Annotated in this window: 53 protein-coding genes (2 of these 53 cut by a window edge); 15 read left to right on the top strand and 38 right to left on the bottom strand. The window is 67.9% G+C overall.

What is annotated here, in order from left to right:
* The 3 genes from ABDC25_RS03085 to ABDC25_RS03075 form a co-directional block, all read right to left on the bottom strand.
* Window positions 1-337 carry the 5' portion of a hypothetical protein gene (locus ABDC25_RS03085; RefSeq protein ID WP_021198728.1) on the bottom strand. 509 nt of this gene lie to the left of the window's left edge, so the window shows 337 of its 846 coding nt (coding positions 1-337); the start codon lies at window positions 335-337; the stop codon falls past the left edge of the window.
* A gap of 58 nt (window positions 338-395) precedes the next feature.
* Window positions 396-1718 (bottom strand): FG-GAP-like repeat-containing protein, encoded by a 1323-nt coding sequence (locus ABDC25_RS03080; protein ID WP_167254697.1) that lies wholly within the window; start codon window positions 1716-1718, stop codon window positions 396-398.
* Between the two features lie 137 nt (window positions 1719-1855).
* Complete coding sequence (locus ABDC25_RS03075; RefSeq protein ID WP_208323594.1) at window positions 1856-2119, bottom strand: hypothetical protein; 264 nt, start codon at window positions 2117-2119, stop codon at window positions 1856-1858.
* 136 nt (window positions 2120-2255) lie between these two features.
* Here ABDC25_RS03075 and ABDC25_RS03070 point away from each other — a divergent pair, with 136 nt between their 5' ends.
* The 3 genes from ABDC25_RS03070 (at window position 2256) to ABDC25_RS03060 (ending at window position 4762) form a co-directional block, all read left to right on the top strand.
* Window positions 2256-2561, top strand: coding sequence for a hypothetical protein (locus ABDC25_RS03070; RefSeq protein WP_021198731.1), 306 nt, complete (start codon window positions 2256-2258; stop codon window positions 2559-2561).
* Between the two features lie 52 nt (window positions 2562-2613).
* Window positions 2614-3138, top strand: a complete 525-nt coding sequence (locus ABDC25_RS03065; protein WP_235045213.1) for a hypothetical protein — start codon at window positions 2614-2616, stop codon at window positions 3136-3138.
* A 220-nt stretch (window positions 3139-3358) separates the two neighbouring features.
* Window positions 3359-4762 (top strand): DivIVA domain-containing protein, encoded by a 1404-nt coding sequence (locus ABDC25_RS03060; protein ID WP_029259651.1) that lies wholly within the window; start codon window positions 3359-3361, stop codon window positions 4760-4762.
* Between the two features lie 86 nt (window positions 4763-4848).
* On the opposite strand, the gene ABDC25_RS03055 is transcribed toward ABDC25_RS03060, so the two are convergent.
* The 4 genes from ABDC25_RS03055 to ABDC25_RS03040 all read right to left on the bottom strand — a co-directional run bounded on the left by ABDC25_RS03055 (window position 4849) and on the right by ABDC25_RS03040 (window position 8808).
* Window positions 4849-5967, bottom strand: a complete 1119-nt coding sequence (locus ABDC25_RS03055) for an acyl-CoA desaturase (RefSeq protein WP_318386957.1) — start codon at window positions 5965-5967, stop codon at window positions 4849-4851.
* A gap of 158 nt (window positions 5968-6125) precedes the next feature.
* The gene (locus ABDC25_RS03050; RefSeq protein WP_136025275.1) at window positions 6126-6410 is read right to left on the bottom strand and encodes a hypothetical protein; all 285 of its coding nucleotides are present in this window, start codon (window positions 6408-6410) and stop codon (window positions 6126-6128) included.
* A gap of 202 nt (window positions 6411-6612) precedes the next feature.
* Window positions 6613-7572 carry an intradiol ring-cleavage dioxygenase gene (locus ABDC25_RS03045; RefSeq protein WP_347124784.1) on the bottom strand — a complete coding sequence of 320 codons (960 nt, stop codon included), beginning with the start codon at window positions 7570-7572 and terminating at the stop codon, window positions 6613-6615.
* Window positions 7573-7650: 78 nt separating this feature from the next.
* Window positions 7651-8808 carry a low temperature requirement protein A gene (locus ABDC25_RS03040; RefSeq protein WP_031206786.1) on the bottom strand — a complete coding sequence of 386 codons (1158 nt, stop codon included), beginning with the start codon at window positions 8806-8808 and terminating at the stop codon, window positions 7651-7653.
* A gap of 351 nt (window positions 8809-9159) precedes the next feature.
* On the opposite strand from ABDC25_RS03040, the gene ABDC25_RS03035 reads away from it, so the two are divergent.
* Genes ABDC25_RS03035 through ABDC25_RS03025 form a run of 3 tightly spaced genes read left to right on the top strand, consistent with a single transcriptional unit; the run spans window position 9160 to window position 13032 of the window.
* Complete coding sequence (locus ABDC25_RS03035; protein WP_297556973.1) at window positions 9160-10686, top strand: sugar transferase; 1527 nt, start codon at window positions 9160-9162, stop codon at window positions 10684-10686.
* A gap of 4 nt (window positions 10687-10690) precedes the next feature.
* Window positions 10691-11899, top strand: coding sequence for a DUF1972 domain-containing protein (locus ABDC25_RS03030; RefSeq protein WP_347124782.1), 1209 nt, complete (start codon window positions 10691-10693; stop codon window positions 11897-11899).
* A complete protein-coding gene (locus ABDC25_RS03025; RefSeq protein ID WP_021198740.1) occupies window positions 11896-13032 on the top strand; it encodes a glycosyltransferase in 1137 nt (378 codons plus the stop codon). The genes ABDC25_RS03030 and ABDC25_RS03025 overlap by 4 nt, the downstream gene beginning before the upstream one ends.
* 45 nt (window positions 13033-13077) lie before the next feature.
* Here ABDC25_RS03025 and ABDC25_RS03020 read toward each other — a convergent pair whose 3' ends face one another.
* From ABDC25_RS03020 to ABDC25_RS02980, 9 genes are all read right to left on the bottom strand, one after another.
* Complete coding sequence (locus ABDC25_RS03020) at window positions 13078-14388, bottom strand: hypothetical protein (RefSeq protein ID WP_021198741.1); 1311 nt, start codon at window positions 14386-14388, stop codon at window positions 13078-13080.
* Window positions 14389-14398: 10 nt separating this feature from the next.
* Entirely contained in the window at window positions 14399-17104 is a 2706-nt protein-coding gene (locus ABDC25_RS03015) for a right-handed parallel beta-helix repeat-containing protein (RefSeq protein WP_347124779.1), read from the bottom strand.
* A 192-nt stretch (window positions 17105-17296) separates the two neighbouring features.
* A complete protein-coding gene (locus ABDC25_RS03010) occupies window positions 17297-18649 on the bottom strand; it encodes a polysaccharide biosynthesis tyrosine autokinase (protein WP_021198743.1) in 1353 nt (450 codons plus the stop codon).
* A 55-nt stretch (window positions 18650-18704) separates the two neighbouring features.
* The gene (locus ABDC25_RS03005) at window positions 18705-20015 is read right to left on the bottom strand and encodes a hypothetical protein (RefSeq protein WP_347124778.1); all 1311 of its coding nucleotides are present in this window, start codon (window positions 20013-20015) and stop codon (window positions 18705-18707) included.
* A gap of 11 nt (window positions 20016-20026) precedes the next feature.
* Window positions 20027-24721 carry a PKD domain-containing protein gene (locus ABDC25_RS03000; RefSeq protein ID WP_347124777.1) on the bottom strand — a complete coding sequence of 1565 codons (4695 nt, stop codon included), beginning with the start codon at window positions 24719-24721 and terminating at the stop codon, window positions 20027-20029.
* Window positions 24722-24807: 86 nt separating this feature from the next.
* On the bottom strand, window positions 24808-25359 hold the full coding sequence (locus ABDC25_RS02995; RefSeq protein WP_021198746.1) for a DUF4352 domain-containing protein: 552 nt from the start codon (window positions 25357-25359) through the stop codon (window positions 24808-24810).
* Between the two features lie 181 nt (window positions 25360-25540).
* On the bottom strand, window positions 25541-26158 hold the full coding sequence (locus ABDC25_RS02990; RefSeq protein WP_021198747.1) for a hypothetical protein: 618 nt from the start codon (window positions 26156-26158) through the stop codon (window positions 25541-25543).
* A complete protein-coding gene (locus ABDC25_RS02985; protein WP_347124774.1) occupies window positions 26155-26874 on the bottom strand; it encodes a CDP-alcohol phosphatidyltransferase family protein in 720 nt (239 codons plus the stop codon). Before ABDC25_RS02985 ends, ABDC25_RS02990 begins: the two co-directional genes overlap by 4 nt.
* On the bottom strand, window positions 26865-27818 hold the full coding sequence (locus ABDC25_RS02980) for a glycosyltransferase family 2 protein (RefSeq protein WP_347124772.1): 954 nt from the start codon (window positions 27816-27818) through the stop codon (window positions 26865-26867). Before ABDC25_RS02980 ends, ABDC25_RS02985 begins: the two co-directional genes overlap by 10 nt.
* A gap of 194 nt (window positions 27819-28012) precedes the next feature.
* On the opposite strand from ABDC25_RS02980, the gene ABDC25_RS02975 reads away from it, so the two are divergent.
* Complete coding sequence (locus ABDC25_RS02975; protein ID WP_235045214.1) at window positions 28013-30010, top strand: glycosyltransferase; 1998 nt, start codon at window positions 28013-28015, stop codon at window positions 30008-30010.
* A 27-nt stretch (window positions 30011-30037) separates the two neighbouring features.
* Here the strand turns inward: ABDC25_RS02975 and ABDC25_RS02970 are convergent, their stop codons facing one another.
* Both ABDC25_RS02970 and ABDC25_RS02965 read right to left on the bottom strand, forming a co-directional pair.
* Window positions 30038-31060 carry a glycosyltransferase family 4 protein gene (locus ABDC25_RS02970; RefSeq protein ID WP_167254714.1) on the bottom strand — a complete coding sequence of 341 codons (1023 nt, stop codon included), beginning with the start codon at window positions 31058-31060 and terminating at the stop codon, window positions 30038-30040.
* An 86-nt stretch (window positions 31061-31146) separates the two neighbouring features.
* Complete coding sequence (locus ABDC25_RS02965; RefSeq protein ID WP_347124770.1) at window positions 31147-32367, bottom strand: glycosyltransferase; 1221 nt, start codon at window positions 32365-32367, stop codon at window positions 31147-31149.
* A 120-nt stretch (window positions 32368-32487) separates the two neighbouring features.
* Between ABDC25_RS02965 and ABDC25_RS02960 the strand changes: the two genes are divergently transcribed.
* Window positions 32488-32943 (top strand): adenylyltransferase/cytidyltransferase family protein, encoded by a 456-nt coding sequence (locus ABDC25_RS02960; RefSeq protein WP_347124768.1) that lies wholly within the window; start codon window positions 32488-32490, stop codon window positions 32941-32943.
* A gap of 52 nt (window positions 32944-32995) precedes the next feature.
* Here ABDC25_RS02960 and ABDC25_RS02955 read toward each other — a convergent pair whose 3' ends face one another.
* Entirely contained in the window at window positions 32996-33388 is a 393-nt protein-coding gene (locus ABDC25_RS02955) for an SIP domain-containing protein (protein ID WP_017831448.1), read from the bottom strand.
* A gap of 147 nt (window positions 33389-33535) precedes the next feature.
* Between ABDC25_RS02955 and ABDC25_RS02950 the strand changes: the two genes are divergently transcribed.
* Genes ABDC25_RS02950 through ABDC25_RS02930 form a run of 5 tightly spaced genes read left to right on the top strand, consistent with a single transcriptional unit; the run spans window position 33536 to window position 38608 of the window.
* The gene (locus tag ABDC25_RS02950) at window positions 33536-34036 is read left to right on the top strand and encodes a transporter substrate-binding domain-containing protein (protein WP_029266300.1); all 501 of its coding nucleotides are present in this window, start codon (window positions 33536-33538) and stop codon (window positions 34034-34036) included.
* Window positions 34033-35067: a cation transporter gene (locus ABDC25_RS02945; RefSeq protein ID WP_347124765.1), complete on the top strand. Its 1035-nt coding sequence runs from the start codon at window positions 34033-34035 to the stop codon at window positions 35065-35067. Before ABDC25_RS02950 ends, ABDC25_RS02945 begins: the two co-directional genes overlap by 4 nt.
* A complete protein-coding gene (locus ABDC25_RS02940; protein ID WP_297556982.1) occupies window positions 35064-35327 on the top strand; it encodes a glutaredoxin domain-containing protein in 264 nt (87 codons plus the stop codon). The genes ABDC25_RS02945 and ABDC25_RS02940 overlap by 4 nt, the downstream gene beginning before the upstream one ends.
* A gap of 31 nt (window positions 35328-35358) precedes the next feature.
* Window positions 35359-36783 (top strand): MFS transporter, encoded by a 1425-nt coding sequence (locus ABDC25_RS02935; protein WP_347124763.1) that lies wholly within the window; start codon window positions 35359-35361, stop codon window positions 36781-36783.
* Window positions 36784-36811: 28 nt separating this feature from the next.
* Window positions 36812-38608, top strand: a complete 1797-nt coding sequence (locus tag ABDC25_RS02930; protein ID WP_347124761.1) for an aldehyde dehydrogenase family protein — start codon at window positions 36812-36814, stop codon at window positions 38606-38608.
* A gap of 3 nt (window positions 38609-38611) precedes the next feature.
* Here the strand turns inward: ABDC25_RS02930 and pip are convergent, their stop codons facing one another.
* Both pip and ABDC25_RS02920 read right to left on the bottom strand, forming a co-directional pair.
* The gene (pip, locus tag ABDC25_RS02925; RefSeq protein ID WP_347124759.1) at window positions 38612-39586 is read right to left on the bottom strand and encodes a prolyl aminopeptidase; all 975 of its coding nucleotides are present in this window, start codon (window positions 39584-39586) and stop codon (window positions 38612-38614) included.
* Window positions 39587-39656: 70 nt separating this feature from the next.
* Window positions 39657-40541, bottom strand: coding sequence for a neutral zinc metallopeptidase (locus ABDC25_RS02920; protein ID WP_347124757.1), 885 nt, complete (start codon window positions 40539-40541; stop codon window positions 39657-39659).
* 52 nt (window positions 40542-40593) lie between these two features.
* Here ABDC25_RS02920 and ABDC25_RS02915 point away from each other — a divergent pair, with 52 nt between their 5' ends.
* Entirely contained in the window at window positions 40594-41583 is a 990-nt protein-coding gene (locus ABDC25_RS02915) for a malate dehydrogenase (protein ID WP_347124756.1), read from the top strand.
* Window positions 41584-41637: 54 nt separating this feature from the next.
* Window positions 41638-42126, top strand: coding sequence for a dehydrogenase (locus ABDC25_RS02910; protein ID WP_029260475.1), 489 nt, complete (start codon window positions 41638-41640; stop codon window positions 42124-42126).
* A gap of 21 nt (window positions 42127-42147) precedes the next feature.
* On the opposite strand, the gene ABDC25_RS02905 is transcribed toward ABDC25_RS02910, so the two are convergent.
* The 17 genes from ABDC25_RS02905 to ABDC25_RS02825 form a co-directional block, all read right to left on the bottom strand.
* A complete protein-coding gene (locus ABDC25_RS02905) occupies window positions 42148-42828 on the bottom strand; it encodes a hypothetical protein (RefSeq protein ID WP_029260476.1) in 681 nt (226 codons plus the stop codon).
* A gap of 43 nt (window positions 42829-42871) precedes the next feature.
* Window positions 42872-44536: an alpha/beta hydrolase gene (locus ABDC25_RS02900; protein ID WP_347124753.1), complete on the bottom strand. Its 1665-nt coding sequence runs from the start codon at window positions 44534-44536 to the stop codon at window positions 42872-42874.
* Window positions 44533-44826 carry a hypothetical protein gene (locus ABDC25_RS02895; protein WP_021198762.1) on the bottom strand — a complete coding sequence of 98 codons (294 nt, stop codon included), beginning with the start codon at window positions 44824-44826 and terminating at the stop codon, window positions 44533-44535. The genes ABDC25_RS02900 and ABDC25_RS02895 overlap by 4 nt, the downstream gene beginning before the upstream one ends.
* A 148-nt stretch (window positions 44827-44974) precedes the next feature.
* The gene (locus ABDC25_RS02890) at window positions 44975-45262 is read right to left on the bottom strand and encodes a WXG100 family type VII secretion target (RefSeq protein ID WP_028501988.1); all 288 of its coding nucleotides are present in this window, start codon (window positions 45260-45262) and stop codon (window positions 44975-44977) included.
* Window positions 45263-45377: 115 nt separating this feature from the next.
* Entirely contained in the window at window positions 45378-46055 is a 678-nt protein-coding gene (locus ABDC25_RS02885; RefSeq protein ID WP_021200025.1) for a hypothetical protein, read from the bottom strand.
* On the bottom strand, window positions 46052-46939 hold the full coding sequence (locus ABDC25_RS02880; protein ID WP_347124751.1) for a hypothetical protein: 888 nt from the start codon (window positions 46937-46939) through the stop codon (window positions 46052-46054). Before ABDC25_RS02880 ends, ABDC25_RS02885 begins: the two co-directional genes overlap by 4 nt.
* Window positions 46936-47532 (bottom strand): hypothetical protein, encoded by a 597-nt coding sequence (locus tag ABDC25_RS02875; protein WP_021200027.1) that lies wholly within the window; start codon window positions 47530-47532, stop codon window positions 46936-46938. The genes ABDC25_RS02880 and ABDC25_RS02875 overlap by 4 nt, the downstream gene beginning before the upstream one ends.
* Window positions 47532-48842 (bottom strand): hypothetical protein, encoded by a 1311-nt coding sequence (locus ABDC25_RS02870; RefSeq protein WP_029259841.1) that lies wholly within the window; start codon window positions 48840-48842, stop codon window positions 47532-47534. Before ABDC25_RS02870 ends, ABDC25_RS02875 begins: the two co-directional genes overlap by 1 nt.
* Before the next feature lie 12 nt (window positions 48843-48854).
* Complete coding sequence (locus tag ABDC25_RS02865; protein ID WP_021200029.1) at window positions 48855-49202, bottom strand: hypothetical protein; 348 nt, start codon at window positions 49200-49202, stop codon at window positions 48855-48857.
* 85 nt (window positions 49203-49287) lie between these two features.
* Window positions 49288-50187: a hypothetical protein gene (locus tag ABDC25_RS02860; RefSeq protein WP_347124748.1), complete on the bottom strand. Its 900-nt coding sequence runs from the start codon at window positions 50185-50187 to the stop codon at window positions 49288-49290.
* Between the two features lie 79 nt (window positions 50188-50266).
* Entirely contained in the window at window positions 50267-50554 is a 288-nt protein-coding gene (locus tag ABDC25_RS02855; protein WP_028501988.1) for a WXG100 family type VII secretion target, read from the bottom strand.
* 136 nt (window positions 50555-50690) lie between these two features.
* The gene (locus tag ABDC25_RS02850; RefSeq protein WP_136025411.1) at window positions 50691-51314 is read right to left on the bottom strand and encodes a hypothetical protein; all 624 of its coding nucleotides are present in this window, start codon (window positions 51312-51314) and stop codon (window positions 50691-50693) included.
* On the bottom strand, window positions 51314-51931 hold the full coding sequence (locus ABDC25_RS02845; RefSeq protein WP_029265870.1) for a hypothetical protein: 618 nt from the start codon (window positions 51929-51931) through the stop codon (window positions 51314-51316). Before ABDC25_RS02845 ends, ABDC25_RS02850 begins: the two co-directional genes overlap by 1 nt.
* 39 nt (window positions 51932-51970) lie before the next feature.
* Window positions 51971-53140, bottom strand: a complete 1170-nt coding sequence (locus ABDC25_RS02840; protein WP_029259845.1) for a hypothetical protein — start codon at window positions 53138-53140, stop codon at window positions 51971-51973.
* 20 nt (window positions 53141-53160) lie between these two features.
* A complete protein-coding gene (locus tag ABDC25_RS02835) occupies window positions 53161-53481 on the bottom strand; it encodes a flagellar protein FlgN (protein ID WP_136023789.1) in 321 nt (106 codons plus the stop codon).
* A gap of 151 nt (window positions 53482-53632) precedes the next feature.
* Window positions 53633-54691, bottom strand: coding sequence for a hypothetical protein (locus ABDC25_RS02830; protein WP_029259846.1), 1059 nt, complete (start codon window positions 54689-54691; stop codon window positions 53633-53635).
* Between the two features lie 43 nt (window positions 54692-54734).
* Window positions 54735-56693, bottom strand: partial view of an FtsK/SpoIIIE domain-containing protein gene (locus tag ABDC25_RS02825; RefSeq protein ID WP_167254865.1) — the 3' end only. Its footprint extends 2562 nt past the window's final position; the window shows 1959 of its 4521 coding nt (coding positions 2563-4521); its start codon lies beyond the right edge, outside the window — the gene reads right to left on this strand; it ends in the stop codon at window positions 54735-54737.

Genomic DNA, 56693 nt, shown 5'->3' with positions numbered 1-56693 from the left:
CCCCATGCGACGCAGCCAACTCCCCCGCGTCCTGAGAGAGCTTCCTCGTCAGCAGACGGCGCTCTCTGCCGAGCGTCGCCAGAGCCGCCACATCGAGATCCTCCTGCGCCTCGCGCAGCTCTCGCGCCAGCTGCAGGGCCATCCGCAGCCGGCCGGACCGCTCCCGCGCGAAGACGTTCACAACCCAGGCCGCGATCGATGGCTTCCGCACGGCGAGGATTCGCGACCCGAGGTCCGGGGCGACCTCCGCAGCGCGGGCGCTGCGCGACGAGACGAAAGCTCCCGGAGGCCCGCAGTACAGCTCCGTCACAATCTCCTCGAATGTGACACCGACCATGCGCCCACGATACGCCGCGGCTCGCTCAGCGGCAGGCGCTACTCCGCGTCAGGGGCGGTTATCCGAGGGCAAGGTGGTCGGCCCAGTCCGAACTGATCAGTTTTCGAGTCCCGAACATCCCATCGCCGCGCCCCGGATAGAGATACAGCTCGCCCGCGGGCGTACGGCCGAGCAGATCGACGCGACCGTCCCCGTCGTAGTCCACCCCGCCGAGCACCGCCGTGAACTCGACCCACCCTTCGCCGACGACGCGCCTGGCCGCGAACCCATTGGGCACGCCCGGATAGAAGTCGAGGCTCCCGGTTTCGGTGACCCCGATGAGGTCGCCTCGGCCGTCGCCGTCGAAATCGCCGCCGATCAGGAAATGGGCGCTCGACCAGTTGCTCTCCGGGAATGTCACGTGTGCGCTCCCGAACCCTCCAGCACCGTTGCCCTGATAGATGGTGAGGACGCCAGACGGAGCGACGGCGATGACGTCCTGTCTTCCGTCGCCGGTGTAGTCCGCTCCTGACGTGACGTGAAGCGTCTCGTACCACCCGGTGCCCACACTCACTGGCGGCGCGAATCCGCCCGAGCCGTTGCCCGCATAGAACTCCAGCGCACCATCAGATCGGGCTGCGAAGATGTCCCCTCTGCCGTCACCGTTGAAATCCACGTGCGTGACATGTCTCCGGGTATTGCCCCACCCGTTGAAGACGGTGATCGCAGGATGAAAGCTTCCCCCTCCCGTCCCCGGCCGATAACGGAGGTCGCCGTTCCCGGCGACGAGCAGCAGGTCGGCCTTCATATCGCCGTTGAAATCGGCCGATGCGGCCACAGGGCCCGTTCCGAGACCGGGAAGGAAGAGGGGGATCAGGCTTCCCCGGGTGACGTTCGCGAGACAGGTGAACCCGTTGTTGATCGCGGTGTAGACCGCCCCGTTCCGCCGTACCTCGAAGTGCAGATGGTAGGCCGGAGAGTTGCCGGTGTTGCCGACGACTCCGATCTGCTGCCCGCGGACCACGGGAGTACCCGGTGCATACGTTCCGGGTGAAGCCATATGGGCGTATCTGGTGACATAGCCACCGGGATGTTCGACGTCGGTGTAGTTCCCGTAGCCGCTGTTCACCGTTCGCGACTTGATGATTCCGTCGTAGGCGGCGACGATCGGTGCCCCGCCGGGGGCGGAGATGTCGATACCCTCATGCGCCCGGTAGTTCCCACGACAGCCGTCCCCGACCTTCGATTGGATGTTCCCCGACGCTGGATTGACCATCTGGCCGTCGGTCGCAGCGAGTGCAGGAGTGCTCGTGGACAGCGAAGGTGCCAGCGCTCCGACGATGACCGCGAGTACTGCGGCGAACCCGATGCGCCCGAGACGCACACGGGAGGAGCGCTTCATCTCGACAGATCCCTCTTGCTCGTCGGCCCCAGGAGCGCCATGCCCACCGCCGACACCGTATCAGGGCGACGCAACTGCCGGTATCCGCGTCGCCGAGGAGTCGGAGGATCGCCGGGCGAGCCAACGTCACCCCGCGCTCACAGCAGGTCGTACTCGCCACCATACGGCACCGCACTGTCGCCGGTGTCGCGCGCGTCGAACTCCACCGTCTCGACCGAGATCACGACCTGGGTCGCCGCGGTGATGAGCACGCTGACCGATCGATTGCCCACCACGACGAATTCGACGAACCCTCCTCCGGCGCGCATCGCCTCTTCCATGCGCCCTCTCAGCTCGGCGACGTCCTGACCCTGAGCCAGGAAGAATTCCGATTCGTTGAGCGCAATCCGCGTCCGCGCCATCGTCTGCACCTTGCCCTCCACTCGTTGTCACTCCGCTGTCGTCATGCTGCGACGGTATCGAGGGGATCACCTCTCGCAGAGGGGGTTGCGCACAGACCTCAGAAGAGGCAGTACGCGCGCGGTGTAGCGTGCTCTCATGGGCAGACTGCGCTACGACGGGACTTCCGATCCGATCCTCATCGAGGACGCGACGCTGGCGCACCTGAAGATCGTCATCTCGACGAAGCTCCGCCGCCAGGAGAGCTTCATGATGACGTGGCGACCCGTCACCGACGGCGTCGACAAGCGCGCCACCGTCTGGATCCACCCGGCGATCCCACTCCAGTTCGGGTACGACGCGGCGGAGCAGCCGCCCATCGACCCCCGGCTGATCGCGGAGATGATGCAGGCCCTCAACGCCTCGGGCGAGCTGGTCCTCGACCACCTGGTCACCCCCGTCTGACGTCGCTCCCCGACCGCACCGGAGCACACGCGGATCCGGATACGCTGTGCCCGTGGACCCCGCCCCCTACCTCCTTCTCGGCCTGCCGATCCTCGCGTTGATCGTCGGCGGCCCGCTCCTGAGGAAACGCTTCAGCCGGGGTGCCTCCGAAGCCGGTTCGAGAGCGGGGAAGAGGTTCGCCTCGGACCGGCTCGACACAGCCCTCGGCGTGCTCGGCACCACGCTGGTGATCCAGGCGCCCGAAGGTCGTGCTCGCGAGATCGTGGCGTCGGCGATGGTGGAGAAGGAGCGGGAGTACGTCATCCGCGATGACGGCGCCTACGGCATCCGGTTCGTCGAGCCGGACGACACCGTCGTGCGGCTCATCCCCGTCGCCGAAGGCACCCGGCTGCAGATCGAGACGTTCCGTGAGTACTTCGGTTTTCCGCAGACGGTGCAGCCCTGGGTCGATCTGCGGGAGCGCATCGCGTCCGCGGCACGAGCCCAGGGGATCTCGGTCGCCGACGGACCACCTGTCCGGTACACACGCGGCGACCCTCTCGACGACCGGAACGCGCGCTGGATGCGCGACACGTGACCTGCCCGGCACCGCGATCTCCGTCTCCGCCCGCGGGAGCAGAAGACGGGCGCGCAACTCACAGCCGACGCAACTAGGCTGGGGAGCGCGCCCTGCCCGCCGGGCTCCGCCGGGTCATGGTGGTGGCGTGCGCCCTGACGACCTCCTCCGGTCCACACGGTCCCGACTGTCGGGACGGAGCCGCCGCTCCCGGTGTGACCACGCCAGAAAGGCTAGAACCATGAGCGAATCCCCCGGAACCGCCGACCGCGATGGCGAGCGCTCCCCGGACTTCTTCGATCAGCTGATCGAGACCACCCCGCGCGACCAGCAGGGCGCCTTCACCGTCGGCTTCCGCGGCTATGACAAGGCAGAGGTCGACGCCGCGCTGGCGACCCTTCGCAATCAGCTCAAGCAGGCCGCCGCCGACGTCGCCGAGGCGCAGGCCCGTGAAGAGGACGCCGTCGAAGCCGTGCGTGAAGAGGAGCGCAAGGCCCGTGAGGCCCTCGAAAGTGAGCTGACTGCCGCCAAGGTCAAGGCGTTGGACGCCGAGCAGCAGGTCGCGACGCTGACGTCCGAGCTCGTCGATGCCCCGCAGCCCGACGGGGAAGAGGCACCGTCCCGTCAGCAGTTCGAGGCGATCCTGCGGGTCGCCGAAGAGCAGGCGAACGTCCTCATCCAGAACGCGGCGGTGCAGGCCGACCGTCTGATGACCTCCGCCCGTGAGGAGGTGGCCGCGCAGCGTGCCGAAGCCGAGGCCGACGCCGAGCGGATCACCGCCCAGGCGCAGCGCGACGCCGACCAGGTGCGCCTGAAGATGGACACCGAGTACACGGCACACGAAGCGCGCATCGAGCGCGAAGCCGCACACGCAGCGGAGAAGGTGAACCAGGCGGCGCAGGAGGCCACGGCGATCCGCACGGAAGCCGAGAAGGGCGCGGCCGCGCTGCGCTCCCTCGTCACGCGCGAGACCACCCAGCTGCGTGCCGACGCCGAGCGCGACGTCCGCGACATGAACGCGCGCGTGCTGGAATTCGAGGAGACCCTCACCCGCCGTCAAGACGACGCGCAGCAGGAGTTCCTCGTGCTGCACAATCAGGCTGTGGCCCACGCCGAGCGCATCACCAATGACGCGAACGAGCAGGTCACCGCATCGCTCGAGCATGCCCAGCGCATCTCGGCACGCGCCGAGGACTACGAGCGTCTGACCCGCTCGCAGGCGCAGGCGATCGAGGCCGAAGCCCAGGTCCGTGCGCGCGAGACCCTCGAGCGCGCTCGCGCGAAGGCGCAGAAGATCGTCGACTCGGTCACCGGCCACACCACGGCGGTACTGCACGACGCAGAGGACCGCACCCGTCAGCTGCGGTGGCAGCAGCAGCAGCTGTCGAGCTTCATGGCCGAGGTGCGCGAGCTGATCCGCCCCGACGGCATCTTCTCCGACGAGGCACTGCCGACGGAGCTCACCGGAGCGGATGCACCCGTCACCGCAGCACCTGCAGAGGTCGCCGACCAGGTCGCCGCAGCCGAGACGCCGGAGGAGACCTTCCTCGGTGACGAGGTGCTCGAAGACGAGCTCGACGACGATCGCCCCCTCGAGAAGATCACGATCGACGTGGTGGAGACCAAGAAGAAGTCCTCCAAGTAGACGCACACACGACAGAGGCGCGAGCAGGAATTCCTGCTCGCGCCTCTGTCGTCCCCGGGCTGATCAGGGCCCGGTGAGATCGGGGGCTACGCCCGGCCGAACTGTGCGACTGCCGGGCAGTCGAAGGGATCGGCACCGGCAGACAGTCCGACGCGGTTCAGGTACTCGATCACGATCATGTACGAGCGGCCGAGGCTGGTCTCCGTGTACGGCACGTCATTCGCCGCGCAGTAGTCGCGCACGATCTCGCGCGCCTTCGCCAGGTGCGGTCGCGGCATGCTCGGGAAGAGGTGGTGCTCCACCTGGTAGTTCAGCCCGCCCATGAGCCAGGTCGTCCACCATCCGCCGCTGATGTTGCGGGAGGTGCGCACCTGCTTGGTGAAGAAGTCGAGACGGGCGCCGGGCTCGATGATCGGCATGCCCTTATGGTTCGGCGCGAACGCTGCGCCCATGTAGACGCCGAACACCGCGAACTGCACGCCCATGAAGGCGAAGGCCATTCCGAGCGGGAGCATCATGAACACGGGCACCAGGATGAGGGCGAACCGCAGCGCGATGATGCCGAGCTCGGTCCAGCGTCCCTTGACGTTCTTCGTCGTCGTGAGGTACTTCAGCCCGAGGAAGTGGAGGTTCAGCCCCTCGAGCGTCAGCAGCGGGAAGAACAGCCACCCCTGCTTGCGGGTGATCAGCTTGATCAGGCCCTTCGCCTTCGCGGCGTCTTCTTCGAGGAACGAGATCGTGTCGACCTCGATGTCGGGGTCCTTGCCGACCTGGTTCGGGTTGCCGTGGTGCTTGGTGTGCTTCGAATCCCACCAGGAGTAGCTCATGCCGATGCTGGCGATCACGATGCGGGCGAGCTTGAAGTTCGCCGGCCCCGTGGAGAGGATCTGACGGTGGGCGGCTTCGTGGCCGAGGAAGGCGATCTGCGTGAGGACGATGCCGAGGCCCGCGGCGATGAGCAACTGGAACCAGCTGTCACCGAGCAGGATGAAGCCGGTGATGAGGCCGCCGAGCGCCACAGCGACACCGGTGGCCACGAAGATGTAGAACCACTGGGTGCGCTGAAGCAGCCCGGTCTCCTTGACGACCTGCGAAACCTGCTTGTACGCCTTCGCCATGGGAGGGAAGTCCGCGTTACCGGAATACGTCTGACGAATCGGACCCAGCGTTGCCGCGGTCGGTTCGATCTGTGTGATGGAGATGATCTTCTCCTGACGATCGGAGCCCTTGAGCTGTGAAAGCCCAAGGCAGCTGCCCAACGCTTACCTCACAGTAGCCCTAGCTCTATACGCGTCAGGGAATACATCGGAACCTCTCGCCGAGCCCCCAGTCACGGGCGGGCGTGCAGGGGTTCCCGCCACGCTCAGGCGCGAGCGCGGCGGGTCCGGCGACGCCAGGCGCGCGGCACAATCGTCGGGAAGACGGATCCGCGCCGCTCGGAACGGACCGCGTCTTCGAGCGCGCGGAAGGCGTCGTCGAGCGTGTCGAAGACGCCGAGCTCGGCGCCGTGGTTGTCGCGCACGAGGTGCGCAGTGCCATCGAACTCGACGAAGCCGGCGAACTCGCCGTCGCGCGTCGCGACGTGCACATCGGTGTCGGCCTGCTTCCAGGTCAACGGGTCGGACGGGGGAAAGGTGGTGGTGCTCATGGTGATGCTCATTGCTGTGTGGCGGACACGCGTGGGCGCTCCGCAAGATGTGAGACCGAGGGCGGATTCCGCACGCATCGATGTGCGCGGTCCGTAATGGCCCTGATCAGTGGCGACGTGGCGGCCGAGAGGGGCGATGCACACACGCTGCACCATAACTATAGCAGATCGATCCCACAGGCCTCTCATCGCCGTTCGCTGCTCAGTTCGACGGCGGCTGTCCCCCACCGCCGGGACCACCCTGCCCTCCGCTCATCGCCGGAGCAGTCGCGGTGTCGACACCCACCACGAGAGTGGCCGCATACCCGTCCCGCACGCTTCCGGTGACCGCGGCCAGCTGCAGCGCAGCGGAATCGTCACCGAAGACGTTGTCGCTCACCAACGTGATCTGCGCGAGGTTGCTCGCGGATCCGTCGTAAGCGGCCTCGGCGTAGACATCCGTGCATGCCGCCTCGGGGAGCGCCAGCTGCGACGTGGCGATGGCCGCGGTCGAATCGGTGATCGACCCGACGTCGGGATACACCTCGAAGTGGATGTGGGGCCAGCGCCCCGAGTAGCATCCCGGGAACACCGAGGTGAACGAGACCCTGCCGTCCGCATCCGCCACCTGCACGCCGCGCAGGTACGTCACGTCCTCCAGGCCGGAGGAGTACATCGAGTACCCACCCTGCGCCGTGCAGTGCCACGCGTACACCGCGACTCCGGCGAAGGGCACTCCCCCGTTCGCGAGATCGAACACCTGCAACTCGAACGTGAGCGGAACGCCGTCTGCCGTCGCCCCGCCGTCGATCGACGACCGGATGTCCTGACGGACGATCCCCGCGTCCTCCAGCACGTCGGGGCCGTTCGAGCCGTCGCCGGGGTAGGGGCCCGCCGTCTCGTCGGGGATCTCACCCACGCCCGCGACATCGCCGCTGGAAGTCCCCGCGGTCGCGCTCGGCGTGGCGGCGCTCGTCGATCCGCCCGATGCCGCCGGCGCGCAGGCCGCGAGGACGACGGCGCCGAGCCCGATCCCCGCGAGTCCGAGCACCCCGCGCCGGCTCAGCAGCGTACGGATGTCGAAGGCTGCCCCCTGATCGACCACCTCCTCGTCCACACGGTCGAGCAGACGCCCCTCGTAGGCGGGACCGTCAGGGGTCTGGGTGGGTTCCGGGATGCTCATGATCTGTCTCCTCGTCGACGGGCGTCTGGCGCCTATCCCCAGCGTCGCGGAGCTTCCGATCAGAACCCTCTGTCCGCGCTATGCCTTGTCTATGCGCGTGGCGTCCATGCGCGTGGACTCCACGGGAGGATGAAGCACCAGCACCACCACGACCACGACAAGGACGAGCGCGGTGAGGGTGACAGGGATCGGCAACACCGGATCGAGCAGCACCAGCAGGGCGCCGAGAGGAACGACCGTGTTCACCACGCGATCGGCGTTCTGGCGGATCGCGATCCACCAGATGCCCACGAGGAAGATCGCGATCGGGATCGTCACCGTGAACGAGGCCGCGAGGTTCGACAGGTGGCTCTTCCCGGTCAGCACGTCGATCTCGACCTCGATCCCGGCCGAGAAGGCCGCCGCCGCGGCGAAGACGAAATAGTGCGTATAGCCGTAGCGCAGCGAGCGGCCGAAGCTCGTGATCGCACGGTGATGCGGGGGCCAGAAATAGATCCACCACAACGACGCCGTGACCACGAGCGTGAGGACGGAGATCGCGATCAGCGGGCCGAGACTCTCGACCTCGTGAAGCGCATCGATGATGGCGTTCGCGGATGCGAGAAGGCTCTCACCGAGCACGATCAACGTGAACAGCCCGTAGCGCTCGGTGATGTGGTGCGGATGCCACGGCGTCTGCCTCCGGAATTCGGCGAACACCGGAACACTGATCTCGATGAGGGCGAAGACCACGAAGGCGGCGAACTGCAGAGGTCCCGCCGGGATCAGGAGGAACAGGATCCACAGCACCTGGACCGCGGCGATGCCGAACGCGTACCGGCGCGTCGCCGAACGCAGTTCACCGGCCGATCGTGACGCTCGCAGCCATTGCGCCACCATCGCCACGCGCATCACGACATATCCGAGTACCGGGATGGTGAAGTCGCTCTCGTTGAACGCCGCGGGGATGCCGGCGGCGAAGACGAGGACTCCTCCCATCTGCACGAACGTCGTGACGCGATAGAGCCAGTCATCGGTGTCGAACGACGTGGCGAACCAGGTGAAGTTCATCCAGGCCCACCAGATCGCGAAGAACAGCATCGCGTAGGAGGTGACCCCGTGCAGGAAATCCCCTTCGCTGAGGGCATGGTGCAGCTGTGCGGAGGCGATGCTCACCGCCACGACGAAGACCAGATCGAAGAAGAGTTCGAGCGGGCTCGCGGTGCGATGCGGCTGAGAAGGGTCGCGCGGCAGCATCGTTCGGAGCTGGAAGCGTGGAGTGTCGGTGTTCGCGGTCACCGCGACAGGATAGCCCCCGACCAGGCGCTCCTCGCCGCCCCCGTTCGTCCATTCACCAGAATTACCTTCCCGTGGCGACGATGTTCCGCTACAGTGGATCAGGTCTGCAGTGCCTGCTGTCAGCGCTCACCGTGTGGGACGGTGAGAACGCACTCCGTGATGTGGGAATCACGGAGAGTTTCAGCAGGACCCGAGGGGTCGGGACGCAGACGAATGCCGTGAACGTGGGGTTCATGGTCTGGGGAAACTGGGGAAACACATGTCGCACTGGGGATTTTTGCGTACATTCACGGCTCACGAGGCCTCGGCATGACTTCCGTCGAGGATGCTCTGAGCATCGCTCGGACGGGCTTCGTGCCGGTCGCGGCTCCGCGAGCTGCCAAGTCGGTGACGCGCACGGTGGTCACACCGCGTGCTTCGGCGACTCTGGAAAGACGCCGTCAGTGGGAGCGTCGCTATCGGATGCGTCTGCGGACGACGGATGCAGCTGTCATCCTGTTCGCGCTCGGTCTGACGGCAGCGGTCCAGCTGGCCTCCGGCGTCTCCGGGCTCGAGGTCATGCGCGACGGCATTCCGCTCGCCGCGCTGTGGTACCTCATGCTCAGCGCGATGCACACGCGGGACGCCGCGTTGTTCCGCGCTAGTGCCACCGAGTATCGGGGCGTCGTGCACGCCTCCGGACTCGCCTTCGGGATCATCGCCATCGTGGCGGTCCTGCTCGCATGGAAGTCGATGCAACTGACGCTGCTGCTGGGGCTGCCCGTCGGTGTGCTGACTCTTCTGGTGACCAGGTGGCTGTGGCGCCACTGGCTGCAGAAGCAGCGCTCCCAGGGGAGGTTCGCCTCCCGCACTCTCGTCGTCGGCAACAGGGACGACGTGGAGTATGTGGTCCGGACGCTGCACCCGATCGGCGCATCCGGCTACAAGGTGGTCGGCGCGACGCTGCTCGACGGCAACGCGCGCGACATCGTGATCGACGACACGAGGTTCCCGGTTCTGGGGAACGTGAACTCCGTGTCGTCGGTCGCGGCCGAAGTCGGTGCAGACACGATCATCGTGGCGAGCCGCCCCGAGGGTGAGCCCGAGTTCGTCAAGCAGCTGAGCTGGCAGCTCGAAGGGACCGCTGCCGAGCTCGTGCTGTCCAGCCGACTCACCGATGTGGCGGGTCCCCGCATCTCCTTCGCCCCGGTGGAGGGCCTGCCGCTGATCCAGGTGCAGATCCCCACCTACGAAGGCGGCCAGCACCTCCTGAAGCGTGCACTGGACGTCGCCGTGGCGACGCTGGCGCTGATCCCGATCGGTCTGCTGGCTCCCGTGCTCGCCGTGCTCATCAAGCTGGACTCCCCCGGTCCGGTCTTCTTCTTCCAGGAGCGCGTCGGCCGTGACGGTCGCCGCTTCAGGATGGTCAAGTTCCGCTCGATGAAGACGGATGCCGAGCAGCAGCTCGCCGCCCTCAAGGAACAGAACCAGGGCGCCGGGCTCCTCTTCAAGATGAAGGACGACCCGCGCGTCACCCGCGTCGGCAAGGTTCTGCGCAAACTCTCTCTCGATGAGCTGCCGCAGTTCTGGAACGTCCTCATCGGCGACATGAGTGTGGTCGGGCCGCGCCCGCCGCTGCCCAGCGAGGTCACCGACTACGACGGCACCGTCTTCCGGCGCCTCTACATCAAGCCCGGCATCACCGGTCTGTGGCAGGTCTCCGGGCGAAGCGACCTCTCCTGGGATGAGAGCGTCCGCCTCGACCTGCGGTACGTCGAGAACTGGTCCGTGATGAACGACCTGCAGATCATGTGGCGTACCGCCAAGGTCATGGTGCAGCCCAGCGGGGCATACTGATCGGATGAGCAATTCGAACCGCCTCACCATCGCGATGGTGGGGACCCGAGGAGTGCCCGCGGCCTACGGCGGTTTCGAAACCGCCATCGAAGAGGTCGGACGCCGACTCGCGGACCGCGGACACGATGTCGTCGTGTACACCCGCGGCTCCGAGCGGCGTGAGAAGGAGTACCTCGGCATGAGGGTCGTGCATCTTCCTGCCGTCCCCGTGAAGCAGATCGAGACGCTGAGCCACACCGGGCTGTCGGCGTTGCACCTCGTGTTCCGCCGGCGTCCCGACGCGACGTTCGTCTTCAACGCGGCCAACTCGCCGTTCCTGCCCCTCTTCCGGCTGCGTCGTGCACCGGTCGCGCTGCACATGGACGGTCTCGAATGGCGACGCTCCAAATGGGGGCCACGAGGCAAGGCCTACTACCGCTGGGCCGAGCAGTTCGGGGTACGCACGGCAGATGCTCTGATCGCCGATGCGCCGGGGATCGCCGACTATTACCGGCACCAGTTCGATGTGCCCACCGAACTCATCCGCTACGGCGCCCCCATCCTCGACGAGCTTCCCGAACGCGGCGTGGCCGAGATGGGGCTCAGCACGAAGGGCTATCACCTCGTCGTGGCGCGGTTCGAGCCGGAGAATCACGTGCTGGAGATCGTGGAGGGCTACCGAGACAGCGACGCGAAGCTCCCTCTCGTGGTCGTGGGCTCCGCGCCGTACAGCGCGGGATACACCCAGGAGATACAGCGCGTGGCCGATGGCGACGAACGGATCCGCCTCGTCGGTGGCGTGTACGACCAGGAACTGCTCGACGCGCTGTACGCGAATGCGCTCACCTACGTACACGGACATTCCGTGGGCGGGACCAATCCCTCGCTCCTTCGGGCCATGGGGGCCGGGACCGCCGTGATCGGCTTCGACGTTCCCTTCAACCGCGAAGTACTCGACGGCAACGGGTGGTTCTTCGCCGACGCCGCCGATGTCGCTGCGCACGTCGTGGCGGCCGAGGCCGATCCGGCGTTCGCCGCGGCACGGGGCACGGCGGTGCGGGAGATCGCCCGCACCCGGTTCCTCTGGGACGACGTCGCGGACGAGTACGAAACGCTCGCGCATCGGATCGCCGAGCGTGCGACCATCCACCCATCGGCGCGACGAGCACGTCGCCGACAGACGGACTGGGCCCCCGCTCCCGCCGCGGCAGACGCCGGAGCGGACGGCTCATGAGCGGCAACGGAGGGCAGCGCACCGTCCTGCTCGTGCATCCGGGTGCCGAGCTGTTCGGTTCCGACCGCATGCTTCTGGAGAGCGCGATCGGCCTGGTCGAGTCCGGGGCGCGCGTCGTCGTCGCGCTTCCGAGCTCCGGGCTCCTCGTGAAGGAACTGCGTGCTGCCGGGGTCGAGGTCGTCATCGTCCCGATGCTCGTGCTGCGCAAGGTCCTCCTGACGCCCCGAGGGCTGCCCAAACTCTTCCGTGACACCTTCCGTGGCCTCGGTGCCGCGTGGCGCCTGCTCGGCCACCTACGCCCGGACGTCGTCTACGTGTCGACGATCATCATCCCCGAATGGCCGCTGATCGCCCGGCTGCGGGGCATCCGAACGGTGAGCCACGTCCATGAGGCCGAGGCTTCGGGAAACCGGCTCGTCAACGGCATCCTCTACTCCCCGCACCTGGCCTCCCACCGCACCCTGGTGAACAGCCGATTCAGTCTGGACACGATCCACGCCGCGCTGCCCGCCCTCGCCCGGCGCTCACACGTCGTCTACAACGGCGTCGCCTCTCCCTCGCATCCGGTATCGCCCCGCCCCCACACCGACGGGCCGCTCCGTGTGCTCTACATCGGACGTCTCTCCCCTCGCAAGGGGCCCGATCTCGTGATCGAGGCGGCTTCCCGACTGCACGCCGCCGGACGCGCTGTGGACGTGACCCTTCTCGGCGCGGTCTTCGAAGGCTACGAGTGGTTCGAGGCCGAGTTGCGGGCACAGGCAGCCGATGCCGGGGTCTCCGTCGACTTCGCCGGGTTCCACACCGACATCTGGCCGTTCCTGGAGAAGACCGATGTGCTCCTCGTCCCCTCGCGGATCGACGAGCCCTTCGGGAACACCGCCGTCGAGGGGATCCTCGCCCTGCGCCCCGTGATCGCCAGCGACAGCAGCGGTCTTCGGGAAGCAGCAGGCGGCTACGGCACTGCGCAGCTCGTCACCGCGGGCGACCCCGACTCCATCGCAACGGCCCTGACCGATATCGACACCCGCTGGGACGAGATGGTCTCGAGCGTCGCGGACAGCCGCGCAGAGGCACTCCGTCGACACGCTCCCGCTGTCTATCGCTCGAGCATCACAGCGCACGTCCTGAGCTGACGGCCGCCGACACACTGTCGCCGGCGTCGATCCGCCCGGATCGGACTACACCGGGTCGAGATCTCCGACCGTCAGCCGCTTCTTGTTCCGGACGATGTAGATCGAGAACGGGATCAGCTGGCAGACGACGAGCGCGAAGGCGACGCCGATCAACGGTCCCGCGATCCCCAGCACCGGGGTCAGCACGAACGAGAGCGTGATGCCGACGGCGGCCATGCTCAGCGTGGGGATCACCTGGAAGCGGATGCCCGGCTTGTCCATGATGAACATGCCCAGGGGGTACACCGCCGCGGTCATCATGATCATCAGACCGAACGCGAAGATCGTGCTCGGCCGCACGGTGAGCTCACCCTGCGTGATGAAGCCGAACAGCCACGGACCGACGAGCCACACCATCACGGTCGCGACGGCGATGGCGGACGCGAACAGGACCGACAGCAGGAACGGTCCGCGCCGGAGATCGCCGTCGTGGCGACTCTTCGCGAAATGGGGCCAGAGCGCGAGTCCACCCGCCATCACCAGTCCGTTGAGCGCGAAGAAGACCTGTCCCGCCACTCCGTACTCCGCCACATCGGTGGGACCGCCGAGCTGGGCGATCACGTACCGCTGGGAGCCCACGGCGATGGGATAGGTCACCATCTGCGCCAGCATCGGCCACCCCACGTCCATCACCCGGACTCCCGGATACCGCCGAGGGCGCAGGACCATCCGCGCAGCCGCGGGAATCAGGGGGGACGTCGTGCGCGCCGTGATGAGGATGCCGAGCAGCGAGACGATGAAGGAGGCCGCGAAAGAGGCGATGGCGACGAAGGAGTGAAGGTTCTCACCGCCGAACGTCAGCATCAGCCAGACACCGGTCATGGTCAGGGGTGAGATCAGGCCCTGGAGGAGGATGACGATGTGGTTGCGGCGCTGCCCCAGCATGATCCGCGCCCAGACCCCGAGGGGGATGCCGAGGCAGAAGATGGTGACGCAGTAGAACGCGGCCAGCGAAGCGCCGGGGCGACCGCCTGCTTCGCCGAACACCAGCTCCCAGGCTCCGGTGAGCACGAGGATCGTGTTGATCGCCATCGCCGTCGCCGCGAACATCAGCAGAACGCGGCCGACCGATGTGAGCTGATATCGCAGCTTCTCGTCTGTACGCACGTTCTCGCTCGTCGCGACCGCGTTGACCAGAACCGCCCCGCTGCCGAGGTCGGTGAACGTGAGCAGAGAGGGGATCGTCGTCAGCAGCGTGTACAGGGCGAAGCTGTCGACGCCGGCACCACCGATGATCATCCGGGTCGTGAGGACGCCGCAGACCAGCGCGATGACCATCGTCAGCGCACGCGCGCCGACGGCGAGAAGAGAGCCCATGCTTACATCGTCACCGGGGCAGGGCCCCCAGCGTCGTGCTGCTGCCGGGGAGTCGTGATACTGAGGCGATATCAGACGGCACCGGGACGGCAACTGAGCCCTGGGCGGCGGCGAACGGCGGAAGCAGCGCGAATGAGCCATCGACGACCGGAGCACCCTCGATGAACTGCGAACGACGGTCCTGACCCGTCGTGGCCGTGAACCCGGCGAGCGTATCGCTCACGGCGGGGTCCCTGGAGACCGATCCCTTCGACCACGCGGAGAACCATCGGGGCGTCCCCGGCGATGTGCGCTGGTAGAGGTTCCCGTTGACGCTCGACACCATCTGGGACCCGGTGTACTGCATGGAGAAGTCCTGCACGCAGACCAGGCAGTTTCCGGCGCTCTCTGCCATGACGTTGTTCGACATCACGACGTTGCGCACGATCCAGGAGGCCTGCGGCGCGTACCGTGTGCGCGGGTCGTGGCCAGGCGTGTTCGGGTCGGACGCGCGTCGGGCATCCATCCCGATGCTGATGTTCCGGTTGCCGTTGCCGACGAAGGTGTTGTTCCAGATCTTCACATTGCCGGAATTGAGCACGAACAGCCCGAACTCGCCGTTTCGGGCGATGACATTGTCGGCCACCACGGCCCGCTCCGACAGTTCGACCATGACGCCGTGGCCGGTGTTGCCGATCACGTCGTTGCCTGTGAACGCGATGTCGAGCACCGATTCGTCGAACCACGGTCCTCGTCCGTCGTTGCCGGTGAATGCGCTGTCCGTCACCGTCACCCCGCGAGTCCGCGTGACCTTGAAGGCGCCGGAGACCGGGGAATCGTTGAAGTGCTCCATGTTGTTGCCCACCGAGAGCATCTGGGTCACTCTGAGCCCATCCGCCTGCGAAGCCCCTCCTCCGAGCAGGCCGTTCCCGATCAACGACACGCGGGTCAGCGTCGTCCCGGGGGCCCACGAGTAGAAGCCCGTCGTCGAGTTGTCGCGGATGGTCACGTCGGTGAGCGCGACGTTCGGGGCTGCCGCGATCACGGTGCCCATCTGCGGAACGCTGGTGGCGTAGCGGCGCACGCCGATTCCACGCACCTCGCTGCCTGCCGAGCGGATCGACAGAGCCTGCGTGAGCACGCTCGCCTCGACGGATGCGCCCGTGGGGTTCGTTCCGATCACCAGGCGCTTGGCCGCATCATCGACGAAGAAGGTGCCGTCCGAGACCTGCGATGCAGAGGCCACCTCCCGCAGCTGCACCCCGGCGACCCAGACCTGGTCGGGGTGTGCGGCCATCGGGTGGGCCGGATCGACGAAGCGCCACTCGGCCTGAGTGTTGTCCGGCGCCCCCTTGGTGTAGGTCGGACTGGCGTCGAGAGCCGTGTTCCAGCCCTCGACGACCCATGTGCGTCCCGAGGCCTTCCACCCCGTGACCGGCTTCGCACCGTCGAGCCAGACCGACTCGTTCGGTGCCGGTTGGATCGTGACCCGCTTCTGCGCGGGCACCACGATCTCCTCGTGGTAGGCACCGCCGCGCAGGACGATCGTCCCTCCGTTCGGAACGACGCGCAGCGCGGCAGCGACCGTCTTGACGGGCGAGTTCTTGGTTCCCGAGGCTCCGTCGACTCCCGAGGGAGAGACATAGACCGCCGTCGCCGGGGCGTCGTAGGCGAGCGTTCCGGGCGCATGGGCACCGGGAGTCCCGCGCACGCCCTCCGGCGTTCCCGGCGGCACCGGCTCGGGCTCGGGCGCCGGTGTCGGAGTCGGAGTCGGAGTCGGCGTCGGACTCGGCGTAGGAGCCGGAGTCGGCGAGGCCGTCGGCTCGGGCGACGGGGATGGTGTCGGCTCCGGCGCAGGCGTGGGCTCCGGCGCAGGCGTCGGCTCCGGCGCAGGCGTGGGCTCGGTGGAAGGTTCCGGCACCGTGGTGGGAGTGGTGACTGAGACGTCGTCGATTCCGACCGGAACGGCGGTCCGAGCACCCGAAGACGTGTAGAGCGAGAAGGCGTAGCCACCCGCCGCCTGGATCCGGTCAGCCGAATCGTCGGAGTACGTCACCTGCCAGTCAGTCGGCTCCGCAGCACCCGATTCCCAGGCCTTGGCGCCCAACTCCACCGGGCTCGTGCCGGTGACGCTGAGTGCCACGGTCAGCGTGGTGTCGCCCGTCACCGTGAGCGGGAGTCTGCGCTCGCTGAGGTGCTGCACGCGCATGAGGTCCGTGAGACGCACGATCGACACATAGGCAGAGCCGTCGGGATGCACGCGCACACGCACCCCATAGGAGTCGGCACCGGACACGCGGACAGCCTGGGAGAGGTAGAGCGGCCCTCCCACCGGAAGCTCGGGGACGGTCAGCGAGAAGCGGCTGTCCACGTCGGTCGCGGCGACACCGTCGACGGTCGCTCGGGCGGTGATGCCGGGCTTGCGGCTCGCGAGCAGGGCCTGCGCGCCTGTCACGCTCGCCGTTCCCTCCACGACGCGCCAGGGCCCCTCGGGCGACGAGCCCCATCCGGAGCCGACGGCGCGATCCATGTCATCGTCGATGACCGGGGTGTCCGCCGATGCCTGGGACTGTGCGAGAGTCACGGCGTCGTCGGCCAATGCCGACGACGGAACGGTTGTCAGCGCGGCAGTGAGCGCAAGGGTGGCCGTCAGTGCACCTGCGAGGAGCTTTCGAGAGCGTCGCCGAGGCGGAGTCGCGGACTCGCGTGATGCGAGATCGAGGAACGGAGTGGACACGATGTCACCGTCTTCTGGGGCAGATTCATGATCACCCCGCATCTCCGCCGCAGTTTAGACCCCGGCAGCAAAGAGCGAGTCCCCCTCGCAACTCATGAAGAATACCCGGCTACCGGGGCAAAGACAAACGAACACAGCGTCACACCGATATACTCCGTCGCCTGCGCGGTGTCTCCGCGTCGAGGCACCGCGTCAGTCGCTGTAGTACTCGCTGCGGTGTCGATCCGGACGAGCACGGTTCAGGACGGTGCCGAGGATGCGCGCGCCACCCGATTCGAGCGACTTGACGCTCTTCGCGAGGGCGGCGCGACGGGTCTTGGTCGCGTCGACCACGAGGATCACGCCGTCGGTCTGGGTGGCGAAGAGGTTCGCGTCCGCCACGCTCAGGATGGGCGGAGAATCGATCACGACGTAGTCGTACTCCGCCGCAGCGAAGTCGAGCAGCTGCGCCATGCGAGCGGAGGTGAGCAACTCCGCAGGATTCGGCGGGATGGTGCCGGCGGGGAGGATGTCGAGTGTGCTGTCTGCCACGCTGTGCTTGGCCACCTCGAACTCGACCTCGTCGAGCAGCACGCTCGTGAGTCCGATCGAGCCGTCGATGCCGGCGTGCTCGTGAGCCCGCGGCCGCCGCATATCGGCGTCGATCAGCAGGACGGAGTTGCGCAGCCCGGCGAGCGTCATGGCGAGATTCACCGAGACGGTCGACTTGCCCTCGGACGGCATGCCCGACGTCACCAGCAGCACCTTCACCCGTGAGGAGACGTTCGCGTAGGCGAGCGCCGAGCGGATGCGACGGAACTCCTCGGAGGTGTGGCCCAGCGGCTCCTGGGCCACAGCGATACCGCGCATGGCCAGCAGCGGAGACTTCGAGACGACGCCCAGCACAGGGTCGCCGCCCGCCTCGGTCAGCGTCTCCTCGGTGCGCATGCGGGTGTCGAGCACACCGATCAACGCCGCGATGGCGAGTCCGAGGACGCCACCCAGGAAACCTCCGAGGAGGGCGTCGCGAGGCTTGCTCGGTGTGAACTGGAACTCGGGCACGACGGCATCATCGATCACCTGAGCGGTGATCGTGGATTCGCCCTGTGGGTCTTTCGGCGCCACATCCTTGACCACGATGATGAGTTGTTCGGCCACGGCGTCGGCCAGCTCGGCGGCCGCCTTCGCGTCATCGGTGATCCCTGTGATGCGCAGCGTCACGGTGCTCTGCGGGATCGTGACCTCGATGTCACGCGCGAGAGCGCGCGGCGTCGTGTCGAGACCGAGCTCCTCGATGACGGGATCGAGCACCCGCGAGCTCGTCGCGAGCTGCGCGAAGGACAGCATCTGGCTCTGCGTGTACACAGAGCCCTGGTTGAGGTCGGAGGCGCTGGTGCCCTGATTGAGAGCGAAGTAGAGCGAGGTCGTCGCCTGGAAGAGCGGGGTCTGCAGCGAGGCGTACCCGTAGGAGCCCGCGGCCCCGACGACCCCGAAGAGCACGACCATCCACCAGAACTTGCGCAACGAGCTGGCGATGACGCGCAGACTCACCCGGCTCTCGCCCATGACTCCCCATTCCCCCTCAGACTTCGATTCTAGAGGAGTGTTCGATTCCACGACTTCATGACTGTGCAGGGCGCTCCACTGCGCCACGGGGCGGGCGCGAAGTCTCGAGCGATCCCCGCCGTATCTCCACAGGTCCCTCGCGCCTTCCACCGAGCGCGTCGGCGTCGCGGGCCCACGTGATCGCGAGCCCCACGCAGAACCAGAGGAACATGCTGTACTGCGTGATCAGTGCGACCACCACGAGGCTCGGCAGCTGCCCCACGACGGCGATGGACGCCGGGCTCCGGGTCGAACGTCGCACGGTCATGATCGCCGCGCAGACGATCGCCGCCATGATCAGCAGGGTCGGCACGTAGCCGTAGCGGAGCAGGGTGAGGACGAGGGCGTTGTCGACGGAGCGCGCGAAGTAGCCGAGGTAGTAGTCACCCGAGACGAGCGAATGCCAGTCCCCCGGATTGCCGAAGAGCTGCACCTGCTGGAGGAGCACGAGGAGGTCGGTCCGATAGTCCGCGCTGCCGCCGGCCTCATCGCCCGCCGCCCCGAAGACGGAGTCGATGATCGGGATCGCGATGACGGTGCCGATGACGCCGGCGGTGACGATCGCGACCCGGAACCGGGTGGACACCCCGACGATCAGGAACGTGGACAGCACCAGAGTGAGCACGAGGGTGAGCTGACCCGCGCGACTGAACGTCAGGACCGTCGCCACGGCGATGAGTACGACGCCGCCGATCTTCGGGACCAGACGCCACTTCGTCGCCACGATGAACGCCGACGACATCGCCAGGGCCGCTCCCAGGGCGATCGAATGCCCGAACGCGCCTTCCACCCTCAAGACCCCGCCGCGTTCCTGCAGGGGGCTCCAGGTGTCGTAGATGACGCCCGATCCCGGGATCAGCACGAACGGGTTGAACGACGTGAAGAACTCGACGATGCCGAGGACCGCGGCGATGATCGCGACCACGGCGATCGTCGACGTGACCCACCCCGGCGCGATGCGGGCGAGGACGACGCGCCCCCAGAGGTAGGGGATGACCCACTCGAGCAGCGCGGCGACGAGAGACGGGAGGTCCACCGAGCCGAAGCCGTAGAGTCCGACGATGACGATGATGAACGCCACGACCCAGGCATCCGCGGCCCGCAGAGGGACGACGGACCAGTTCACGATGATCATCAAAGCCGTGAGCAGCGTGATCGCCGCCCAGTAGAAGCCGACGTTCACGCCGACCCAGAGCGGCACGAAGAAGAGCACGCACGCCCAGGCCACGAAAGCGGTGCGCGGCATCAGCCGGAGCACGAACACGACGATGGCCACTGCTGCGATTCCTCCGACGGCGAGGAGCGCGATCGGAACAGCAGTGGCCATGCGTCAGGATCTTACTGGGGCGCGGTGACGCGGAACGAATCGAACGAGACGTTCAGAGGCGCCGTCGAACTGCCCGACCGGTTGCCGCTGAGGCCGACCGCTCCCGCCGCCAGCGGCGTCGCATCCGTCGCGTTGATCTGCCAGTTCGCCGGCTCGGTGGTACCCGTCGCCCAGATCTTCGCCGAGATGGCGGTCGAGGTCGACCCGGTGACCGACACCTTCAGGCTGTACGACGTGTTCGCCGCCCAGACCAGCCCGGGCACGGCCTGCGTGAGCACCACAGTCCCTTCACGGTGGACCACGAGCCACACGGTTCCGTCGGGACGGAGCCACGCGCGGGCGAAGTACTTCCCCGCGGCCGTCTGACGGGCGATGACTCCGATGTAGGCGCCACCTGCGGCGGGAGCCTGATCGACGCGGAACTGCGTCTCGAGGAGGGAATCACCGATCGACGTCGTGTTGAGCGTCGCATGACGGGTGTCTCCGGCGACCAGGCTCAGCTTGCCCTGGCCGTCGGCGACGGTCGCCGCCGCCTGCGAGCCTCCGGCGATGCTCCAGGCACCGCCGGTGACCGCGCTCCCCCAGCCGGGACCAGCGGTGCGGTCGAACTCATCGCTCGCCAGCGCTGCCGGGTTGGGCTCAGGCTGCGGCTCGACAGGAGGTGCCGTGACCGTGACCTGCTGGGTGGCGGTGTTGGTCGCGCCCTTGTCGTCCGTCACCGTGAGGGTCACCGTGTAGGTGCCCGCCGCCGTGTACGCCCGCGAGCTCGTCGCTCCGGTGCCTGTCGTTCCGTCTCCGAAGTTCCAGGCGTAGGAGGCGATGGTGCCGTCCGAGTCGGTCGACGCTCCGCCGTTGACGTTGACGGTCAGGCCCGTGGCCGTCGCCGTGAACGCGGCGGTCGGCGCGACGTTCGTCGGCTGCGGCTCGGGCTGCGGTGTCGCGGCTCCGAGGTTCTTCAGCGTGAAGTCGTCGAAGCTCGCGAGGTTGGTGCCGGTCGCGCTGCCGGCTCGGTAGGAGAACACCGTCGGGGCTCCGGCGGCCTGGAGGGCCGGCGTCGCATCCGTGGTCGAGAGCTGCCAGTTGGCGGGCTCTGCAGCGCCGGCCGCCCACAGCTTCGCGCGGATCGTCGTGGTTCCGGAACCCGTGGTCTCCATGGCGAGGTTGAAAGTGCTTCCCGCGGTCCACGTGAGACCGGCGACCGCGGTGCTGGCGATGGCCGTTCCGTTGCGGTGGATCACGAGCCACGTGGTGCCGTCCGCACGGTGCCATGCGAGCGCACGGTAGCCGTTCGAACCGGAGCGACGTGCGCCGAGTCCCTCGTACGCGACACCCGTCGACGGTCCGGAGGCCAGCGAGTAGGTGATCCGCGCCGACGTGTCGAGGAGCGACGTGCCCTGCAACAGCATCTCGCGGGTCTCGCCCGGGGTGAGATTCACCTTGCCGACGCCGTCGGCGACGGAGGTGACGGCGGCCGAACCGCTCATGGGTGCCCAGGTGCCGCCGACATCAGCCGCGCCCCAGCCACTCGAGACGACGCGGCCGAACGAGTCGGATGCTGCGAACACCTGCGCCTGAACGGTCACGGACTTCGTGACGCTCGCCGAGCCGCCGAGGCTGTCGGTGACCGTGAGGGTGATGTCATGCGCACCCGGCTGGGTGTACGTGTGGCCGGCGGTCGCCCCTGTACCCGCGGGCGTTCCGTCGCCCCAGTTCCAGGAGTAGGAGAGCGTCGCCCCGTCGGACGCGCTCGACCCTGCGGCCGAGACGTCGACGTTCATCCCCGACGCGGTCGATGTGAACGTCGCGACCGGGTTCGCATGGGTCGTGACGGCCTCACGCGTGGTGGTCGCCGTGCCACCACGGTTGTCGGTGACGGTCAGGGTCACCGTGCGCGTGCCCGCCGAGGCGTACACGTGGCTGGCGACCTGGCCGCTCGACGTCGATCCGTCGCCCCAGTTCCAGTCGTACGAAGCGATCGTGCCGTCGGAGTCGGTGGAGGCGGAGGCATCGGCGGAGACCGAGAGACCGGTGCCCGTGACCTCGAAGGAGGCGGTGGGCAGCACATTCGCCGCCTGGACCACGACCGGGTTCTCGGTCGTGGTGGCCAGCCCGTTGCTGTCCGTGACCGTGAGCTTGGCCGTGTAGGTTCCCGCGGCGGTGTAGGTGTGCGAGACCGTCTGGCCGGTGGCCGTCGCCGAGTCGTCACCGAAGTCCCAGCTGTAGCCGGTGATCGTGGCCGAGCCGGTCGGCGCGGATGCACTGGCGTCGAACGCCACCGCGAGATCGGTCGGCGTCGCGGTGAAGGCGGCGGTCGGCGGCTGGAAGCCCTTGCCGATGCCGTAGTGCGTCTGCACCTGTGCGGCGGTCAGCGCGTAGGGGTAGACCGCGACCTCGTCGAGCGCACCCTTGAAGTTGATCGAGCTCGGCGCGGACGGCCAGCCGTTGAGGTTGTCCCCGCCGACGCGCCAGTAGCCGACGTAGTTCTCGGCAGTGGTCGCACCGGCTGCCGATGAGACGAGAGCGCCGTCGATGTACAGCTTCATGCCGGCAGCGCTCTGCGTGGCCACAGCATGGTGCCACGCATTGTTGTTCAACGCCGTGGAGTTCTGTACGGTCTGCGTGCTGCCGTTGTACGTGCCGAAGACCAGCCGACCGTTGTTCGTCATGTAGAGATGACGGTCGTAGCTCGTGGAGTCACCCGAGGCCGCGTTCCCATAGCCGAGAAGCTTCCCACCGGTCGTCGTGTTCGTCTTGAACCACAGTTCGGTCGAGAACTCCGTCGGGGCGGCGATCTTGTCGGTCGACGAGATTCGTCCCGTGCTCGTTCCGGAGAAGGTCGAGGCACCGGTGGCGGTGTTCTCGACACCGGAGGTCGACGACGTCACGCCCGAGCCGAACACCGGCGGGTTCGCCCCCGCCCAGTCCTGCGGCGCGGTGCCCAACGGGTAGTACAGCTGCGGGTTATCCGTGATGACCGCGTTGGTGTAGCTCGAGACCGTGCCCGATGCGACGGTCACGGACATCGCCTGACTGCTCACGGTGTTGCCGTTGCCGTCCTTCGCGACGACCGTGTACTCCTGCTGGGACCCCGGCGTGGCGGTCTTGTCCTCGAGGATGACGGCCGGTCGGTTCCACCAGGTTCCGTTCGCCGTGGTCGTGGCGACAGGGGTCGCCATGCCCGTGCGACGGAGCTCATACGTGAGCGTCAGGTCGTCGCGGTCCCAGTTGGCCGGGATCGAGACGCGGACGCGACCCGGAATGAACGACTGCGCAGTGCCTGTCCAGTTGGCCGCGGCGAGGCGGGGTCCGTCCTTGGCTCCGCCCGGAGGGTTCGTCGAGAAGCGCACGAGGCCCTCGAATCGACCGTTGTTGACCGAGCGGAACTCGCCGCCGATCGAGATCATGTTGCCGGCGCCGGTGATGGAGAGTCCGGCCTGACCCAGGCCCGTCGTCACGCCGACGGCCCAGTCGGGCGTCCAGGCGTAGGGAGACGGCGCGGGGGTGCCCGCCCAGTTCTTGTAGGTGCCGCCGGCTGCGGGCTGGTTGCCCAGCGAACCGCGGGCATCGGCCGTGTACGCCTCGGAGTAGCGGTGCGTGCGCGGGTTCTGCTCGGGGTGCAGGTTCATCGTGCCGCACGCGTGCGTGTGGCTGGTCGTGTAGACGACCTTGCCGGTCGAGTAGACGCCGTAGTGGTCGCCGAGGCAGTCCGCGATCCAGCGGACCTGTCCGGTTCCGGCCTCCGCCGCGAACGTGCCCTCGAGGTTTCCCGTGGCGGCGTCGGCGTAGACCCAGCCGGTGCCGTAGACGGCCGTGGCGTCGGCGGCGAGTCCGAAGATGCCCGCCTTGCCCGAGTTGCTGCCCGTGTTCGAGCCGTTCTTGACCGTCTGCGGGAGCGCCCACGATGAGTCGACGGCACCGGTCGTCTTGTCCAGCGCGACAGTGCCGCGCATGGTCAGGTCGCCGTTCACCTGCGAGAAGCGGCCGGCGGCGATGACGTTCTGACCCGCGGGGTCCATGACCATCGCGTCGACCTGGAGGTCGGTCTGCGGTGCCCAGCTCAGCAGGGCCCCGTTGGCGGCGTTGAAGCCGGCGAGGTTCTTGCGAGCCGTTCCGTTGCCCTGCGTGAACAGGCCGCCGACGTAGACGCTCGATCCCGAGGTGGCGAGCGCGTAGACGCCGCTGCCGCCGATGGACGGCGAGAATCCGGGGACGAGCTGACCGGTCACGGCATCGAGGGCCGCGAAGTTCCAGCGCGCCTGACCGTTGACCGAGTTGAAGGAGCCGCCGATGTAGATGCGGCTTCCGTCGGGCGAGGCGGCGACGGCCTTGATCACGCCGTTCACCTGCGGGGCGAACGACAGCAGCTGGCCGGTGTTGATGTCATAGGCGAGAACGTTCGAACGCGCCGTCAGGCTCGTTCCCGGGGCAGCCAGGGGCGCACGGGCGTTGTCGAACTTGCCGACCGCGTACACGGTCGAACCGATGGTCGTCTGAGACCAGACGTAGCCGTTGTCGATCTGCACGGTCGGAATCGGATCCGACGTGACGACGTTGTCGTCGCGCTGCAGCAGGGGCGGTGGTGTCGACGGGACGTCTGCCGACGCCGCCTGTGCACCCAGTGTCGTCATGCCGGCGACGAGCAATGCCGCCGTCACGACAGACGCAAGCGCGCTCAGCGCCCGCCTCGTGGTCGATGTGTTCCCCATAGTGACTCCCCAGCCGCCAGTTTTCTTCTTCGAAAATGAGTTAGTGCGATGAAAAACCGAAAGTGATGCGAAAGAATGCGTGCGCGTCAGGAGAGCTGGCCGGCGAACGTCGCCACCGGCTCTCCTGCGGCGTAGTTGACGCTGATCTTCACCGAGCGGCCCTGAGTCGGGTCGAGCATGAAGACGTAGGTCCCCGTGGCCTTCGCGCCGGCGGCGAGCTCGCCCTGCAGGGGCTCGTTCGGACCGGCGGTGGTCGAGACGCCGATGTCGCCGTCGTCCGTGACGAGGCTGACGACGGCGGAATCGACGCTCTGCGCGCGCTTCGAGTCGTTGGACACGGAGAGCGTGACGACGACTGCGGAGCCGGCGTACTCGCCGGGCGTCTCGGGCTTGATGGTCGTCGTCGAGATCTTGTCGATCGTGACCACCATGTCGGTGGAGAGCGCGATCGGTGCGTCGAGCGCCCCGCTCTGCTCGGTGAGCGCCGGAGCCTCGGTGGGCCCTTCGGTCTCCGTGTCGGAAGGCGGCGTCCAGTCGGTGGTGCTGGTGCCTTCAGGCGCCGGCGTCTCGGAAGCGCCAGGCGCTGCGGTGCAGCCGGCCGTGACGAGTGCGAGCGCCACCAACGGCGCGACGACCATCGCTCGTAGTGAGCGCGAAGAGCCGTCCCCAGAACGGCATGATGAAACTTTGAACACTGCAGCTCCCCAGAACCCAGATTCCCCGTTCCCAAAGCCCCCTCGGCTTCGGGTCCCCTTCAACCGCGTAGAACGCGGCGTCGGCTAATCGTAGTGCGAGGACCGGAATATCGCAAGTGTTCGCTCAAGAAGAGTGTCGCCGATGTCCTCCGAGTTGCGCCAGGATGGTCGCGACGGAGGCCTCGACCTCCGAGATCGTCTCCAGGTGTCCGCGGCTTCCGTGGCGATCGGCGATGCTCGTCGGGTCGACGGTCGTGCGGCCTCCGAAGAGCTGCCGCAGGCGGGTCCCGACACCTCCGGACGCGGCCAACGGAACGGCTCTCGATCGACCCCGGTCGAGGTGGGCGACATATTCCGCCACCCGATCCGGAGCAGACGACGCGAAGCCCTCACCGAGGTGAGCGGCTTCCTTTATCGTGAACATCCAGTCACGCGACCGCGGTGCCAGTCGCACCAGCTCGCCACGGATGTCGCGCGAAGCCGTGAGCACGATGCTCGCCTGCTCGATCTGCTCGACCGTGACCGGTCGCGCCCGGTGCGCCCGGGCTTGGGCCTGCCACTCCTCGTCGTCGTGCAACGACGCCACGGCCGAGCAGATCGGGTCGCCCGCGTTCGCTCGGATGCCCGCGCTGCTCACCGAGAGGGGCGAATCCGCCCCGAGCCCCCGCCTCAACGCGAGTTCGGCCAGAGGCGACCGGCAGACGTTGGCGGCGCAGACCACGAGGATCTTCTCGTCGGTCATGCGGCCTCCCCGAGCTTTCCGATCTCGCGGAACCACTTCACCGCGGCGAGTGCCAGGAACAGGACGGCGGCCGCGCAGAGTGCGCCGTAGCCGACGAGGAACGCCGGGGCCCATCCCCACAGGACGAACACGAGGCACACGAGACCGAAGTCGGTCGGCAGCAGGATGAGAGACCGCAGCAGTGTCCCGCCGCCGCGCTCATGGGTCGACGCCACCGCGTGCTTTCCCTTGAGCAGGTCGTTGAGGAGCATTCCGGAGAACGTGGTCGTGGCCACGATGCTGAACACGATCGGGATCAACAGCAGCAGAGGCGTCTCGGGGAGGACGCGGTAGAGCCCGATGAGCACGGCGAGATGGAGCGAGGCGATCTTGATCGTGTCGATGAAGTGATCGAGCCACTCGCCCTGGGGGCTTCCCCCGCCGCGCAGACGTGCGACCTGGCCGTCCGCGGAATCCCAGGCATACCCGAGCACCAGAAGGAGGGCGATCAGCAGCCCCATGGGCACGTTCACGGGACCGAACGCGATCAGTCCGATCGCGACGAACGAGTGCACCGCGCTGATGATCGACACCTGGTTGGGGGTGAGACCGATCCGGTAGGCCACGGCGGCGAGCACCCGCCCGATACGACGGTTGACGTACACCGAGTACGCGGGTGCCCCTCGGGCGTGCCCCTTCTGCGCACGCGCGAGACGGTGATATGCGTCTACGACCATTTCCTGCCCTTCTGGACCATTGCGTGGGTCCGCGCGATCCGACGGGCCTCGCGGACACCGCGAAGATAGGCCCGGATCGGTGCGGCCGACTGGATCAGCTGCCGTCGCCCACCTCGGAGGATGACCTCTCTGGCCGTGCGGGGGATGGACCGGCGCCAGCGCTGCACCGCGGCATCGTCGAGATGACGCACCGCGTACAGCATCCGGTTGCGGATGTTGTAGTAGTAATATCCCTCGGATTTCGCCCGGGAGGTCTCGGGTTCGGCGCGCTGCGTGCCGCCCTCATCATGCACCGCATTGGCGTCTTCGACGAGCATCAGCGAGCCGCCGGCGGACACCACGCGGCGAGAGAAGTCGACGTCTTCCCAGTACAGGAAGTAGTCGTCGTCGAAACCGCCGGCGAGCTCCCACACTTCGCGCGTGATCCACAGGCAGGCCCCGCTCAGCCAAGGTTCGAACGGCTGCGCATCGCCGTCGACGCGCTTGCGACGTGCGCGCATGGTGCCGTCGTCGAGCAGGAGGTCGATGCCGGCGAACCAGGTTCTCCCATCGGAGTCCGTGATGACCGGCGAAGCGAGCGTGGTGCGTGAGGCTGCGGTGACGGAAGCGAGTCGACGCAGGGAGTCGCGGTCGATGTGCGCATCGGGATTGATGACGAGCACGTCGGTCGCCCCCTCGGCGAGCGCGCGCGTGACACCGATGTTGACGCCGCCGCCGAAACCCGAGTTCGATTCCGATTCGATCAGCAGCCAGCCGTGCGCGTCGGCGACTTCGCCGGCGGCCCGCCGTTCGTCGGCGTTCGACCAGTTGTCGACGACGAGGACGAGCACGTCGGGATCGATCGCCCGCGCTTCGCGCTCCACGGTCACCAGATTGCGTTGCAGAAGCCGCGCCGAGGCGTAGTTGACGACGACGACGGCAAGCCGTCCGTGCTCGATTGACACGCGATCCTCCCCCCGGATCCGGGTCACGGATCGCCTCGGGTCGTCGGTCGAATTCCCCAGAGTCGCGACCGACGTCGACTCCCAGGACAACGACTATACGCGAGAGCAGCCCCCGCAGATCGGTATCAGGGGGTTCACGATACGATGAGCCGGCGTCGGAGTCGAGGCGCGATACTGCCATGGGGATGGGGCGGATGAGCAGGGGACCGGAATCGAACGACATGATCACTGTGACGATCGGCGTACCCACGTACCGGAGGCCCGAGCTTCTGGCGGCCCTGCTCCGGACGCTCCCCGCACGCATCGCCGAATGCGCCGACCTCGGAGTCGCGGTGGATGTGCTGGTCGTCGACAACGACCCCGCGGGTTCTGCGCGGAGCATCGCCGCGGACGCGGATCTCCCTGTCCGCTACGTCGTCGAACCCGCACCGGGGATCGTCGCCGCGCGCAACCGCATCCTGGATGAAAGCGCCGATCGCGATCTCCTCGCCTTCATCGACGACGACGAGATCCCTCGGGAGGCATGGCTCTCCTCGCTCATCGAGGTCTGGCGCGAACACGGTGCGGACGCCGTGATGGGCCGCGTGATCTCGGTCTTCGACGAGGACGTCGACCCGTGGCTGCTCGCGTCCGGCACGTTCCGGCGACCGCCGAGACGGACGGGCACCGTGCTGCAGGTGGCCGCCGCGGGCAACCTGCTGCTCGACCTCCGTTCCGTCCGTCGGCTCGGGCTGCGCTTCGATCCGTCCCTCGGTCTGGGCGGTGGGGAGGACACGCTCTTCTCGCGGCAGCTCGCACGTCGTGGCGGCCTGATCGTGTGGTGCAACGAATCGGAGACAGAGGATCTCGTCGTCGCGTCGCGCCTGAGCCGCGCCTGGGCGGCGCAACGGGCATACAGCTCCGCGAATGCCGGCACCCGCATCCAGCTGATGTTGACCGACGGGAAGATCCGTCGCGGCATCCTGCGGTTGAAGGCCCTGGTGGGCGGCGTGGCCCGGATCGTCGTCGGCGGCCTGCGCAGGATCTTCGGAACACTGACCTCGAACATCACCCACCACGCCAGAGGAACCCGCCTCGTGCACCGCGGCCGCGGCACCATCGCGGCCGCCCTCGGCCGCCGCTATGACGAGTACCGTCGCCCATCGGAGGATGACACGACCATGACCGACACCGCATCGAGCATCCGCGTGATGCAATCGTTGGGCGCCCCCCGTCCGACGACGAACCCGTACAACAAGATGCTCGATGAGGCGCTCGGATCCACGGAGGGCCTGACCCGCCTGCGGTTCTCCTGGGGGACGGCTCTGTTCGGACGCTACGACGCCTTCCACTGGCATTGGCCGGAGGCGAAGCTGCACGGCTCCACGTGGTGGAAGTCCACGGGCAAGTTCCTCCTCACGACGGCGCTCGTGTTCCGACACCGCCTCTCCCGTCGCATCGCCGTGGTGCGCACCGTGCACAACATCGAACTCCCCGACGACAACGCGCCTCGGCTGTGGCTGCTGCGTTTCATCGATCGCCACACCGACTACCGGATCGTCATCAACGAGACCACTCCGCTCGCCCCCGGCACCCCGCACAGCCTGATCCTGCACGGCGACTACCGCGGCTGGTACGCGAAGTTCCCCTCGGCGGAGCGGGTGACGGGGCAGCTCGGGTCGTTCGGCGGCATCCGTCGCTACAAGGGTCTGGAGGGCTTCATCGATGCCTATGCCGAGGCCGTGACGGTCGAGCCGACGCTGAGCCTGCGGATCGGCGGGCGGCCGTCCACCCCTGAGCTCGGCGACGACCTCCGGGCGCGGACCGCGGATCTCCCGGGCGTCGAGCTCCACCTCGACTTCCTGAGCGATGCCGAACTCGTCCAGCTCGCGACCTCTTCCGACCTGATCGTGCTGGCCTACCGTTTCATGCACAACTCGGGCAGCGTCCTCGCCGCCCTGTCGATGGACCGACCGGTGCTCGTCCCCCGCAACGAGGCGAACGAGGCTCTCGGACGCGAAGTCGGACCGGAGTGGGTGCTGATGTACGACGGCGATCTCGATGCGCCGACCGTCGTCGAGGCGTGGCGGTCCGCGACCACGCTGACGGGCTCGCCCGATCTCTCCCGCCGCGACTGGGCCGACGCCGGCCGCGCTCACGCGGACGCGTTCCGCGCCGCCGTGCGGGTCAAGCGCCGCGGCGCCAAGCGCTAGGGCGCCTCGGCAGCACCCGGCGCATCGTCAGGCGGGGGCCAGCAGCCCTCGCACGAGAGATGCGACCATGATCTGCGTCGTGAAACGCCGCTCCACCTCGATCCGGCCGTTCCGCCCGAGCTCGGCGGCATGTCCCGGATCGTCGAGCAGTCGGAGCAGCGCGAGGGCGAGCTCGGCAGGATCCTCCGGACGAACGAGGTGGCCGGTGCGCCCCTCGCTCACGTACTGCTCCATCCCCGGGGTATCGGTGACGACGACAGGACGCGCCGTCGCGAGCGCTTCGAGTGCGACCGTCATCCCGGAGGCATGGAGGTTCGGCCGGGTCGGGATGACGACCACGCTCGCGGTGGCGTAGAGGTCGCGGAGGTCGGCATGCGGCATGTGCCGCACGACCCGGACCCCCTCCGGCGGGTCGAGGTCCGACCGCGTCTGCACCACCGCCTCGGTCTCCGGACGGATGGCGAGGACCCGGGCGAGCGCCGCGTAGAGGGTGGCGGGGTCGCGGTCACGGTCGTTCCCCACGCTGACGATGCGCGGCCGGTCCGGATAGGGCCTCGGGACGAAGAACGCACTGTCGATGCCGAAAGGGACAGCGAACACGCGCGTCGGTCCGTGCCCGAGCATCGTTCGCAGAGGTTCGACCTGTGCGTCGCTGAGCACCCAGGCGGCCTCCGCCCTGCCGAGCATCGCGACCATCCGTGCCGGTGCCTCCCCGGTCTCGGCCATATCCGTGAGCCAGATCACCCCGGTGGCGAATCGGGTCCGCGGGTGGGTCGTCTGCATCCGATAGGCCGTGTTCTCATCCCACGTCAGCGTGAGACCGTCGACGGGGCGCGGCCCCATGGACAATCGCGCACGAGCTCGCGCGACGCGGCCCGGCGGGGCGAGGTCGATCACCTCGACCGCCGCGTGGTCACGCAGTGCATCGAGACCGTACGGCCAGATGCTGGGCACCTCTCCCCTGGCGTGGCTCTGCTCCCAGGTGCGCGCCGACTGTTCGACACGATGCGCCCAGGTGAGAGACAGCGAGGGACCGCCCTCGGATTCCACGAGCCCACTATGGACCCCCTCGCCCGTCCTGGCAAGAGAGGAGTCGCCGAGCACCCTGGAAACCGGCTCCGGAAGGAGCTCCGCCCTCAGAGCTCGCCGGGCTTCATCACCTCGGCATCGATGGCGCGGATGACGCGCTGGGCCGCGGTGTCCGTCGGGGGCTCGGCACCATCGCCCTCACCCTTGCGTCGCCGCTGGGGCGCGTACACGACGAGCGAGTGGAACAGGAAGCGGGCGAAGAACGCCACGATGAGCGAGAGGCCGGTCGCGACGACGCTCGAGATGTGCCACGACTCGACCATCAGAGCCATCACCGGGATCCGCACTGCGGCCTCGATGTTGTTGAACGCGAAGGAGCTGGCGAAGCGGATGCCGAGGGCGCGCGCGTCGGTCCGCATATCGGCGAACACGAAGCGCTCCTGCAGCACGAAGTTGCCGATGATCGTGACCTCGGCACCGATGATCGCCGCCCAGATGTACGGGACCCCTGCGGCGGTGAGCGCCCACATGATCCCGAGGTTGGCGGCGGCGCCGATCGCACCGATCAGTGCGAACAACGACATCTTGCCGAAGCGCAGGCGCGCGAGGTGCTCGAGGAACATCGCCCCCTGACGCATGCTCGCCTTGGACGTGCCGTGTCGACGTTCGGCGAACTCCATCGGCACCTCGGCGATGCGCAGATCGTTGCGAGCGAGGATCTCGAGGAGGATCTTGAAACCCCGGGGTTGGAGCGTCGAGAGGTCGAGACGACCGCGATCGACCAGGAAGAACCCGGTCATCGGGTCGGTGCTGCGGGCGAGACGGATCGGGAACATCGCCCGCGTCAGCCACGTCGCGACGCGGGAGACGCCGAAGCGCACAGCGGTGCCGAGGCCGCTCGTGTCCCCTCCGCCGATGTAGCGGGACGCGGCGACGACATCGGCGTCTCCCTGCGCATACCGGGCGAGCAGGGCGGGGAGGAGTTCGGGCGGATGCTGCAGGTCGCCGTCCATCACGATGCAGATGTCGAAGGCCGCGGCCTCGAGTCCGACGACGACGGCGCCGCCCAGTCCACCCGTGTTCTCGGAGCGGTGGATCACGCGCACGGGGAGCGGAGCATCTGCCGCCACCCGCGCGACCTCGGCCGCCGTGTCATCCGTGCTGTCGTCGACGAACAGGATCTCGGCGTCCCACCCCTCGAGGGCGACCGCAGTCCGTGCCACGAGCTCGGCGATGTTGTCGCGCTCGTTGAACGTCGGCACGATGACCGTGACCGGTGTCCCCACGTCCGCCCCCTGTCCCCCACGCGCATCGCGTGCGGCCTCCATCGTTCCACGGGTTCCTATGCGGGAGGAAACCCGGACCTGCTAGACTTTCGAACCGCGGCTGTGGGAGTCGCGAAGCGGATGGGGATCCGCTTACTGGGGAATTACTGATCTGGGGAGATCATGGGGACGCGTATCGGCTATGCCGTTGGTGCTTTCGACCTGTTTCACGTCGGGCATCTGAACCTTCTTCGTCACGCCAAGCAGCACTGCGACATTCTGATCGCAGGCGTCGTCAGCGACGAGATGCTGCGTCAGGTGAAGGGCATCGAGCCCGTCATCCCGACGGCCGAGCGGGCGGAGATCGTGAAGCACATCTCGTTCGTCGATGACGTCTACGTCGAGACGACGCCGTCGAAGATTGACTCGTGGCGCGACGTGCAGTTCACGCACTTCTTCAAGGGTGACGACTGGCGCGGCACCGAGAAGGGTCTGCGCCTGGAGCGCGAGTTCGCCGAGGTCGGCGTCGAGGTCGTGTACTTCCCGTACACGGCGCACACGTCGAGCTCGTCGCTGCGTCGCGCACTCGACGCGATCACCGCGGGCGCGAACGCTCCCGCGGTCGCCTCGGTGCGCTGAGAGCCCGAGCAGCCCTTCGCCGCCCGGTCGGTGCGCCACCGCCGACGTGAGGTCAGTTGGCGACGCCGAGCAGACTGCGCGCCATGCGCGCCACGTGCGGCGGAGTGTGCGGCCCGAGCCACACCGTCCACTGCGACGGCGGCTCACTGCATGCCCACTCGACGCACCACGCGTGCACGGCGTTCGCGAGCCGTTCGCCACGCGTATGCGCCCTCGTTCCGTCTCCACGCACGAGCCAGCGCACCGACACCCCGTCGGGGACGTCGATGTGTCGGAACTGGATACGTGCCGCCGCTTCGAGGATGACGACGCCCTGCGCGTCCCACGGCAACCGCGCGGCGATGCTCGCGATGAAGCCGGCGTCGGCGGCGTCGCCGGCGATGAGCACGGCACCCTCGATGTCGTCCCAATCGGGATCCTCCAGATGCTCGCATGCGCCGCTCATGGCCCCAGCCTAAGTTAGGGCACCCTTACTTACAAGGGATGAGTCCGGATCAACGCGTCGATCCGACCGCGCCGTCATCTCTAGCCCTCGCGCGTGCACCCCGTCAACGGCCTGTTCCGAGAGTCGCCGCAAAGGCATCCTGCGAGTGTGGACCGAGCATTCGCGCGCCGCAGCCGTCACCGCCTCCGAGCGGCGTCGGTCGCCGTTGCGCTGCTCCTGACCCTCGCTCTGGGCGGATGCGGACTCACGGTACCCGCTGACCCGGACGGAACCTTGGAGACGGTCTCCGGCGGCGAACTCCGCGTCGGCACGGCGCCGGACGGCGACCTCGTCCGGATCGAGCACGGGGAACCGACCGGGAGCATCGTCGACCTCGTCGACGGGTTCGCCTCCCGCCTCCATGCCGAGACCGACTGGACCGTCGCCTCGGAGGAGACTCTCGTGACGATGCTCGAAGAAGGGCACCTCGACCTTGTCGCCGGCGGCATCACGAGCGACACCCCCTGGGTGGACGAAGCCGGAGTCACTCGCGGCTACCGCGGGATCGAAGGCGCCGACGGTCGAGAGATCGTCATGCTGGTGCCTCTCGGCGAGAACGCGTTCCTCTCCTCTCTCGAGCGTTTCCTCGACCAGGAGGTCGGCGAATGAACGAGACAGGGCAGTTCGGTCGCACAACCCTCCCCCCAGAACAGCAGAGGGCGATCCGGAGCGCCGTGCGCTGGGAGATCTTCACGATCGTCTACACGTCGATCACCATCGCCGTGATCGCCTTGGTGGTCGGCGAGTCCCAGGCCATGCGGACGGCGTGGATCGAGGACATGCTGTCCCTCATCCCGCAGTTCGCCTTCCTCGCGGCGCTCCTCTTGGTGCGTCGTCGCCCCACCAGGAAGCACCCGTACGGTCTGCACAGGGCGATGGGCATCGGGCATCTCGTCGCGGGTGTGGCGCTGCTCGCCGTCGGCCTGAACCTCGCCATCGAGGCCGTCACCGGGCTGATCGCCGCTGAGCATCCCACTATCGGCACCGTGCAGCTGTTCGGTCAGACCATCTGGCTCGGCTGGCTGATGGTCGCGGTGATGGCGGTCGTCATCACCGGCCCCGTGTTCTTCTACGGGCCGGCGAAGTCGAAGCTCGCCCCCGTGCTGCACAACAAGCTGCTGTACGCCGATGCCGACATGGCGAAGGCCGACTGGCAGACGACGGTCGCCTCGATCGTGGGCGTTCTCGGCGTGGGTGTCGGCCTGTGGTGGCTGGACGGAGCCGCAGCCCTCTTCATCTCGCTGGGCATCGTCTGGGATGGCTTCCGCAACACCCGCACAGCCGTGGTCGATCTCATGGATCAGCGCGCACGCACGTACGACAGCACGCAGCCACATCCGCTGGCCGCCGATATCGTGTCCTACGTGCGGAGCCGTCCCTGGGTCTCGCGGGCCGCGGTCCGCATGCGCGACCAGGGGCAGGTGTTCCACATCGAGGCGTTCGTCATGCCACACCGCCGCACGGTGAGGGTGACCGACCTCAGCGCGGCCGCCGAGGGGATCGCCGACCTCGATTGGAAGATTCAGGACGTCGTCGTCATCCCGGTCGAGCAGCTGCCCGACGAGGCGGACACGGGCCACCGTGTGCCCAGCCGACACTCAGCGCCACCTCATCCGCGCGGCCGTAGGCTGGATGCATGACTGCTCCTGCCTCCGACACCATCACGATGTTCGGCGCCGACTGGTGCCGCGACTGCATCCGCACCAAGAAGCAGCTCGACGCGCTCGGTGTCGAGTACACGTACGTCGACCTGGTCGCCGAGCCCGCCGCCGCAGACGTGGCGAAGGAGATCTCGGGCCGCACCAACATCCCCGTCGTCGTGTACCCCGACGCCTCGCACCACGTCGAGCCGTCGAACGCCGACGTCGAGTCGAAGCTGCGCGAGCTCTCGCTGATCTGACCCCGCGGCATCGCCCCACTACACTGGCGCGATGAGCACCGAGGCTCGGTCCGAACGAGCACCCGTCCGTCTTTCTCCGCGCACGATCGTGCTGTACGCGATCGGCTCGCTCGGGACTGGCGGCTATGCGACACTGCCGGGCCTCGTGCTGACCTACTTCCTCACCGACAACCTCGGTGTCGCCGCCCTCGCCGCCGGTCTGATCGTCACGGCGGCGAAGATCTGGGACGTGCTGATCGACCCCTTGATCGGGGCCGCGTCCGATCGCCAGCTCGCTCGCACCGGGTCGCGCCGCGGGTTCATGGTGACCGGTGCTCTCGCTCTGCCATTCTTCTTCGCCCTCACCTTCGCCGTACCGCCCTCCTGGGGGCCGGTCGCCGGAGCGATCAGTGTGCTGCTGGCCTTCCTGGCGACCGCGACGGCATTCAGCCTGTTCCAGGTGCCGTACGTCGCCCTGCCCGCGGAACTGACCGGCAGCTACGACGAACGCACGCGCCTGCTCGGGTGGCGCGTGGTCGTGCTGACGGCAGCCATCCTGCTGTTCGGCGCCGGTGGCCCCGCCCTGCGCAATGCCGGCGACGACCCTGTGCAGGGCTACCTCTTGATGGGCATCGCCTCGGGTATCGCAATCGGCATCGGCATGCTGATCGCCTCCCGGACGGCGGATGTGGCGGCGAAGCGCACCGCAGTCTCCCCCGTCAACACCGCTCCCGTCACCACCGCTGACGCTGCCGCCACCGCCGCTTCGACCTGGCGGCACCAGTACATGTCGGGCTTCCGCGCACTCGGGCGCAGCCAGCCCTTCCGTGCACTCCTGGGGACGTTCGTGCTGCAGGCGCTCGCAACGGGAACGATGCTCGCCGGCGCGCAGTACGTGGCGACCTGGGTGCTGCGGTCGGAGGACGCGGTCACCTTCGTCTTCGTCGCGCTGGTGGGCCCCGCACTGCTCGCCACCCCGGGATGGACCGTGATCGCGCGACGGGTCGGCAAGGAGCGGGCGTTCGCGATGGCCACCGTGCTGTTCACCGCGGCCGCGGCGTCGCTCGTCTTCGCCGTCTGGGCATCCGGCGCCTGGATCTACGTGTCCGTCGCGGTGGCCGGCGTCGCCTACGCAGGACTCCAGTCGCTGCCGATGGCCATGCTGCCCGATGTGATCTCGCACGACGAACGCACGAGCGGAGCGGGACAGGCCGGCACCTTCACCGGCATCTGGACCGCGGGCGAGACCGTGGGCTTCGCCCTCGGCGCGACCGCTGTGTCGTTGACCCTCGCGGCCACCGGCTACATCTCGACCGTCGCAGGCGCCACGGTCGAACAGCCGGACGCGGCCGTCACGGGCATCGTGCTCAGCTTCAGCGCGCTGCCCGCCGTGCTGATGGCCGGGAGTCTGCTGACCCTCCGCCACTACCGCCTGCGCCGAGCGGACATCGATACCCTCGAGCCCTTCCACGCCTAAGCTGGGATCCCGTCCGAAGGAGACGTCGATGACTTCTGCGAGCACAACCGCCACCTCCGCCCCGACCTCGAAGCGCGCGTCGGGAAGCGCAGCCCCGGAGCTGGGCGAAGGGGAAAGAGAACGGCTCGACGCCGCGGTCGATGCCCTTCAGACCGGAACGCGCACCTGGTCTGCCCTCACCGTCGCCCAACGGGCGACGCTGCTGCGCGCGGTGCGCACGAGCGTCGCCGCCACCGCGGAGGACTGGGCGCACACGGCCGCCGCCTCGAAGGGCCTCGAAGCGCGGCATCCTCTGCGCGGTGAAGAGTGGCTCAGCGGACCGTACAGCGTGCTCGGCGCGCTCGACGCCTACATCGAGACTCTCTCGCGCCTGGCGAACGGTGTGAACCCGCTCGACGGGATCACGATCGATCGCGCGCCCGGAGGACGCACCCGCGTGCACGCCTTCCCCCTCACCGGCATCGACGGGTTCCTGTTGTCGGGCTTCGCGGGCGAGGTCTGGCTGGAACCGGGGATCACCCCCGGCGCCGCGCGCGCAGCGGCCGGCCTCGCGCAGCGCACGCCCACCGAGTCGGGCGGTGTGGGCCTCGTGCTCGGAGCGGGGAACGTGACGTCGATCCCGGTGCTCGATGTGCTCTACGAGCTGCTCGCCCACAACCGCACGGCTCTGCTCAAGGTGAACCCGACACAGGATGCGCTGGTGCCGGTCTACAAGCGCGCACTCGCGCCGCTCATCGAGCCCGGGTTCCTGCGCATCGTCCGCGGCGGGCCCGACGTCGGGGCCTACCTCACCGGCCACCCCGGACTCGTGCACGTGCACATCACCGGCTCGGCGGCGACGTTCGACACCATCGTCTGGGGTCCGTCGAAGGGCGAGGGCGCAGCGGCGACGAAGCGACGACGACGTGAGGATCGCCCCCAGCTGAAGAAGCCCATCACGGCTGAGCTCGGCGGCGTCTCCCCCATCATCGTCGTGCCCGGCGCCTGGACCGATGCCGACCTCACTTACCAGGCCGAGCACATCGCGACCATGCGGCTGCAGAACTGCGGGCACAACTGCATCGCCGGCCAGGTCGTGATCATCTCGTCCGACTGGGACCAGGCGGATGCCTTCCGCGCAGCGCTGCGGCGCGCATACGCCAACGCCCCGGAGCGCCCGATCTGGTACCCCGGTTCCTCGTCGCGGATGGAGCTCGCGACCGACGCGTACCCCGACGCCCTCGTGCTGGGCGACCGGCTGCTCGTCGAGATCGATGCCGACGACGATCCGACGGCACTGGAGAGCACCGAGTACTTCGCCCCCGTGCTGGGCGTCGTGACCGTGCCGGGCACGGGCCAGGACTTCCTGGACGCCGCCGTGACTCACGCCAACGACAAGCTCCAGGGCACCCTCGGCGCGAACCTGCTGATCGACCCCGCGACCGAGAAGTCGCTCGGCGCCGGCTTCGAGCGAGCCATCGCCGCGCTCCACTACGGGTCCATCGCGATCAACAGCTGGACGGCGTTCGCCTTCATCACCCCCACCCTCACATGGGGTGCATTCCCCGGTGGAACGATCGGCGACGTCGGCAGCGGCATCGGTGTGGTGCACAACGCCCTCCTGCTCGACGGCGTCGAACGCTCGGTGCTGCGCGGCCCTTTCCGCCCGTTCCCCCGGTCGCTGCCGATCGCGAACGGCGGTGGACGATTCACGATCCTGCCGAAGCCGCCCTGGTTCGTCTCCGCGCGCACCGGGGCGGCCGTCAGCGAAGGGCTGACCCGCTACCGGGTGGACGGCAGCATCACCGGGCTCGTGAAGACGCTGACGAAGGCGCTGCAGGCCTGACGGTCAACGCGTCGATCGCGCGAACCGATCGGTCGCTGCTCGGAGCGCCTTCTGCGTGCCGGGCTCTGTGGCCGCGTGACCGGCATCGTCGACCACGACGAACTCCGCCTCGGGCCAGGCGCGGTGCAGATCCCATGCGGTCATCATCGGTGTCGCGACATCGTGTCGTCCCTGCACGATGACCGTCGGGATATGACGGATGACGTCGACACCGGCGATCAGCTGCCCTTCCTCCCACCAGCCGCGGTTGACGAAGAAGTGGTTCTCGATGCGGGCGAACGCCGTGGCCTTCGCCGGATCGGACATCGCCTCGATCTGCGCGGTATCCGGGGTCAGGGTGACGGTCGATGCCTCCCAGGTGGACCAGGCGACCGCCGCCGGCACGTGCACGGCGGGATCGGGGTCGAACAGTCGACGGTGATACGCCTCGATCATGTGCGAGCGCTCCAGCACGGGGATCGGTGCCAGGAAGCCCTCCCAGAGATCGGGGAACAGCGCCGCGGCACCACCCTCGTAGAACCACTCCAGTTCGACTCGGCGCAGGGTGAAGATGCCTCGGAGCACCAGCTCGGTCACGGCTTCCGGGTGCGCCTGCGCGTAGGCGAGCGCGAGTGCGCTGCCCCACGATCCGCCGAACACCTGCCACTTCTCGACGCCGAGATTCTTGCGCAGAAGTTCGATGTCGGCGATCAGATGGGCCGTCGTGATGTGCCGGAAGTCGGCGTCGGGTGCACTCGCATGCGGGGTGCTGCGCCCGCAGCCCCGCTGGTCCAGCAACACGATGCGGTAGCGCTTCGGATCGAAGAACCGCCGCTGCCACGGCGATGTCCCACTGCCGGGACCGCCGTGGAGGAACACCACCGGCTTGCCCTCGGGGTTGCCGCTGACCTCCCAGTAGACCCGGTGGCCGTCACCGACGAGGAGTTCCCCTGTCTCGTACGGTTCGATCGGTGGATACAGTGCATCCGTCTTCTTCATCGTCGGCCCCCCAGCCGGTCGTGCTGACTACTTCGTCAACGGTAGCGGACGTTCGCCCACCCGCCGGGCATCACGGGTCCAACTGATCGGCGGGAAGCGTCAGCACCTGCGCGCAGACGCCCAGCCCGTTCTGATAGCCCTCCGCGAACCAGCGCTTCCGCTGCACACTGGATCCGTGCGTCCAGGTCTCCGGATTCGAGAACCCGGACTGCTCCTGGATGTGGTCGTCGCCGACGGCCTCTGCCGCGTTCAGCGCGTCCTCGATCTGCGCTTCGGTGGGCTTCATCAGGTACGGATCGCCGTCGGCATCCTTCTGCTCGGTCATGCGGCCGAGCCACGCCCCGGCGTAGCAGTCGGCCTGCAGCTCGATCCGCACCCCATTGCTTCCCGGCCCCGTGCCGTTGTTCGGGTAGGCATCCATATCGCCCGTGATGTTCTGAATGTGGTGACCCCACTCGTGCCCCACGATGTACAGCTGCGCGAGATTGCCGGCGGACGCCCCGAACTGCTGTTGCATGAGTTGGAAGAACGTCGGGTCGACGTAGACCCCTTCCTCCGGGGGACAGTAGAACGGCCCCACGGCATTGGACGCCGTACCGCACTGTGTCGGCGTCGATCCGTCGACGACGATCATCTGCGGCTTGCGATAGCCCTCCACGTTCTCCGCCCAGAAGGCGTCCAGCGCGACCTGAGCACCCGCCATGCGGCAGTCGACGTCGGCGTTCGCCTGCGTCCCCGTATCGCAGTTCTCGATGACCGATCCGCCCGCTGGTTCGCTGCCTCCGCTCGGCGCTCCGCCACCCAGCAACCCGGTCAGGTCGATGCCGAGCAGAGGCCCGGCGATGAGCGCGATGATGCCGAGCACGCCCACGCCCGTGCCACCGGCGATCGCTGCCGTGCGCCCGCGACGACGCGTGGTGTTGCCGGAGATGTCGGCGTCGGGATTGAAGGTCATGGGACGAGGGTACTCCGAGCGGAGGCCCCTCGAACGGACGTAGGCTCGGGGCATGACGACCACGATCACCATCACCGGAGCCGGCGGACAGATCGGCTACGCACTGCTGTTCCGCATCGCGGCGGGCGACCTGCTCGGCCCGGATGAGAAGGTGCGTCTGCGGCTGCTGGAGATCCCGCAGGGGCTCGGTGCCGCGGAGGGCGCGGCGCTCGAATTGCAGGACGGCGCGTTCGGACTGCTGGAGCACGTCGAGGTGACGGATGACGCCGCAGTGGGATTCGACGGCTGCGACCTCGCCCTGCTCGTCGGTGCACGTCCACGCGGGCCCGGTATGGAGCGCGGCGACCTGCTCGCGGCCAACGGCGGCATCTTCGGGCCGCAGGGAGCGGCCATCGCGGCGAACGCCGCATCCGGCGTGCGCGTCACCGTGGTCGGCAACCCCGCCAACACGAACGCGCTGATCGCCGCCGCCTCGGCAGATGGCGTGCCCGCCGAGCGTTTCACCGCCCTGACACGGCTCGACGAGAACCGCGCGCGGGCTCAGCTCGCACTGACGCTGGGGGCTCCCGTGCACACGGTTCGCCGCGTGCCCATCTGGGGCAACCACTCGGCGACCCAGTTCCCGGACATCTCGCACGCGACGGTGGGCGGCCGGCCGGCGGGAGAGGCGCTCGAACAGATCGTGGGCGACGTTCCCTCCTGGCTCGACCGGACGTTCATCCCCCGCGTGGCGAAGCGTGGGGCGGAGATCATCGAGGTACGGGGTTCCTCGTCGGTGGCATCGGCGGCGAGTGCGACCATCGATCACGTGCGCGACTGGGTGCGGGGCACCGACGACTGGACGTCGGCCGGCGTCGTCTCCCACGGCGAATACGGCGTTCCGGAGGGCCTGATCTCGTCCTTCCCGGTGCGGTCGATCGACGGTGAGTGGCACGTCGTCGAGGGACTCGAGTTGAGCGAGTGGGCACGCACCCGGATCGATGCCTCGGTGGCCGAACTGCAGCAGGAACGCGAGACGGTGCAGAGCCTCGGGCTCTTGTGAATCCGGTCACCGCGACGCACGCCGACAGGGCAGAATGGATGCCGGAGGTGCGCGATGAGCGAGACGATTGATCCCACGAAGACCACGGCATCGGTCGAAGAGGCTCTGACGAGTCCCCTGCACCTGCCGCACGATGCGGCGTCCTGCCCGAAGTGCTTCACCGAGTTGCAGCAGAACCGCAACTTCTGGACCGCCCGCCCCGACGGCTCACGCCTGGTCGGTCTCGTCGTCGCCCGCGAAGGTCTGCCGTCAGTGGTCGAGCAGCGCGAAGATCTCACCCGTTTCGGTGTGCCGATCGAAGGATTCCGTCACCCGGCGCCCGACATCCTGGAGAGCTGGAACGACCGCCTCGCGCGCCTCATCTCGACCCTGCGCATCGGCGACGTGGTGGTCGTCGTGAACATCAAGGCTCTCGGCCTCGACGCGGACGAAGGCGCCCGCACCGTGGCCGAACTGCGCAAGCACGGCATCATCGTGAAGGTGCTGAATCACGACGCGCGGCACCTGGCCGACGCCGCCGCCGTACACACCTCGGCCCGCTGAGACACCGTCCGAGAGCGCTCGTCAGCCGCCGTAGGGCGCGACCGGGAACGCGGTCGTCGTCGGCTGAGGTTCGACGGGCGAGCCGTCTTCGTTGTAGTACACCGGGCTCCCCTCTTCGGGGAAATAGAACCGCGGCTGCCAATCCGGACCCTCGAACGCCGGGAATCGCAGCGAAGCCCCGTCATAGGCGAGTTCTCCGCCGAAGACCATGTCCGAGAGCGCGGCCGCATCGCCGGGGATGCACCCGGGCGTCGCCGTCGCGGAGATCTGGTTCCGACCGGGCCGGATCGTCACGACACCGCGGCCGACGTCGCCTCCGGTGCCGACGATGTTGACTTCCTGCCGATCGCCCTCTCCGAATCGCGTCGTGCTCGCCTCCACCCCGGCATCCTCGAACGCCGCCGTCGCCGCGGCCACCACGGCCTCCACATCGATCTCCTCCGCCGGTTCGAGCACCCGCGCCCAGGAGAACGTGTACCCCGAGACGTCGCCGTCGATCCGGCAGGGAATCGGCGAGGCGCCGAATGAGCCCTGGTCCACGGCCCAGTCGCCTTCGTGGATCGCCATGATCACGGAGTGCATGACGGTGGAGTAGGCGACGTAGTTCTTCTCACCATCGCGATACAGCGCATCGCCTTCGGGCGCCGACGTGGTTCCGCAGCTCGTCATCGTCATCACCAATCCGACGGCTGCTGCCGCCATCACTCCGCGCCGCCATATCCCGCGCATTCGTCGTCCCATTCGCTCAGAAGTCGATGAGAGCGTACTCATCGCTGATCCACCAGTTGCTCGCATCCCAGAACCCCTGTGTACTGCCCTCGCCGCCGCGAACGGTACCGGGCTCCCCGGTCTGGATGATCTCCGACACGTTGTAGAAGGATTCCGAACCCGGCTCGAGGTATGCGCCGGGCCCGAGAGCATCGTGTCCGGTCGCGGACGGAAGACTGTCGCCGGATGCGCTCACGCCACCGTCGCTGTCGAACACGGTAGTCCCTGACAGGCTCTCCGGGCTGACAGGATGCCCGGGAGCCGTGGCGCGACCGACGCGGGCCACGGCGTCGTCCTCGGAGATCGTCGCATAGATCTGCGGGGGCTCGCCGTTGGTCAGGTTGTCGACGACGGCCGCATCGTTCGGGAACCCGGCGGATCCGACCGCGACCAACGAGGTGACGCCGAGACCGTCGGGCTGCGATCCGATGGCGAGCGCCGCTGTCGTACTGCCATACGAGTGTGCGATCACGTTGACGTCGGCCTCGGGCGACAGCGCGCGTACCGCGAGCAGGTAGGAGCGCAAGGACGCCGCTCCGTCCTGCGCTCGACCCATCGCGGGCTCCTCGAGGAGTTCCGGCGTGTCGTAGCCGAACCAGACGACGGTCGCGGATCCGGCACCCACGGAGGAGTTCAGCGCCTTCGCCGATTCACCCCACGATTGCAGGTCGTGCACGTTCCCCAGCATCCCGGGGACGAGAGTGTTGATCTCCGACGCCGTCGACAGGTCGCCGTAGGCGATCGCCGCGGTCACCTGCTCCGAACCGTCCGGGTCGAAGCTGATCAGATTCGGGGCCGGGATCCCACCCGCGTTCAGCGCTCGCACGATCGCTTCGAGGTCGTCACGGTGCGGACCCGCGGGTTCGGTCTGGAGCACCTCCTCCAGCCTCGCGGCGTTCACCCTCGCACGCACGTCCCAGGGGACCCCGTCGAGGTTGCCGACAATGGCGGGGTGGCTGTCGATGAGCTCCTGCTGCAGTTCGGGGTTCGCCGCCCAGAGTCGAGCGACCTCCTCCGGGCTTGAGGCCGCGAGCAGGTCGGCGAGCAGGTCGCGCGCCTGGTTCGTCAAGACGGCACCCGTGCCTGCGGCGAGTGCGGCGAGGGCCGCATCGTACGCGGCGTCCCAGTCGCCGTAGAGCCGTTCGTACTGGTTCCAGAGCTCGTCCAGCGCCTCTTTCGCGGCATCACGGTCGACGATCGCATCGTTCACGGCGTCGGTCGTCTCATCGATCTCGGACTGATCGTCACCGTAGGCGGCGGCCATGGCGGCACGACCGGCTCGATCGGCGGCGATGTCGAGCCGGGACCACTCGGCGTGCGCCGTCTCGATGTCGTCGATCAGATCGTTGGCGGGCTTGGCATACGCATCGAACGCGTCGGCATAGCTTTGCAGGACGCCGGCGAGGAGTTGTGCCTCGGCGATGTCGGCGGGGAGCAGTGCGGCGAGGTCATCGGCATCTGCGCGCACCGCTGTGACCGCACGACCGACTCCGCGCAGTTCCTGCGCGGAGTTCGCGGCCGAACGCACGTCGCCGAGCCGGTCGGCCACGCGCGTGAACAGACCGCTCCAGTACCCCATGGATCCGCTGCTGCCCTCGAGGCGTTCGAGCGGATACCCCCGATTCGGCGATGTCAGGCTCATGGTCCGTCCCGCCCGGTGAGTTCGACGTCGAGGTCGGAGTACTTGCTCGCGATGGCGGAGATCGCGGCAGCGAGGTCATCCCCCGATTCGACGCGGTCGTACACCCGGTCGTGCAGAGCGGTCAGCCGCCGGTGCATCTCGAGCCGCAGAGCGGAGCGGTGCGCCGGGTTCTCGACACCGGTGTCGTCACCCTGCAGACCCGCCGCCTGCGTGAGGACCTCAGAGGTCGCGGTCGTGAGGCTCCTCGCGGCATCGTTCAGCTCCGCGTAGAAGATCTCGACGTCTGACATGGCCACCCCCCGGTTCCGCCGGATTCACCCTACCCGGTGGCGCACGGTGAGCCGATGGGGAGAACTGCCCATCGACCGCGATCTCCGGACCCGAGGACACGAAGAAGGGGCCGACGGCGAACCGTCGACCCCTTCTCGAGACTGTGTGTCAGCTGCCGGCGAGCTGCTGGTCCAGGTCCTGGATCGCCCGCATCATGCCCAACAGCGACTCGGACATGTCGTTGATGCCATCGACCGCGGTCTTCAGACCCGTCGTCAACTCCGTGTACCCCTCACCGAACTTCCCCGACGCGTGCTGCGTCTTGAAGTCCTCACCCAGAAGAGTGTCCACCTGACCCTTCAACGTGTCCAACTGACCCTGAATGTCATCACGAGCCTGCGACAGCGACGACGCCACCTGCTCCATCTCCGCATAAGACGCACCGAAATCGGCCATCGTCCACACCTCCGCCAATCGAGAGAACCGGACCCCTCCGGCCCGAACAACACCCACCCTACGGCGCACCCACGAACACCGTCGATGGGGACAACTCCCCATCCCCGCACACCAGTCAGCGGCGGTCGGTCGGCGCCTGCTCGACGGTGACGGGGACCGCCGGCTCCTCGGCCAGCTGCTCCCACGCGAAGGTCGAGATCATGGCGTCGCTGAGCAGCTCGATGCCGTCGAGCACCTCGGCGGGGATCACCTCGCCGTCCGGGATCACGATGGTCGACGTGAACACGAGCGCCTTGCGACGCAGCGTTCCCGGCACGGGGATGATGTACGTCACGGTGCGTCCGCCGACGCCGTCGATCGCAGGCGCACCCGCGGGGCGCGTTGCCTCGGCGGACCAACGGACGATGTGCCGGAGGTGCTCGTCGAGAAAGACGGCGCCGCGGAGGCGGAAGGCCTCCGTCACCCAGCCGTCGAGATTCTCGCCGACGGGGGCGTCGAGGGCGGAGGCCGTTATCGAGAGGGGCAGGAGCTCCTCCATCGGCACGTCTTCCTGCCGATAGATCGCGAACACCTTGGTGCGGCGCATACCCTGATTGGCCTGCGCCATCATCGTGCGGAACTCCGCGTCGAGATCGGGGCGCCCGGCCTGCATGAAGATCGCACTGGCCTTGCGCACGTCCTCCTGCTGGCCCGCGTTCGTGGGCAGATGCGTGGCCCACCCCGGAGGCAGCACCAGGCGGAAGGCGGGGATGCCGTAACGGAACTCCACACCGAGATCGTTCATCTCGCTCACCGCTGCTGCGCTCTCTTCTTCGCGCGTGACTCGACGAGGGCATTGCCGGGGAGCGCGATCGCGCTGAGACGCGCCGTCCCCAGCCCGGAGCGCTTGGCTCCCTTCGCCACCGATCGAGCGATCGGTCGAGAGTCGTGCGAGGCTGCGGTGGCGAGCTCACGCCAATTCGTCAGCATCTCGTCGAAGATCTCACCACGCGCAGCGCGGTTCAGTCGCGTGAGACGATGCCGAGCCTTCCGTTGTTCATGCTCGACGACAGACCATTCCGTGGCGGGATCCAGCTTGATCTCCGCCAGTCGGTCGACCAGCGCATCGAGCACCCCGTCGACCGCTTCTCGCAACGCCGGCAGGCGAAGCAGCACGCGTTGCTCTTCCGCATCCCACACCGCCGTCACCGCCTGCGCGCAGACGTAGCATGTGCGCTTCGGGAGGTTGCGGGTGGAGGCGTATCCGCAGGTGCAGCGATCCGCGACGGCTGCGAGCGCCTGATCCAGCGTCGCCTGGCCGCCCGATGCATCGCCACTGTCGTGCACCGCTTCCAGGGCATCGAGCAGAGACGCCGCTCCAGGCGCATCGACCTCGCGCAGCAGCGAGTCATATGCGCTCAGCCTCAACGCGTCGCGGGTGCGCACCCACCGCACCATGTCCTCGACAGACACGATCCCTCGGACCGAGGCTGCGTAACTCGCAAGAGCCGAGCGCTGAATGGATGCCACATGCTCGGCGAACGCGTCGGCATCGCCCCCGCGTGTCGCGTCGCTTCGCTCGATCAGACCACGAATATGCTCGGAGCCCGCTCGAGCCGCCTTCTCGTGGCGATCGGCCAACGCCGGATACTGCTCGAAGAGCTGCGCTTCGACGCCGAGGAGGTCGTACCTGCTCACTGTTCGACCGCCGCCGTCCGCGGAAGTCGGATCCCCGGGATCAGGCGCATGAGCTGCTCCTCGAACAGGACGAAGGCGGGAAGGGTCGTCCCCAGCGTATCGACAAGGATGCTCCACGTGCCGTCGTTCAGCCGCACGGTCCATTGCGTGATGAACAGCGGCTGTTCCCCTTCGAGTTGCGTGGAGCGCCGGAGGAGGAAGCCGCTGCCATGCGTCTCGGTCTGCAGTGGCACCACATCGAATCCAGCGGAGAACCGGTCGCCGTCGAAGACTTCCTCATTCGCTGCGCTCCCCGGCCCCGATGCTCGCGACACGGTGATCGTAACGAGGAGATCGCTGTACATTCGCTCCGGAGCGAACCACAATCGGGTGACACCTTCTTCGGCTTGCGAAAGCAGGGCGCCAGCGGTCGCGCGCAGCAGCGCAGCGCGCTGCGGATCGGACGTCGCGGCATCGGGCAACCTCGCGAGGGCGGCGTCGGTCCAGGCAGCCGCCGCATCGGGACCGATCTGGCTCCCGTCCACTCCGGGAAGCGGGACGAACCACGCGGCGTCGAAGTCGAGGTCCCAGACGAATCCCGCGTCTCCCGCCATCAGAGCAGCCCGTTGACGAGCCCGGCGGGCGACAACCCACCAGAGGGCTTGCCGTTCCCGGTGAGCCCCACCACTCGGTCCGACCACTTGAACGTGTTCCACGCGGCTTCGAACATCGAGTTGGTCGGTGCCTTGGCAACGTTTGCGAGCCCTTCGGGCAGCGCCGCCCGCAGCACCTCCTGGAACCGCGGGCCGGTCGACGACACCGCGTCGTTGAAGGCGACTTGGAACGATCGGTTGGCACCGAAGAAGAACCGCTCGCCGAGCCCGCCGAAGATGTTGTTCCCGAACTGACGGACTCCGGAGACACCGGACGCGTAGGAGCCGAAGTTCTGCGAGACGATGCCCCGCCACGGAGAAGCGGTTCCGGCGAGACCGCGCAATCGAGTCATCTGCTGGACCGGATTGCGGAACTGACCGATGAACTCCTCTACGAACTTCGCCTTGCCGGAGAAGATCTTGCCGAGTTTGCCCACAGGCAGGATGCCCACGATCGCCCAGCCGAGGTCACCCCAGCCCTTGCGGCCGTCGAACATCAGGGCGACCGTGAGCGCCAGCGCGATGACCCCGACCACCAGAGCCGCGATCGCGAAGAACGGACCACCGATGATGAGTCCGAGCACGGCGATCGCGAGGCCGATCCAACTCACCCACTCCGCGACCACGGCGAGGACACCGGCGATGTTCTCCCACGTGGAGTCCTCGCCGATCTTGTTCGCGTCGGTCAGTCCCGAAACGGCCGTCTCGTAGGCGGTGTGCCAGCTGTCGTACTCGCCGTCGAACGCGTCGAGGTTGTCGTTGTGGGTGGTCTCCGCGGCGTTGAGGGTCGACGCCGCACCGGAGGCGGCGTTCGCGAGATTCGTGCCGGCAGTCGTGTTCGCTGCCGCGTCCTCTTCGGCCGGTGGGTTCAGCCGCGTCGAGGTGTTGTGCGCCTGGAGCGCGTCGGCGGCATCGGCCGCGTTCGACTGCGCGGTCTGCAGCTCGGTGAGGCTCGTCTGGCAGTCCGCCACGATCGTGCGCATGCGGCTCTGGGCGGTCTCGAGCGCCGTCGCGTAGCTGCTCAGCGTGGTCCCGGCCGGCTTGTACCGACGCCCTGCCTCATCCAGATCCTTGTGGACGTCGTCGACGACGTCCTTGATCTTGTCCATCGCGTAGCCCTCGCCATCGATGGAGCCGTCTTTGATGCCCTTGAGAGTCGCAGCGGCACTGACCATGCTGTCGCCGAGCTCGACGATCTTCGTTCCCCGGTCGGCGATCGCCACGGCATCGCCGGCAACGACTTCGACGTCACGTCCCTTGTTCGTCTGCATCTGCCTCGCCCCCTACACCGCGGCTGGCTGACGCCCGGCACCCGGCGCGTTCCCCGACCCCGACTGCTCCATCGACGTCGCCATCTCGTTGTCGAGGCTGGTGACCTCGTCGACCGTGCCCTTGACGCGATCGGCGACCTCTTTGAGCTTGGTCAGCAGCTTGTCGCGGCTGTCGTTCCAGCTTCCCTCGAAGTCGTGGCAGCGGTCCTTCAGGCGACCGTCCCCGTACGGCCTGCCGACGGCGTTCTCGACGTCGTCCTGCTTCGCGGCCGCAGACTCCAGCTCGGACACGATCGCCGCGAGCTTCTCGCTGGTCGTCTGCAGATCACTGATCGGCACGAGCATGCGTTCGCCTGCCATGGCCCCCTCCTTCTTCCCGGACGCTACGACGTTACGGGGAAGCTCCGCCCGACGCGATGGGGAGTACTCCCCATCGGGCTGCGCCTCACACTCTCCTGCTGCTCTTCGTGCGCTTCTCGGAATCCTTGACGAAGGCCTTGATGCTCTCCGCGTCTGCACGCACCCCGAGTTCGGTGAGCGCCGCCGCACCGAGACCGCGCTTGTGCACCTTCTGCACCGTGGAGCGCAGACTCGTCGTGGACGCACGGGAAAGCGGCTCGATGAAGCTTGTCCACCGTCGCAGATCGGCACCGGCGAGCTCCGCCCGGTGTCTGCGTCCCAGACGGGCAAGGCGTCGTCCGCCGGCCTTCCTCCGGCCGAAGGCCTCGGAGTCGAGATACTCGCCACGGCTCTCGAACACCTTCGTCTGCTGCTGGGCGACGTCGTCGATCACCTGGGCGACGTCCTCCGCATACGCGGGCATCGCCCGAAGCAGCCGCCGTTCTTCCGCCACCCAGCGCCGCAGGAGCACGTCGCAGCACTCCGGACATAGCCTCTGCGGCAGGAGGCCATCGACCGCGTAGCCGCATGCGCAGTCGATACCGGCGCGCTGCTGCACCCGATGCGGACGACCGCCGAGCTTCGCGCGCAGGAGTGAGGCTCCCACCGCGCTGCGCCCGAGCTCGTCGGCGAGGAATCCCTCGCCATTCCGGCGCTGCATCTCGGCGACCAGCAGCTCCCATCGCTCCTGGTCTGCCGGTCGGAGCAACGGGCGAGCGGAGGACGCATACTCGTCCAGCGCCGCGGTGATCTCCGCTTCCTGCGCCGCGTGTCTCAACGCGCTCGCGGATGTGACTCCCGGCCAAGACGGGAACGCGACGTGAGTCGCGAGCACCCGCATCCGCGCATCACCCGAGACTCCCGCCGCCTCGTGGAGCGCGGCCAGGGGCACGTTCGCCTCCAACACATCGCGTTCGAACTCCTCGACAGCGTCAGACGCGCTCATGCTCCCAGAGTAAACGCCCGCGAACGACGAAGAGGGCCGACCGTCGTGGTCGACCCTCTTCGTGAAACCGTGCCGTGTGTCAGCTGCCGGCGAGCTGCTGGTCCAGGTCCTGGATCGCCCGCATCATGCCCAACAGCGACTCGGACATGTCGTTGATGCCGTCGACCGCGGTCTTCAGACCCGTCGTCAACTCCGTGTACCCCTCACCGAACTTCCCCGACGCATGCTGCGTCTTGAAGTCCTCACCCAGAAGAGTGTCCACCTGACCCTTCAACGTGTCCAACTGACCCTGAATGTCATCACGAGCCTGCGACAGCGACGACGCCACCTGCTCCATCTCCGCATAAGACGCACCGAAATCGGCCATCGTCCACACCTCCGCCAATCGAGAGAACCGGACCCCTCCGGCCCGAACAACACCCACCCTACGGCGCACCCACGAACACCGTCGATGGGGACAACTCCCCATCCCCGCACAGGGCTCGATGCGTGTCGGTACGGGGTCAGCCGTTCAGCACCCAGTCGTCCCCCGGGCGCACCACGGCGGAGACGAGCTCTTCGAGACGCTCGGGGTCGGACCGCGGGACGAAACCGCTGAGCGAAGCAGTGGTGAGAACAGCCTCGGCGAACGGCTCGACGAACGCCATCCCGTAGGGCACGACAGGACCGAGCATCGCGCACACGGTCGTACCCTCACCGAAGAAGATCCAGCGGCGCGTCGCGAAGTCGAGACCGTTCTCCCGCTGCGCGAGGGTGGAGGAGAACCCGGTGCCGAGCGCGTCGGTTTCGGTGAGTCTCGGCGTGACGGGCAGGATCGCGGTGCTCGACCAGAGGAAGTCCGCCTGCTCCTGACGCGAGAGTTCATGCGTGATCACAGAGATCATCAGCGGTGCGACGACCCCGCCGTCGACGCCCACGACGAGCAGGAGCCTTCGGTCATCGTCGGCCTGCGCCGCCACCGCGAGCAGGGCGGTCTCGATCTGCGCCGCGACCGTGGAGTGCGCACCGGCATCGCGAGCGAAGTCCTCCGCCGTCTGACGCGCCCACGTCACCTGCTCTTGCGGTGAGAGTCGTTCGCCAGGAATCGGGATGATGCGATCAGGCGCGTACGAGAGGGCGAGGTCCATCAGCGCACCGTCCATGTGAAGGTGCTGACGTGGGTGTCGAACAGTGCCGTCCAGAGCGTGAGGTTCGGGTGATCGGCGGGAAGGTCGACCTCATGCGTCACGGTCGCCGTCCATTGCACCGCCTCGGTGAGCCTCGTTCCCGGAACCGGGATCAGGTAGTTGATCAGCAGCGACGCGACGTCTTCCCCGTCGAGGGACACCTCACGGCGCTCGGTCCACCGCACGATGCGCTGACCCTCACCGATGGCGATGCCGGCGTGGTGGCGGATCGCGCTTTCGACGAGCTGCTCCAGCGTCGCTTCGGGCGTCGAGGAACGCTTGAGCCCGACCAGGGTCGCCGCACCGATCGCCCAGGACGGCGCCGCCTCTCCCGCGAAGGCATACGCGAAGCCCTGGCGTGCCCGCAGTCCCTCGAGGGCCTCGTGCACCTTTCCCGCGAGGACGGGCCCGAAAGTCGTGTTCTGCGCACCCCGCAGGCGCGCGTCCGCCCGACGGATCAGGTCGCGTTCGGTCGCCTCGCTGAGGTCGAACGCCTCCCATCCCGGAGGGAGGAGCATCCGGTAGGGCGGGATGATCGTTCCGGAGTTTCCCGTCAGTTCCGCGCGCAGGCTGCTCATCGTCTCAGTCTTCCATGGGGCGACTCGCGTCGCTGTCGGTCACGAGAACGGATTCTGATCCGGGTCGAACGTGCCCGACCACGCACCGCCCGCGCTGTCTTTGATACCGCCGGCGATCGCGAAATGCGAAGCGAAGACGTTGCCCACCATGTCGAGCGTCTGCACCCCCGTCATCTGCGCGGCGAACGACGCGGCGCCGTTGCCCGTGAACAGTCGAGCGGAGAACTCGCCGAAACCCGTCGTGAATCCGCCGCGGATCTGGCTGAGCGTGCTCAGAGGAGCCCGCCCGGCGACGGCGTTGAAGAACCGCATGCCGTCGGCACCGAAATCCGCGCCGCGGATCATCGCCATCGGACCACGCGCGAACTTGATCGCGGGACCGATCAGCGGGATGACCCCGATGACACCGAACACGACATCGATGACCGACCCCTTGCCCCTCGCCAACCGCGCGACGGCCACGATCAGCGTGGCGACAGCGACGATGGCGGCGAGGGCGGCGATGATCGGGCCACCCACGATGATCGCGAGCACGGCGAGAACGATGCCGGCGACGGCGAGGAAGTCGGACATGAACTGCAGGAAGCCGTCCACGTTGTCCCAGAAGCCGTCTTCGATCTTGTCGGAGGTGTCTTCACGGATGTTGCTGGCCGCGTTGGTGAACGCGGTGTGCCAGCTGTTCCACTCGCGATCGTAGTCACCGGCACGCGCATCCCAGTCGCCGCGCGCGCTGCTCGCCGCCCCCGATGCGGCCTCGGCTGCGTCGTCACGCGCGTCCTCCGCCGCCTGCCGCGCCTGATCGTCGTCGGCATCCGCGCCCGTCGGATAGTCGGGGCTCTGCGCAGCCGCCGACGATGCGGCATCCTTCTTCTGCTGATACGTCGCCCACAGTGTCTCGAGATCGTCGAGGATCGGATCGATCGCGGCCTTCGAGGTCTCGAGGTCTGACGCATACTGCACGATGTGCGGCGCGACGGCGTCGTACAGGTCGGCTGCGCGGCCGAGCTCGGCGTGCATCTTTCCGGAGATCTCGGCGAGCTTGTCGACGGATTCGCCCTGCATGTCGGCGCCGTTGTCGACGAGGCGCTGCAGCAGCGTCGCGGAGTTGCTCATCGCGTTCGCGAGATCCTGCAGCGAGTTCCCCCGATCGCGGATCGCCTCCACATCACCGGTCAGAGCGCCGATCGGGTGACCCGCAGGCGAGGTCATGGGCATGTACTCGTACACGGTCAGCCTCCGCTGTTCTCGGACTTGGATGCGGCGTCACGGTCGAAATCCTGGAATCCCTTGATCACCGCAGCCACGTACTCTTCGACCGTCTTGCAATCATCCATGAGCTGCTTACGGCGGTCGTCCCAGCGCCCCTCGAAGTCGGATGCCGCATCGCGCAGCGCACGCTCGCCGTAGGGTGAGCCCACGGCGCTCTCGAGATCGTTGCTGCGCGAACCGGCGTGCTCGAACTCCTCGATGATGTTCTTCAATTCGGTCTGCAACGGCTCGAGATCTCCGTACTTCAGCTTGACGCCGTCACCCACGTCCGTCCCCCTCATGAAACGTTCAGATCGAAGGGACCGGCTGCGGAGCCGGCCCCTGAAAGTGTCCGTCGCGGCGATCTGATCGCCCCGACTATGCAAACTCTACGAAGAGAATCACCCTTCGGTCGATGGGGACAACTCCCCATCCCAGGGTGACCCGTCGCTGTTAGCCCGTCGTGATCTTGGTGATCAGGGCGGCGGCCACGAGACCTACGAGAAGCGGGACGAGACAGCCGACAGCCGCCGCCCGCCCGCCCTTGGGAGCGGCGAACAAAGCCTCCCGCCGCGTGCGACGAGCAGGATCCGCCTCCGTGACACCCGCCGTCTGCTCCGCGCGTCCGCGGACTTCCAGCAGTGACACCAGCGCGGCGAGATCCTCGATCCACTCCCAGTACGCGGGCTCAGCCATCGGGAGGTGCCGTCGGGCGATGACGTAGACCCGGTCGCCGACGACTTCGACGTCGCACCGCTCGGCGACCGCCGTCAGTGCCGCCTGCACGTCCGGAGAGAGCAGATGACGTACCGGCTCCTCCGTCGCCCGCGTCGTGAAGACCTCGAAGCGCGCGGCGAAGTCGCCCTCGATCTGCACGCGCTCCTGCGGCGCGGTCGGCTCCCATCCGGATGCCGCGACTGCGGGTGACTTGGTCACGAGGACCATCGGCGGCAGCGAGCCGGTCAGCGCGAACTCGACGTAGTTCGCGACCCGCGGCATGCGCGCGCGGGCGACCCAGGTGTCGAACGAGTAGTTCGCGGCCTCGAACGGGCGCGGGGACGGGCCGGAGACGATGTCGCTGGCGACTCGCGAGGTGCCGATTCCGAACAACGCTGCCGGCCGCTCAGGGTCGAGTTCGCCGGTGCGATAGGTGAGTCCGTTCGCCGCTGTGAACTGCTCGAGGCGGTACTCCTCGATCTCCCGCTCGCGCGGACCCCGGAGGTGGGATCGGATGCGGCCGACCGCGAGCGGCAGCACCATCAGCACAGCCAGAACGACGGTCGTCAGATCGGCGCCGTCGGCACCGAACATGAACTGCACGGCCACGACGGCCAGGGCCGCGAGTGCACCGGCGCCGACGACCAGCACGACCGATTGGAAGACGACCCAGCCGGAACCGAGCACCACGCCGAACCGGCGCCCCTCCCTCGTCACACGCTCACGGCTCTCCTGCCGCGCACGCACCGGATCCACGCGCGCGCGCAGCGCGGCGTCGTCGAAGGTGACCGTCATCGTTCGCCCCTCCTTCGGAACCGATGCGTGTGCGCGTTCGCGCTCAGCGGACTGGCGTCCATGTGTCTCCTTCGATGAGTGGCAGCTGTACCGTGACCTGGCGTCCCGCTTGTACGAAGATGCCTCGACCGTCCGGGAAATCCGTGCGCTTGACCTTGGGGAACGGGACCTTGAAGATCGCATCGCCGTCGAACGCATCCGGCTTGAGAACAATGCCCTTGCGCCCGGCTTTGAAGTCGCCGATGAATCCGAAGCCGCTCGTCACCTGGGTGACGTCGGCGTCGCCCACCAGCAGGTGATCGCTCCGGTTGATCGCCTGGAAGAGCGCCTTCATCTCGCGTTCGGCGGGGCCGTCCGCGAACTGGGGCACGTCCTCGACGATGACGAGCATGCGCACCGGAATGGTTTCGTCGACGGCGATCTCGGCGATCTCCTTCGCGAGCTCTTTCGCGTCCTCCGGGGTGACCGCGCTCCGCGTCCAGTCGACGTAGCCCTTGAGCTGGGCTCGGCGACCGCCGAAGTGGAACAGCTTGACCTCGGGGTCGAACCGCCGTATCGACGTGATGATCCCCTTGAGCGCGGTGGTCTTGCCCGACGATGGCGGACCGGCGACCACGAAGGTGCCGACAGGGTCGAAGTCGCGTGCGGCCAGCGTGTCCTCCGCGACGCCGAGCACCGGGAACTCGCCCAGACGATCCGGGAGATCGCGCACGGACAGGCGGGTCGGCAGGGCGCCGATCTCCGGCACCTCCCTCGCCCCGGCCGCGCGCAGAGCCGTCGCGTGCTGTTCCAACAGCTTGGTCTGCTCAGCCACGTTCGGGGTGCCGCCCAGCGTCGCGATCTGCGTCTCCCGCCCGTCGACGATCGCGCGACCGGGAGCCGAACGCTCGTCGAGCACGTCCTTGGGCGCGTTGAGCATCGCGTACCCGGATTCGTCGGAGAGCCGCAGGACCACGCGCCGCGACACGTTGGCGCTGACCGCGGTGGGCACGGAGCCCGAACGGTCGGCGCTCGCGATCACGTGCACGCCCAGCGGGCGCCCCTCTCCGAGAATGCGCATGAACGTCTGGTAGAACGGCATCCGCGCGGTGGTCGACTCCCACTCGCTGCGGAACTGCGGGAACCCGTCGATCAGGATCAGGATGCGGGCCTCATCCTTTCCGGTGATCTCCCGGTACTCGGTCAGGCTGGAAGCGTTGGCGGCGCTGAAGCGCTTGCCGCGGTCGTCGAGCACGGCGGCCAGCGAACGCAGCACGCGCTGCACGCGCTCGGAGTCGTCGCCGGAGATGATCGAGCCGACGTGGGGCAGCATCTCGAGGCTCTTCAGCGCACCCGATCCGAAGTCGAGGCCGTACACCTCGACGTTCGAATGCGCGGGCTCGAAACCCGCCGCGATCGCGATCGTGCGCAGGACCGTCGATTTGCCCGATCCGCTGGTCCCGTAGACGAGAAGCGACCCGTCCTTGTCGGGATGGAAGTACGCGGGCTCCTGCAGCTGCCGCTCCGGGACATCCATCTTGCCGAGCAGCACCTGCCCGTCGCCGAGCACCGGGAGGTCGCGCAGATCGACGGCGCCCTCGAGGTCGTCGAGCCACGGACGCCGGGGCGCCGGGATGCGGGCCTCGCGTGCCGCGTTCACGAGTGTCGCCACGATGCGCTTCTGGTCGTTGGGTCCGAGATCCTCATCGTGGGAGTCGGATTCCGGAGCCTGCTCGGCCTCCCAGGTCTGGATCGAGCCGAAGCGGAGTTCGGCGACCTTGACCTCGGCGACCTGCGCCTCATCGGTCGTCCACCCGCCCGCGTAGGCGGACTGGAACGGCACGAGGCGACCCGGACCGGTCTTCGCGATGCCGCGTCCGGGCAGCGAGGGCGGGAACGTCGCCGCCACCGGATCGTCCACGACGTCTTTCGAGTCGGATTCATCGGCCATCCGCAACGCGACGCGCAGGTTCGTGTTCGCGCGCAGATTGTCCTTGATGACGCCCGCGGGGCGCTGGGTCGC

The sequence above is a fragment of the Microbacterium sp. SY138 genome (assembly GCF_039729145.1).
In the GTDB taxonomy this organism is placed as follows: domain Bacteria; phylum Actinomycetota; class Actinomycetes; order Actinomycetales; family Microbacteriaceae; genus Microbacterium; species Microbacterium maritypicum_A.
Note: the sequence above shows the minus strand (reverse complement) of the source record. Positions and strands in the feature narration are given on the sequence as shown.

Excerpts from the sequence above, each read along its gene's own strand:
- ABDC25_RS02860 (WP_347124748.1), bottom strand. The coding sequence starts at position 50,187 with ATGAGCGCGTCTGACGCTGTCGAGGAGTTCGAACGCGATGTGTTGGAG.
- pip (WP_347124759.1), bottom strand. The coding sequence starts at position 39,586 with ATGAAGAAGACGGATGCACTGTATCCACCGATCGAACCGTACGAGACA.
- ABDC25_RS02865 (WP_021200029.1), bottom strand. The coding sequence starts at position 49,202 with ATGGCAGGCGAACGCATGCTCGTGCCGATCAGTGATCTGCAGACGACC.
- ABDC25_RS02900 (WP_347124753.1), bottom strand. The coding sequence starts at position 44,536 with ATGAGCCTGACATCGCCGAATCGGGGGTATCCGCTCGAACGCCTCGAG.
- ABDC25_RS02995 (WP_021198746.1), bottom strand. The coding sequence starts at position 25,359 with ATGGTCGTCGCGCCGTTGGTGGCGCTCGCACTCGTCACGGCCGGCTGC.
- ABDC25_RS02990 (WP_021198747.1), bottom strand. The coding sequence starts at position 26,158 with ATGACCGACGAGAAGATCCTCGTGGTCTGCGCCGCCAACGTCTGCCGG.
- ABDC25_RS02960 (WP_347124768.1), top strand. The coding sequence starts at position 32,488 with ATGGGGACGCGTATCGGCTATGCCGTTGGTGCTTTCGACCTGTTTCAC.
- ABDC25_RS03050 (WP_136025275.1), bottom strand. The coding sequence starts at position 6,410 with ATGAGCACCACCACCTTTCCCCCGTCCGACCCGTTGACCTGGAAGCAG.
- ABDC25_RS02845 (WP_029265870.1), bottom strand. The coding sequence starts at position 51,931 with ATGAGCAGCCTGCGCGCGGAACTGACGGGAAACTCCGGAACGATCATC.
- ABDC25_RS02915 (WP_347124756.1), top strand. The coding sequence starts at position 40,594 with ATGACGACCACGATCACCATCACCGGAGCCGGCGGACAGATCGGCTAC.
- ABDC25_RS03045 (WP_347124784.1), bottom strand. The coding sequence starts at position 7,572 with ATGAGCATCCCGGAACCCACCCAGACCCCTGACGGTCCCGCCTACGAG.
- ABDC25_RS02935 (WP_347124763.1), top strand. The coding sequence starts at position 35,359 with ATGAGCACCGAGGCTCGGTCCGAACGAGCACCCGTCCGTCTTTCTCCG.
- ABDC25_RS02905 (WP_029260476.1), bottom strand. The coding sequence starts at position 42,828 with ATGGCGGCAGCAGCCGTCGGATTGGTGATGACGATGACGAGCTGCGGA.
- ABDC25_RS03075 (WP_208323594.1), bottom strand. The coding sequence starts at position 2,119 with ATGGCGCGGACGCGGATTGCGCTCAACGAATCGGAATTCTTCCTGGCT.
- ABDC25_RS02835 (WP_136023789.1), bottom strand. The coding sequence starts at position 53,481 with ATGAGGGGGACGGACGTGGGTGACGGCGTCAAGCTGAAGTACGGAGAT.
- ABDC25_RS03025 (WP_021198740.1), top strand. The coding sequence starts at position 11,896 with ATGAGCGGCAACGGAGGGCAGCGCACCGTCCTGCTCGTGCATCCGGGT.
- ABDC25_RS02890 (WP_028501988.1), bottom strand. The coding sequence starts at position 45,262 with ATGGCCGATTTCGGTGCGTCTTATGCGGAGATGGAGCAGGTGGCGTCG.
- ABDC25_RS03005 (WP_347124778.1), bottom strand. The coding sequence starts at position 20,015 with ATGGCCACTGCTGTTCCGATCGCGCTCCTCGCCGTCGGAGGAATCGCA.
- ABDC25_RS02920 (WP_347124757.1), bottom strand. The coding sequence starts at position 40,541 with ATGACCTTCAATCCCGACGCCGACATCTCCGGCAACACCACGCGTCGT.
- ABDC25_RS02965 (WP_347124770.1), bottom strand. The coding sequence starts at position 32,367 with ATGGAGGCCGCACGCGATGCGCGTGGGGGACAGGGGGCGGACGTGGGG.
- ABDC25_RS03020 (WP_021198741.1), bottom strand. The coding sequence starts at position 14,388 with ATGGGCTCTCTTCTCGCCGTCGGCGCGCGTGCGCTGACGATGGTCATC.
- ABDC25_RS02945 (WP_347124765.1), top strand. The coding sequence starts at position 34,033 with ATGAACGAGACAGGGCAGTTCGGTCGCACAACCCTCCCCCCAGAACAG.
- ABDC25_RS02870 (WP_029259841.1), bottom strand. The coding sequence starts at position 48,842 with ATGCAGACGAACAAGGGACGTGACGTCGAAGTCGTTGCCGGCGATGCC.
- ABDC25_RS03070 (WP_021198731.1), top strand. The coding sequence starts at position 2,256 with ATGGGCAGACTGCGCTACGACGGGACTTCCGATCCGATCCTCATCGAG.
- ABDC25_RS02910 (WP_029260475.1), top strand. The coding sequence starts at position 41,638 with ATGAGCGAGACGATTGATCCCACGAAGACCACGGCATCGGTCGAAGAG.
- ABDC25_RS02850 (WP_136025411.1), bottom strand. The coding sequence starts at position 51,314 with ATGGACCTCGCCCTCTCGTACGCGCCTGATCGCATCATCCCGATTCCT.
- ABDC25_RS02930 (WP_347124761.1), top strand. The coding sequence starts at position 36,812 with ATGACTTCTGCGAGCACAACCGCCACCTCCGCCCCGACCTCGAAGCGC.
- ABDC25_RS02955 (WP_017831448.1), bottom strand. The coding sequence starts at position 33,388 with ATGAGCGGCGCATGCGAGCATCTGGAGGATCCCGATTGGGACGACATC.
- ABDC25_RS02875 (WP_021200027.1), bottom strand. The coding sequence starts at position 47,532 with ATGGCGGGAGACGCGGGATTCGTCTGGGACCTCGACTTCGACGCCGCG.
- ABDC25_RS02830 (WP_029259846.1), bottom strand. The coding sequence starts at position 54,691 with ATGACGGTCACCTTCGACGACGCCGCGCTGCGCGCGCGCGTGGATCCG.
- ABDC25_RS03060 (WP_029259651.1), top strand. The coding sequence starts at position 3,359 with ATGAGCGAATCCCCCGGAACCGCCGACCGCGATGGCGAGCGCTCCCCG.
- ABDC25_RS02975 (WP_235045214.1), top strand. The coding sequence starts at position 28,013 with ATGAGCAGGGGACCGGAATCGAACGACATGATCACTGTGACGATCGGC.
- ABDC25_RS02940 (WP_297556982.1), top strand. The coding sequence starts at position 35,064 with ATGACTGCTCCTGCCTCCGACACCATCACGATGTTCGGCGCCGACTGG.
- ABDC25_RS03010 (WP_021198743.1), bottom strand. The coding sequence starts at position 18,649 with ATGGGCGAGAGCCGGGTGAGTCTGCGCGTCATCGCCAGCTCGTTGCGC.
- ABDC25_RS02895 (WP_021198762.1), bottom strand. The coding sequence starts at position 44,826 with ATGTCAGACGTCGAGATCTTCTACGCGGAGCTGAACGATGCCGCGAGG.
- ABDC25_RS03030 (WP_347124782.1), top strand. The coding sequence starts at position 10,691 with ATGAGCAATTCGAACCGCCTCACCATCGCGATGGTGGGGACCCGAGGA.
- ABDC25_RS02840 (WP_029259845.1), bottom strand. The coding sequence starts at position 53,140 with ATGACCTCGCCTGCGGGTCACCCGATCGGCGCTCTGACCGGTGATGTG.
- ABDC25_RS03080 (WP_167254697.1), bottom strand. The coding sequence starts at position 1,718 with ATGAAGCGCTCCTCCCGTGTGCGTCTCGGGCGCATCGGGTTCGCCGCA.
- ABDC25_RS03000 (WP_347124777.1), bottom strand. The coding sequence starts at position 24,721 with ATGGGGAACACATCGACCACGAGGCGGGCGCTGAGCGCGCTTGCGTCT.
- ABDC25_RS03035 (WP_297556973.1), top strand. The coding sequence starts at position 9,160 with ATGACTTCCGTCGAGGATGCTCTGAGCATCGCTCGGACGGGCTTCGTG.
- ABDC25_RS03040 (WP_031206786.1), bottom strand. The coding sequence starts at position 8,808 with ATGCTGCCGCGCGACCCTTCTCAGCCGCATCGCACCGCGAGCCCGCTC.
- ABDC25_RS02855 (WP_028501988.1), bottom strand. The coding sequence starts at position 50,554 with ATGGCCGATTTCGGTGCGTCTTATGCGGAGATGGAGCAGGTGGCGTCG.
- ABDC25_RS02985 (WP_347124774.1), bottom strand. The coding sequence starts at position 26,874 with ATGGTCGTAGACGCATATCACCGTCTCGCGCGTGCGCAGAAGGGGCAC.